The sequence below is a fragment of the Acinetobacter sp. XS-4 genome, assembly GCF_023920705.1.
In the GTDB taxonomy this organism is placed as follows: Bacteria; Pseudomonadota; Gammaproteobacteria; order Pseudomonadales; family Moraxellaceae; genus Acinetobacter.
This window is the reverse complement of record NZ_CP094657.1, coordinates 230686-287927: the sequence shown is the minus strand read 5'-3', so window position 1 is coordinate 287927 and position 57242 is coordinate 230686. Positions and strand designations below refer to the sequence as shown.

The following is a 57242-nucleotide window of genomic DNA, read 5'->3' as shown; positions in this document are numbered from 1 at the left end:
TATAATATCTCTACGTCCAAAATAGATGAAAAACAAAAAGAACTTTTAAAGAACTTAGGTTTTAAAAATCAATTCATGGCGATGGAAAATCAACAACAAGTTTTTTATCCTTTCACCATCATCCGCTTTAAAGGAAAGATTTACCAAAAAGCAGATAATCAAAAGATTCAACAACAACTCCCAAATCTCTACCCCATCGCCTTACAGCAAAAAGATGAAATAACCAAGAAACATCCGTTTAAACGTGTAACACGCATGGCCTTATATCCTTTAGCAATGACCTTTGACGTGATTACAGTAGCTCCATCATTAATTTGGTCAGATTTGCATGGTGACTTTAATAAATAAGATCTTTCGCTCTTAAAATAAAAAACCAGCCCTTAGGCTGGTTTTAAAAATTAACTGGCAATATGTCATACCCAAATAGCTTGTTTACTTAAACTAGATGTTTATTGCTGTTTTTGTAAGTCAGAAGAAAAACGAATCACAACATCATCAACAACTTTATTAAATGCTTCGTTGATCGACATTGGCTGCACATTTTCAATAGGCGCTTTTTTATTTCCAACAGTTGTTAAAATCATGTGTGGATAACGCTCAGATGTTTCTTTACCTTGAGTATCAACATAATTAAATTTAAACTCATATTTATCAGCAATTGCATTACCGACAGCACCAAAAGTCAAACCTGTTAAAACCCCTTTGCCCGCAGCCTCCCCTAAATCAGCCACATTATTCGCGGTTAAATGTAATTTTGCTTGCTTCTCGCCATTCGACTGGGCTGTTGGAGAAAATACGCCTGTTGCTCTTAGACTACGCTCAACTGCTGATTGCAGTTCTTTACCAGCTTTTGGAACAACCGCTCCATTTCGCTGAAATTCAGTAGTTAAAACTACTGGAATAGGTTGAGCCGGTTTTTTAATATCCGAATAGGAAAGAGACTTATAAGCAGGATCAACATAAGATTTTACTGAAAGACATCCCGTAAGTTGTGTAGCAACAGCTACCCCTAAAGCAATAGTATAAAGTTTAAATTTTTTCATGATTTTCCAGAAAGGTTTATTTACCTTTTAATAAATTAAGCCGTAATGTTAATCTTAATAAATCAAAAATATAAGTATGAATTCAATAACTTTAGGGAATTTTAATTTTTTATTTCTTAAAATTTTTGATAGAAAACAAAAAAACCAGCCCTTAGGCTGGTTTTTTAATTAGCAGAGATTAACCGCTAATTTTTTTGTATTTAGTACGTTTTTGAACAGCGTCATCACCTAAACGTGACTGACGATATGCTTCGTATTCTGCATAGTTACCTGCGTAGAATTCTGGCTGTTCATTTTCAAATGACAAGATGTGTGTCGCAATACGGTCAAGGAACCAACGGTCATGCGATACCACCATTACGGTACCTGGGAACACAAGAATTGCATCCTCAAGCGCACGTAAAGTTTCAATATCCAAGTCGTTTGATGGCTCATCCAGTAAGATTACGTTTGCGCCTAACTGTAAGATCTTCGCTAGTTGTAAACGGTTACGCTCACCACCAGACAATTCACCTACACGTTTTTGCTGATCTTGACCTTTAAAGTTAAAACGGCCGATATAAGCACGTGACGCGATTTCGTAATCACCGATTTTTAAGATATCTAAACCGCCAGAAACTTCTTCCCAAACAGTTTTATTATTATCTAGAGTGTCACGAATCTGACCAACATAAGCAACTTTAACTGACTCACCTAAGGTCACAGTACCTGTATCAGGTTGCTGTTCGCCGGTCATCATACGGAATAAAGTCGTTTTACCTGCGCCGTTTGGACCAACGATACCAACGATCGCTGTTGGCGGTACAGTAAAGCTTAAGTTTTGATACAGTACGCGACCGTCAAATGATTTACTGATGCCTTCCACTTCCACAACTTTATTACCCAAACGTGGGCCAGGTGGAATATAGATTTCAGATGTTTCATTACGTTGTTGGAATTCTTTAGAGTTAAGCTCTTCAAAACGTTCCATACGCGCTTTGTTTTTCTTTTGCTGACCTTTAGCATTTGAACGAACCCATTCAAGTTCTTTTTTCAATGCTTTAGCAAAAGATTCTTCTTGTTTATTTTCCTGCTCTAAACGCGCATTCTTTTGTTCTAACCAAGAAGAATAGTTTCCTTGATAAGGAATACCCATACCACGGTCAAGTTCAAGAATCCACTCAGCCACGTTATCCAAGAAATAACGGTCATGCGTAATCGCAACGATAGTGCCTGGGAAATCTTTCAAGAAGCGTTCTAACCAAGTTACAGATTCTGCATCCAAATGGTTCGTCGGTTCGTCCAGAAGTAACATATCTGGTTTCGAAAGCAATAAACGGCACAGTGCAACACGACGGCGTTCACCACCAGAAAGTAATGATACGTCTGCATCCCAAGCTGGAAGGTTCAAAGCATCCGCAGCAATTTCAAGCTGGTTGTTTAGGTTATGTGCATCCCAAGCATGGATAATTGATTCTAATTTTTCCTGCTCTTTTGCAAGTGCATCAAAATCTGCATCTGGGTCTGCATATTCTGCAAAAACCTGATCAAGACGCTCTAATGCATCTAAAGCTTCACGCACGCCATCTTCAACGTTACCACGAACGTCTTTAGTTGGATCAAGCGGTGGTTCTTGCTCTAAATAGCCGATTTTAATTCCAGGTTGTGCACGAGCCTCACCAGAGAAATCTTTATCTACGCCAGCCATAATACGAAGCAGGGTAGATTTACCTGCACCGTTCAAACCGAGCACACCAATTTTGGCACCCGGGAAAAATGATAAAGAGATGTCTTTTAAGATTTCGCGCTTTGGCGGAACCATTTTAGACACTCGGTTCATCGTATAAATATATTGGGCCACGCAGGACTCCTCAATTGAAAAACCAATACATCGCATAAGCGATAAATAATCGCGCGTATTATACGCTGAAAACCCCGATGACTTGAAGTTATGATTTCCATCGTACGGATTTATCAAACAATTTTCTTTTTCAATAAGTTGCAAAATGTTTATGTATAAGATTTATACAGTGTTTCAGCGTATATTTTTCTATCTTTATTCCTAAAATTGGAAAACAAACCAGAATTTCTGCAATTTTGTTTATTCATTTTAGGCTAGACTCGCTCAATATTTAACTCACGAAGATGAAGTAATCATGACTTATAAAGATGAAACTCTAGCAATACATGCTGGCTATTCACCAGAAGCAACCACAAAAGCTGTTGCAGTCCCTATTTATCAAACTACATCTTACGCATTTGATAACACACAACACGGTGCCGATCTTTTCGATTTAAAAGTTCAGGGTAATATTTATACCCGCATTATGAATCCGACCACGGCTGTGCTTGAGCAACGCCTTGCTGCACTCGAAGGCGGAATTGGCGCTTTAGCCTTGGCTTCTGGTATGGCAGCAATTACTTATGCCATTCAGACTATTACCGAAGCTGGAGACAATATTGCTTCTGTCTCAACTCTATATGGCGGAACGTATAATCTATTTGCTCACACATTGCCAAAACAAGGTATTGAAGTTCGCTTTTTTGATTACCAAAAGCCTGAGAGTTTGCGTGACTTAATTGATGATAAGACGAAATTGGTTTTTGTCGAGTCGATTGGCAACCCACTTGGAAATATCATCGATTTAGAAGCAATTGCAAAAATCGCACATGAATATGGAGTGCCTGTCGTTGTCGATAATACGGTTGCCACCCCTGCCTTATTAAAACCATTTGAATATGGTGCTGATATCGTTATTCATTCGCTTACCAAATATATCGGTGGACACGGCAATAGCATTGGTGGAGCGATTGTAGATAGCGGTAAATTCCCTTGGGGTAAATATCCAGAGCGCTTTAAAGTTTTGAACACGCCTGACCCAAGTTATCACGGGGTTAATTATGTTGAGGCATTAGGTGAAGCAGCCTATATTGCCCGCGCACGTGTAGTTCCATTACGTAATACAGGCGCGGCAATTAGCCCGCTGAGTGTTTTCTTGATTTTACAAGGTTTAGAAACTTTAAACCTCCGTATGGAACGCCATACTGAAAATGCGCAAAAAATTGCGGAATATTTACAGACTCATCCAAAAGTAAAATGGGTCAACTACGCAGGTTTAAAAGATCATCCACAGCATCAACTTGCTCAAAAATATGTAAAAGGTAAACCTTCTGCAATTTTATCTTTCGGTGTACAAGATGGTCTCGAAGGCGGTACTCGCTTCATCGATGCTCTTCAATTATTTACTCGTCTTGTAAATATTGGCGATGCAAAAAGTTTGGCATGTCACCCTGCAACCACGACTCATCGACAGCTCAATGAAGAAGAACTTAAAGCTGCGGGCGTGAGTAAAGATATGGTACGTCTTTCAATTGGGATTGAGCATATAGATGACTTAATCGCCGATTTAGACCAAGCACTTTCATCTGTATAAATTTTAAACTATTCGACAAGCCTCTGGAAATAGAGGCTTTTTTATTTTTTACATATTATACAGCTTAAAGCAATTAATGGATTAAGATAATATTTTAGAGTTTTTACTCTAAATAAATTGTTAAATTTCATATATTTACAGACTAGACAATTTTTAAACATCTATTAAGATAAGGACAATATTTATGAGTTCATCTGGATGAACCTACGGTTGTAAAAAATAAAAATTACATACCGGAATAAATAGTCCCTGCCCCTACTTAGGTAAAATGCTGTGAATAAAAAATTAGAAGCTCTGTTCCAGGAAAAGGTACAAGATAAAGTCATTTTAGTGACAGGCGCCTCAAGTGGAATCGGATTAACGATTTCAAACAAACTTGCTGATGCTGGTGCTCATGTTTTACTTGTTGCCCGTACTCAAGAAACTTTGGAAGAAGTGAAAGCAGATATTGAAAGTCGTGGCGGTAAGGCAACAATTTTCCCATGTGATCTCAATGATATGGACATGATTGATCAAGTGTCTAAAGAAATTTTAGCGACTGTTGATCACATTGATATTTTAATTAATAACGCAGGTCGCTCTATTCGCCGTGCCGTACATGAATCTTATGATCGTTTTCATGACTTTGAACGCACCATGCAATTAAATTATTTTGGCGCAGTACGTCTAGTTCTTAATATTTTGCCGCATATGATTCAGCGTAAAGACGGACAAATCATTAATATTAGCTCGATTGGTGTTTTAGCCAACGCAACTCGCTTCTCTGCCTATGTCGCGTCTAAAGCTGCGCTTGATGCATTTAGCCGCTGTCTATCAGCTGAAGTTCATGCACATAAAATCGCAATTACTTCTATCTATATGCCATTGGTTCGTACCCCAATGATTGCACCAACTAAAATTTATAAATATGTACCAACCCTTTCACCTGACCAAGCTGCTGACTTAATTGCTTATGCAATTGTGAAACGTCCGAAACGTATGGCAACTAACTTAGGCCGCTTAGCTTCAATGACATATTCGGTTGCACCAGGCATCAACAATATGTTTATGTCGATTGGTTTCCGTTTATTCCCAAGTTCAGATGCAGCAAAAGGTCAAGAAACCGAAAAATTAAACTGGGCACAAAAAGCATATGCACGAATTTTCCCAGGTGAACACTGGTAATTTTGAGTTGATGCCATAGTTAAAAAAGCGCCTTAAATAAGGCGCTTTTTTAACTCAAGAGCTGATCAATCAAGAAATTGAACGTGTCCTGTTTTTACATCGTAAATTGCACCCACAACTACAATCTCACCTCGCTCAACCATATCTTTGAGCACACTGCTGTTATTAATAATGTACTGGATGTTGTAATGAACATTCATTGCGGTCACTTGACTAATAAAAGCATTCCCTAATTCACGTGGCTGCATAATGTCATATACGCTATCAACCGAATGCATTAATGGTCCAAGTACATATTGAATGTGTGGCATTTCCTTCACATCGGACACTTGCTTTTGTTCTAGACGTAATTGGCATGCACTCGTTACCGCACCGCAATCGGTATGTCCCAAAACTACAATTACTTTAGAGCCTTTAGCCTGACAAGCAAACTCAAGTGAACCCAATACTTTTTGCCCAGCAATATTACCTGCAATTCGCAAGCTAAACAGATCACCAATACCCACATCAAAAATCATTTCGGTAGGTGCACGTGAATCCATACAACCAAGCACTGCTGCGATCGGATGCTGCCCTTCATCTGCAGTAACACGAATTTGTCGATAAATATCTCGTTGTAGACGTTCATTTTTTACAAAACGTTCGTTTCCTTCTTTAAGTAAGTTAACGACCTGTTGAGGACTCAGCTTTTGTTGCAAATCATGTGTACTAATATCAATATCAAGTACTGCATCATCAACGTCTTGATAGTGCTGCTTGAATCCGACCAGTTTAAGATTTACTTGGCGCTTAATGGCCGTTTCACTTTGATAATCTTGAATAACTTGATAGATATCAGGATCGATCGAATCACATTGAGTCGCATCAATAATGAGTTGCTGATGTTTATGCACATGTTCCAATGCCGAAATAAGCGCAGAACGATTAAGAAAAGTGACTTGTGATGGAAGTTCAATACGAGTCACTACGCCATGCAAGCGTTTCTCTCTATAAACACGTATACCTTTATTAAAATTACCATAGAGAATAAAAGCGCTACTGGTGAACAGACCAATTAAAATTCCCATTAAAAGATCGGTCAGCAAAATTGCAACTAAGGTAATAATAAAAGGTAAAAACTGTTTCCAGCCCTTTTGATAAAGCTGTTTAAATAGTTTTGGATGGGTAAGCTTAAAACCTGTCAAGATTAAGATCGCAGCCAATGCAGACAAAGGAATCATGTTCATTAATGGCACGAAGAACAAAACCGCTAACAGCAACAATACACCATGAATAATGGTAGAGCATTTGCTACGCGCACCTGCATTGGCATTCACCGAACTACGTACAATCACTGAGGTCACCGGCATTCCACCAATTAAACCAGAAATGATGTTACCTGTACCTTGTGCCCAGAGTTCCCGGTTAGGAGGAGAAGAGCGTTTTTGAGGATCGATTTTATCTGCCGCTTCCAGATTCAATAATGTTTCTAAAGATGCCACGACAGCCAGCGTAATTGCCCCTGTGTAAATCATAGGCTCAGCTAAATAGCTAAAATCAGGAAAAATTAATACTTTTTCGGGTGCTTGTAATATATTCGGTAGTTGAATGAGGTTATCAATTTGCACTGCCCATGCAGAGCCAATACTCACCAAAACAAAATTTAAACCCGCTGCTAAAACCACCGCGATCAGAGCCGAAGGTAAAGCCAGTTTTTTGAGTGGACTACTATCCCACGCTAAAATTAAAAATAAACTGAGCAAACCAATAAGTGCAGCTCCGCTATCGAAACGCTCAAAGAACGCATCAGGTGTTGAAGTCCAAACCTGTTCCCAGGAAAAATCAGAAAGCCCAAACAAATAAGGTAATTGGGTTGCAATCAGGATGACACCAATAGCGGCTAGTAATCCTAAAATGACATTATTTGGAATAAAGTTGGCAAAAAAACCTAACTTGAATAATCCAAAGAGAATTTGCAGGACACCGGCAAAAATAATACACAATAAAAAGGCGGCATAATTGCCGCCTAGTTGTTCTAACTGTACAAGAATGACGGCAGTTAGCCCTGCCGCTGGGCCAGCAACACTAATGTGAGAACCACTTAGTAAGCCTACGATAATGCCGCCTACAATACCTGCGATAATACCAGAGATGATGGGAGCACCTGAGGCTAAAGCGATACCCAAGCACAGCGGTAATGCCACAAGGAAGACGACAACTCCAGACAGGAGGTCTTTTAAATAAAATCTATTTTTCAGGTTTAAAACCGACATAAAACAACCATTTATAATAAAAAGAAATAAGCAAAGTTGTACTATTACAGCCTGAAAGTGAGTAAATGCTTCAAGGCTGGGTTGATGATGTCGGACAACTGAATATCATTAAAGTTTAGTTATGCTATAACGTTGTGTATTTAATTGTGTATTTAACAACGATTTGTTGATCTTAAGATTCACCTCATCTTTACGACCGTGTTTTTTTCTTAATCGCATCTTTAATGCCTATTAGAAATAATTCTTTGCCAATAAAAAAGCCTCCGATTGGAGGCCTTTTATGAATTAAAGACGCTTATTTAGAGCCTTTAATCCCAGCTTGTAGCAACAATGCACCTAAACCACCAATTTTTTGCTCTTGTGGTTTCTCTTGCTTAGTGCGCTGAGGACGTTCAGCTTGATCTTTACGTGGTTGAGGACGTTTACCTTGAGGTTTACGTTCAAAACGTTGTTCTGTATTTTGTTCACGGCGTGGTGGACGCTGAGCTTTTACAGGTGCAGAACCTTCAGCACGCATACTTAAGTTCACGCGGTTACGTTCAACATCAACCTGCATAACACGTACTTGCACAATCTGGCCCGGTTTTACAACTTTATGTGGATCAGATACAAACTCATTTGCAAGTTCAGAAATATGAACTAAGCCATCCTGATGCACACCAATATCAACAAAGGCACCAAAGTTTGTGACATTAGTGATCACACCTTCAAGTTGCATACCTTCCGTCAATTGACCAACTTCAGTAATATCTTCGCGGAATTTAGCAGTACGGAACTCTGGACGTGGGTCACGACCTGGTTTTTCAAGTTCAGCTAAAACGTCTTGAATTGTTGGTAAACCAATTTTGTCATCAACAAATTCATCAGCTTTTACTTGGCGAATGATTTCAGTATTACCGATGATATCTTTAACAGTTGTTGCTTTTGCTGCAACAATTTTCTCAACAAGACCATAACTTTCAGGGTGAACTGAAGAAGCATCTAAAGGTTCAGAACCATTTTGAATGCGTAAGAAACCAGCCGCCTGTTCAAAAGTACGATCACCTAAACGCGGTACGCTTTTCAACGATTGACGGTTGTCAAAACGACCATGCTCTTTGCGGTATTCAACAATCTGTTGAGCAATTGCTTTGTTTAAACCAGCAATATAAGCCAAGATTGCTGGTGAAGCGGTATTTACATCAACACCTACAGCATTCACACAGTCTTCTACCACTGCATCAAGGGTTTTTGCCAAACCAGTCTGGTTTACATCGTGTTGATATTGACCTACACCAATTGATTTCGGATCAATCTTCACAAGTTCAGCAAGTGGATCTTGTAAACGGCGAGCAATAGAAACTGCACCACGAATTGAAACGTCAAGCTCAGGAAGTTCTGCCGACGCAAGTTCACTTGCAGAGTAAACAGATGCACCCGCTTCACTTACAGTGATTCGTGTTAAATTCAGGTCAGTATTCGCAGCCATCATTTCAGCAACAACAGCTTCTGTTTCACGGCTAGCTGTACCATTACCAATTGCAATGAGCTCTACGTTATATTCACGGCATAGTCGTGCAAGTTCAGCAATTGAGCCTTCTTTATCATCTTTTGGAGCAAATGGATAAATCGTGCTGTGAGCAAGTACATCCCCTGCATCGCTGATCACTGCCAGTTTAACGCCAGTACGAATACCAGGGTCAACACCCAAAGTCGTACGGCTGCCTGCTGGCGCTGACAATAATAAATGACGAAGATTTTCAGCAAATACCTGCATTGCTTCTGCTTCAGCAGTAAGACGCTTTTCTGTTAACAATGAGTGTTCGATTTGAGGACGAATCTTGCCTAACCAGAATAATTTTGCAGTTTGCTTTAAGAAATCCTGACGTGCTTGAGGTTGAATTTGCTCAAGGTTGTATTCAGTTTCAATACGTGCCAATGGCGCATCATCTTCACCATCTACTTTCAAACCCAATACGTTTTCTTGACGACCACGTAACATCGCCAATAAACGATGAGAAGGTAATTTGTTTAGACCTTCAGAGAATTCAAAGTAATCACGGAACTTTTTACCAACTTCTTTCTTTTCTTCAGATGCAACCGCACTTTTTAAAACTGCAGTTTTTGCAAAAGTTGTTTTTAATTCTGTAGTAAGTGAAATATTTTGTGCCCAGTCATCAATCAGAATATGCTGAATCGCATCTAACTGACTTTCAACATCTGGATAATCGTCATGACTAAAAGCAGCCAATGCTTCTGTTGGGTCAACTTGTTCTGCAATAATTTTTTCAGCAATTGGTCCTAAACCTGCTTCTTTTGCTTTAAAAGATTTACTTGTACGCTTAGGGCGATACGGTGCATAAAGTTCTTCTAAAGCATTTTTTGTTTCGGCAGCATTTACTCGTGCCAACAAGTCATCACTCAATTTATTCTGTTCTTGCAATGACTGAATAACTTTTTCACGGCGCTCATATAAATCACGTAAATACGCTAAACGAGTATCTAATTGGCGTAACTGCGTATCATCTAAACCTTGTGTTACTTCTTTACGGTAACGGGCAATAAATGGAACACTGGCACCTTCATCAATTAAGCGGATGGCAGCTTCTACTTGGTTTGGACGTACGGCAAGCTCACTTGCCAACTGCTGAACTAAGTCAGTCATCGTGTTTGATCCCACAAGGATAAAGTTTAAAAGCACTGATTATAAAGACCAAGCCCATAAAATCCACACTTGTTTGCGTATTCAAAACGTTTTTTTGTATTGACTCTGAATATTTATGGTTTTTAAGACGACTAGAGCACATAAAAATAGGAGTTCAACTATGAAAAAGTTGAGGCTGAGCTCTGTCTTTTAATCTTTATAAAATATAAACGTAGGACTTATGTCATGAATGTGACCAAATTTTATTATAATTTATGAGAAAATGAACATATTGGTACACTCCTCTAAAGATAAAAATATAGAGATTCAACAAGCTTTTATTCGTCTAAATTTTTATCGAACCCAACTATCTGCTTATTTCAACAATTAAAAAAACAAAAGAAACAAGTGAGCTTGTCTAAAATAACTTATTTGAAACAATTAGTTATTAATATTTAATTATTAAAAAATTATCAAAGATTTAAGTATTTGTTTTTTTAGATCAGTCTTTGCTAAATTATGGGCTTAAGATGTTGTTTTTTGGTTTCAAACTACCTTGAAAATTGTAATTTTGAGCAAATTGATACATAGTCTTAACAAGAACATCAGCATTATACTGAGGGCTTGTTGGCAATAAGCCTCACCGACCCAATAATATATAAATTATGACTTTAAAAGGGAGTACATCATGAGTTTAGTTGTACCTGCTGAACATCCTGAAACCGTACACAACGAAACGGATCGTGTCGAACGTATTTTAGTGGTCGATGACGATGTGCGTTTACGTACCCTCTTGCAACGTTTTTTGGAAGATAAAGGCTTTGTTGTAAAAACTGCCCATGATGCTTCTCAAATGGACCGTCTATTACAACGTGAGTTATTTTCACTTATCGTACTCGACTTTATGTTGCCAGTTGAAGATGGTTTGAGTATTTGCCGTCGTTTACGCCAATCAAATATTGATACGCCAATCATCATGTTAACAGCACGCGGTAGCGATTCAGACCGTATTGCAGGTCTTGAAGCTGGTGCAGACGATTACTTGCCAAAGCCATTTAATCCAAATGAACTTTTAGCTCGTATCCGTGCTGTATTGCGTCGCCAAGTTCGTGAAGTTCCTGGTGCTCCGAGCCAACAAGTTGAAGTTGTGAGCTTTGGTCCATGGTCTTTAGACTTGTCTACTCGCACACTGACACGCGAAGGACAAATCGTTACCTTAACGACTGGCGAATTTGCAGTATTAAAAGCATTGGTACAGCACCCACGTGAACCATTAACTCGTGACAAACTCATGAATTTGGCTCGTGGTCGTGAGTGGGGTGCAATGGAACGTTCAATTGACGTTCAAGTCTCTCGCCTACGTCGTTTAATTGAAGATAATCCTGCACGTGCACGTTATATCCAAACGGTATGGGGCGTGGGTTATGTATTTGTTCCAGATGGTGCGGAATAAGCCTGAGATAAGATAGAGTGAGTTTAGATCCAATCGCGCCACAAAACTTTACTGATTACGCTACCTACTCAGAACGTAAACGAACTCGGTGGGAACGTTTTCTCGACAAAATTAAGCCACGCTCTGCTGCCATGCGTACCACCATTCTGGTACTGCTGGTGGTGTTTTTTAGCTTATTTATGTCGTTATGGTTCTTTTGGCGCACTCTTTACTTACCTGAAATTCAACAACACGCTCGTTATCTTGCAGTTGAACTTGAGCTCGTCAACAATCCAGATATACGGATTTTTCATCGCGAAAATGAAGTCGATGTTGATGAGTGGTTACGTAATCGTGTTGGAATTGAATACGTTACCAATCCCAAAGAATATCCAAGTGTCCGCGATAAAGTAATTGCTGAGTTTTTTACTAATCAGATCGAACAAAAACTGGCAAATGAGATTGGGGCTAAGGATGTTACGGTTTACTTCCAGTTTAAACCTAGCCCACGTATTTGGATTCAAACACCTGAAATGCACGGGAATTGGGTTCGCGAACCTTTAAAAACCTATGCAAACTATAGTCCTGAGCTATTAATTGGTTGGGTTGTTGGTGTTCCTCTACTGTCGGCGATCATTATTTTGATTTTGGTCAGACAAATGAACCGCCCTCTGCGTCGTTTGCAAAATGCTGCCAATGAATATAGTAAGTCTGGAACAGCACCTTACTTAGATACCAATCACGGCCCACTAGAAATTCGACAAGTAAACCAAGCCTTTAATCGCATGGTCTATACGCTTGATCAAACCGAGCGTGAAAGACGTATTATGTTGGCCGGTATTTCACATGATTTGCGAACTCCTTTAACACGCATTCGCTTAACAGCAGAAATGCTACCTGATGAGTTCTTACGTGAAGGTCTGGTCTATGACGTAGATGATATGGATGCAATTCTTAATCAGTTTATTTCGTATATGCGTGATGGCTCAGATGAAGAGTTGAAAGACACCAATATCAATATGCTTTTGCAAGAGCTTGTTGTCCAGTTCAAGCCACTTGATATTCAGTTCGAGATGCAGGATGTGCCCATTATTCCGGCACGTAGCCTTTCTTTAAAACGACTTATTGCGAACCTGATTAATAATGCAAAACGCTATGGTGCTGAACCTATAGATCTAAGTGCAAAAGTTGAAAATGAAAATATTTTAATTACTGTTGCCGATCATGGTGAAGGTATTCCGCCAGATCAAATTGAAGATTTAATGCAGCCTTTTGTGCGCGGAGACGCCGCAAGAACAATCCAAGGGAGTGGACTTGGATTGGCTATTGTCAAACGTATTGTCGATATTCACCATGGTGAAATTCAAATTCACAACCGTGAACAAGGCGGTTTAGAAGTTATTATTTCTTTACCGATCCCAAAACCAGTCCCAGAAGAAAATAGCTCGATCAATCCATTGGAAAAAATAAAACAAACTTTAAGTGAGCGCTTTTAATTTAACCAGTTAGTTATTAAAAGCCTCATTTTAAAGACAAATAAAAGCAATAAAAATCAATTAAATAAAAACCATAAATATAATTTATACCACCATTTATTTACAAAATTAGACCTTAGCCTAACACCTATGCACTTTTCAATTTTTCATAGCTAAAATCCCGTATGTTTTGACAATTCTGAGGATGTCCAATGTCTTTAAGTCGTATTCGCCTAGCTTCTCTTCATGACAAGGTCATCAGTGCTGAACAAGCTGCGCAATTCATCGAAGATGGAATGACCGTAGGTATGAGTGGTTTTACTCGTGCTGGTGAAGCTAAAGCTGTTCCACAAGCCCTTGTAGAACTTGCAAAGAAAAATCCGTTAAAAATCACGTTAATTACGGGTGCCAGCTTAGGTAACGACTTAGACAAACAACTCACGGAAGCAGGTGTTTTATCTCGTCGTATGCCATTCCAAGTGGACAACACTTTACGTCGTGCCATTAACAATGGCGAAGTTATGTTTATTGACCAACATTTATCTGAAACTGTTGAGCAAATGCGTAACCAACAGCTTAAACGTCCTGATGTTGCGGTAATTGAAGCAATTGCAATTACTGAAGATGGCGGAATTATTCCAACAACTTCTGTAGGTAACTCTGCAAGTTTTGCTATTTTTGCCGAGAAAGTTATTGTTGAAATCAACACATCTTTAAGCGAAAGCTTTGAAGGTTTGCACGATATCTACATCCCAACTTATCGTCCAACACGTACTCCAATTCCATTAACAAAAGTGGATGAGCGTATTGGTACATCAGCAATCCAAATCGATCCTGCAAAGATTGTCGGTATTGTATTTAACGACACTCATGACTCACCATCAACGGTAACTCCGCCAGATGATGAAACTCAAGGTATTGCGAACCACCTCATTGCTTTCTTTAATAAAGAAGTTGCTGAAGGCCGTTTACCAAAAAGCCTTGGCCCATTACAAGCAGGAATCGGTTCGATTGCAAATGCGGTATTAACAGGTTTAAAAGATTCTGACTTTGAAGACCTCATCATGTACTCAGAAGTATTACAAGACTGTACTTTTGAATTAATTGATGCAGGCAAAATGAAATTTGCTTCTGGTAGTTCAATTACGCTTTCTGCAAAATGTGGTGAAAAAGTTTTTGGTAATATCGAAGCTTACAAAGACAAATTAGTACTTCGTCCACAAGAAATTTCTAACCACCCTGAGCTTGTACGTCGTTTAGGTATTATCGGCATTAACACTGCGCTTGAATTTGATATTTACGGTAACGTGAACTCAACTCATGTATGCGGCACTAAAATGATGAACGGTATTGGCGGTTCAGGTGACTTCGCTCGTAACGCTCACTTGGCAATCTTTGTGACCAAGTCAATTGCTAAAGGCGGCGATATCTCTTCTATCGTGCCAATGGTGAGCCATGTTGACCACAGTGAACATGACGTTGATATTTTAGTGACAGAACAAGGTTTAGCAGACTTACGCGGTTTAGCGCCTCGTGAACGCGCTCGCGCTGTTATCGATAATTGTGTACACCCACTTTACCGTGATGCATTAAATGATTACTTTGATCGTGCATGTGCTAAAGGTGGACACACCCCTCATTTACTTCGTGAAGCACTGTCTTGGCATGCAAACTTCGAAGAAACAGGTCAAATGCTTCAAGCAGCACCAGTTGCGAAATCAGCTTAAATAACTGGTTTTAATTCAAGCACTCCTACGGGGGTGCTTTTTTATTTGTTTAAATTATTAATAAACACTGCTCAAGGCCGAATTTTTACTTTATCTTTTGAGCACATCAAAACAAAAAGTAGAAATCTATATGTTTATCATTCGTCAATTTACAAATGCGGATTTAGAAGATGTCGTCATTTTATGGGAAAGCTGCGGCCTGACTCGACCTTGGAATAATCCTGAAACCGATATTTTTAGAAAAATCTCACAACAAGATGATTTGTTTCTAGTTGCGATTAAAGATGAGCAACTCATTGGCACGCTTATGGGCGGCTATGACGGCCATAGAGGCTGGATTAACTATTTGGCTGTTCACCCCCACCAACAACGCTTAGGCATAGCTACAGCCCTTGTTCAGCAGCTTGAAAAGCGACTAATTGCTCGAGGCTGCCCAAAACTTCAATTATTGGTGCGCAAAGATAATCTGAATGTACTGAATTTTTATGAACAGCTCGGTTATGACGAAGTAGAAGCGGTATGTTTAGGGAAACGTCTAATTAACGACAGTCCACATGATTAAAGTCTTACTTATTATTATTTTAGCGCAACAAGAAAAGCAAACTGAGTTTGGGGATAAGTGAGTGGACTTGTGGATAAATCTCATTTTACCCACAACTAAACAAATAATGATTCAGATAAAATCACAAGCATGAAAAAAGCCTCATACATTATGTATGAGGCTTTTCCGAATATGGTGGCGAGACCCAGGATCGAACTGGGGACACACGGATTTTCAATCCGTTGCTCTACCTACTGAGCTATCACGCCGTTGGCCTGTATTAAGCCGTATCTCAGAACAATAGTCAACAATTATCCTGAGTTTTTGATTTAACTGAGTATTTTTTATACTTAAAAAAAATCCCTGATGGGATCAGGGATTGAAAACACAAATAATGGTGGCGAGACCCAGGATCGAACTGGGGACACACGGATTTTCAATCCGTTGCTCTACCTACTGAGCTATCACGCCGAAGTGGGCGTATTAAACAATGTTTATATGATCACGTCAAGCAACTTCCGTTTTTTTTGTAACAAGTGATTATTTTTAAATCACCATTACATACGGACTGGGCTGTTAATGATGCAATTTACCAATATGAGCCAAACAACGATGAATTGCGCCGCAGCCAGGCTCAAAAATTTTAACGCCTTTTGACTCTTCTATACGACAAGCTTCTTCAACTAAGCGCTCAGCTACCCCACGACCACGGTTAGCAGGGTGAACAACAATATATTCAAGCACCTTGCTTTCACCTTGTCCTGAAGACCAGATTGCACCTATAATTTTGGTGTTAAATTCAGCAGTGTATAGCGTGGTATACTGTTGTAAATCTTGTTCAAGTTGTTCAATCGCATCGTGCCCGTCACCAAACTCCGGACTTGTATCATACAAACGCTCAAGCTGATCGCGGATCTCTGAATTATCTAGAGAACTATAAGCATGTACGGTAATAGGCATTGATTAACCCTCCTGAGCAAACTATGATGCTGTCACGAATTCGTCACAGCGAAATTGTCGTTAACATCCAATCATTTTTGACGTTTTTTGAGGAACGTGTCCATGACGCAACGTATCAGTGAAGTGGTTAGAAATACCAATGAAACCAAAATTCGAGTTCGATTAAATCTCGACGGTACTGGTCAAGGCACACTAAACACTGGAGTTCCATTTTTAGACCATATGATTGATCAAATCAAGCGACATGGCTTATTTGATATCGATATTCATTGTGACGGAGACCTCGATATTGATGATCATCACACCGTAGAAGACTGTGGTATCACGCTTGGACAAGCTTTTGCACAAGCTTTGGGTGATAAAAAAGGTTTAAAACGCTATGGTCATTTTTATGCTCCATTAGACGAAGCTTTATCTCGCGTTGTTGTAGATTTATCTGGTCGTCCGGGCTTATTCATGGATATTCCATTTACCCGTGCACGCATCGGTACGTTTGATGTCGATTTATTTTCTGAGTTTTTCCAAGGTTTCGTAAACCATGCGCTTATGACCTTACACATCGATAATTTGAAAGGTAAAAATAGCCACCATCAAATTGAAAGTGTGTTCAAAGCGCTAGCTCGTGCTTTACGTATGGCATGTGAAGTTGATCCACGTGCAGAAAACACGATTGCATCGACAAAAGGTAGCCTCTAATGACACGTATCGCGTTACTTGATTATGGTATGGGCAATCTACACTCAGCAGCTAAAGCACTTGAGCATGTAGGCGCTACAGTCGATGTGACCAATGATCCAAAATTAATTGCGCAAGCCGACAAAATTGTTTTTCCGGGCGTTGGTGCAATGCGTGACTGTATGCAAGGCATGCGTGAAGCAGGTATTGATGAAGTCGTACGTAACGCTGCTTTTAATAAGCCAGTTCTTGCGATTTGTGTAGGCATGCAAGCATTACTACAAAGTTCTGAAGAAAATGGCGGTGTAGACGCACTCGGTATTTTTGACGGCGTAGTAAAACACTTCCCTCAAATGGAAGGTTTAAAAGTACCACACATGGGCTGGAACCAAGTTCACCAAATGGACCCAAGCCATCCAATGTGGAACAACATTGAGCAAGATGCTCGCTTCTACTTTGTACATAGCTACTATGTCGAACCAAAAGATGAAAGCTTAGTTGCTGCAACCTGTGACTATGGCGTGAACTTCTGCACAGCGATTCACAAAGATAACTTATTCGCGACTCAATTCCACCCAGAGAAAAGTCATACTGCTGGTTTGCAGTTGCTTAAAAACTTTGTGGAATGGAATATTTAATCTGATTTAAAACTGAAAAGATCAGGGCTAGATGGCCTGATCTTTTTTTTTATTTATAATAATAACTAATCATTTATAGAATGATGTTTTATTCAACAAAATATTGAATATTTATACTTTTAAATAAAACCAAATGATCAGGAAAACAAAATGAATTCACCTTTTGAAAATCAAATTAATTACACACATTCACCGCTTAAAGCGAATGGGCGACTTGGTCGTTTATCATATATTGCTTGGATGTTACTACTCTCAATTCTTGCAATGCTTCTCATCGCTCCAATCATACTGAGTGGATTAGATTCTCTAAATAATCCTACATCTATTGAGAGCTTTCCTTCATGGATGTTGATTAGTATTTTTATTGTTTATCTTATAGGTGCTTATTTTAATATAATCATTGTCATTCGTCGTTTACATGATCGTAATCATACAGGATGGCTAGCATTACTAATGCTTGTCCCCTTCGTAAACTTGTTTTTTATGATTTATCTCTTTGCGGCAAAAGGTACTGAAGGCAGTAATGATTACGGCCCACAGCGCCCGACTCTAGGCTGGGAACGTGTTTTAGGCTGGATTTATATTGTCATTATTCCACTTGTATTTATTTTTGCCATTATTACTGCAATTATGGCTCCTACCTATGAAGGCTATATTGAGAAAAGCGAAAGCATTGTCATTGGTACACCATCTCAGTCTCAATAATTTTTAAAGACAGTCATAAAGCCTAGTTCTCTAGGCTTTATTCATATATAAAGCTAATAGCTCACTTCTTTTGTATGCTGTTAAATATGTCCGAAGCCTCCCCCCTCCTTGATAAAGCATCTATTCAACAGCTCCCTCCTTTTGAAAATCTTAATCATCAAAATATTGTGGTCATTGAAAATATTGAGCAATGCAAAAGTATCGAAGAGGACTTAAAAGTCGTTAGTATTTTTGGCTTTGATTCTGAATCTAAACCGACTTTTCGGGTAGGTGAAGTCTCGACAGGTCCACATCTGATTCAGCTTGCCACAGCAGAAAAAGCCTATTTATTTCATGTCAATTCATCGACTTTAAAATTTTTACAGCCCATTTTGTCTAACACTCAGCAAATTAAAGTTGGCTTTGGCCTTAAAAATGATAAGCACATTTTTCATAAAAAAGGCATTGAGCTGGAAAGTTGTGTCGACCTAGCCAAAGGCTTTAGTCACTTTGGTTTTACCCAACAAATGGGAGTACAAAAAGCGATTGCACTGCTATTTGGGCAGTATCTTGCAAAGTCGAAAAAAGTTGGAACTTCAAATTGGTCACGAAAGCCACTTACATCACAACAAATAAGCTACGCCGCCGCCGATGCGTATGCTGCATTATTGGTATTTGAAGAGCTCAGAAAGCAAGAACTATTACCTGCTCACATTTCACAAACGATTCAAACCGCACTTCAAGCGTAAAGTTATAAAAGTCTTTTCTAAGACTTAGCGATTGATCAATACTTTGCTAAGATGTGCACAATTTCATAATCATGATGAAGCAAGGAGCGGAAGCATGCTAATCATTCCTGCAATTGACCTGAAAGATGGTAAATGTGTGCGTTTAAAACAAGGGCGTATGGAAGACGATACCGTTTTCTCTGATGATCCGGTTGCAACTGCCCAACATTGGGTAAATGAAGGCGCACGTCGTTTGCATTTGGTCGATTTGAATGGCGCTTTCGCAGGCACTCCAATTCATAAGCCTGTTGTTGAAGCAATTGCTAAAGCTCAGCCAGAATTACCAATTCAAATTGGTGGTGGTATTCGCTCATTAGAAACAATTGAACACTACTTAGAAGCTGGCGTGACTTTTGTCATTATTGGTACTAAAGCAGTTCAAGAGCCTGAATTTGTAGAAGAAGCGTGTAAACGCTTTGCTGGTCACATCATTGTTGGTATTGATGCCATGAATGGTATGGTTGCAACTGACGGCTGGGCAAACGTTACTGATGTGAAAGCAACAGATTTAGCAAAACGTTTTGCAGATGCAGGCGTGTCTAGCATTGTTTATACAGATATTGCACGTGATGGCATGATGCAAGGTGTAAACGTTGAGCAGACTGTAAACTTGGCTGAATACTCAGGCTTACCAGTGATTGCTTCAGGTGGCGTAACTAACCTTGATGACGTTCGTAACTTAAAAGGCAAACCAGGCATTTTAGGTGCAATCACAGGTCGTGCAATTTACGAAGGTACTTTAAACCTTCGTGAAGCTCAGCTTTTGTTAGATGAAAACCGTCTTTAATTTTTAAGATGTAAAAAAAGAGCCTGTTTAGGCTCTTTTTTATTGCTGATATGACAAATATATTGTTAATCAATACACCACATTTCGCATAAATTTAAGTACTTGGTTACCACTATTGATATAGGTATAAGTCACTGAACTAGCATATATAAATGAAGAACCAGCCACGATAGTTTTTAAACTATCTGCAAATTGTATGGTCAACTCACCTTCTAATACATAAATAAGTTCTTGCCATCCTTCTGGGTCTGCTTCAGCAACATAAGACTCCCCCACTGCTAACGACCATGTCCAAAGCTCAACCTGCGAACGAGACGGAACTGAAGCCAATAAGGTTGCTCTGCTTTCTTCTTTTTCACCTTGCCAAGCAAGTGCATTGACCAAAGCTTGTTCTTTATACTCAGGTGCACTCACAATCGTTCTAAAGTCTACGCCCAACACTGCTGCAATTGCATCAAGTTTAGCTAGGCTAATATTGACCTGCCCTGTTTCCAAAGCTGCGATTGTCCGTCTGCTGACCCCTGCCTGATCGGCCAAGTCCTGTTGGCTTAAATCTCGTTCATCTCTTAAGGAACGAATGTTTGTGCCGACATGCTGTAAAACGGTACTGGAGGACTGACTCATAAATTAACGCAGCAAATAAAATATGAGCAATATATTGCACAAAATAGAAGAATAGCGCAATATGTGCAGTATATTGCACAATTCTTTTTAATTTGAATATGTCACCAATTTCTTTGAGTTCAAGCAAAGCCCCACAGTTAGCACTCGTTTTGATTACGATCATTTGGGGTGGAACATTCCTTACTGTGCAATATGCACTGAATTTTTCATCACCTATGTTTTTTGTGGGCTGCCGCTTTGCTGTCGCGGCTCTTACCTTGCTACTTATTTCGTTCAAGAGTATGAAAGGTATTACTTTAAAAGATTTAGGTGCTGGCAGCGCGATTGGTCTTGTAATTGCGGCAGGTTATGGCACACAGACGATTGGTCTTCAAACAATTCCTAGCAGTGAGTCGGCTTTTTTAACAGCGCTTTATGTTCCGCTTGTACCTATTTTAATGTGGCTCATCTTTAGAAAAGTCCCACACATTATGACTTGGGTGGGAGCAGCCCTTGCTTTTACTGGCCTTATTTTATTGACAGGTAATGGTTTTGAAAAAATCTCTTTAAATTTTGGACAGCTTGTAACAGTACTCGGATCACTTGCGATTGCTTTAGAAATTATTTTTATTAGTTACTTTGCTGGAAAAGTAAATTTACGTCGCGTTACCGTCATTCAGCTCGGCGTAGCATCTCTGGTTTCTTTTGCCATTATGCCTGCGGTGGGTGAACATGCAATTCCTGCATTTTCATGGCCGCTTGTACTCCTTGCTGTTGCATTAGGTTTAGCCAGTGCGCTTATTCAATTTGTGATGAACTGGGCTCAACGTATGGTTGATCCTTCACGGGCTGCAATTATCTATGCAGGAGAACCTGTTTGGGCAGGAATTATTGGTCGAATTGCGGGTGAGCGTTTACCCGTTATTGCTCTTTTGGGTGGTGCTTTAGTGGTATTAGGTGTTTTAGTGAGTGAATTAAAACTTAAGTTGCCAAGCAAAAAAGTCAAAAGTATCCGAGAATAAAAAAGAGAGCTTAACGCTCTCTTTTTATCTATTATTTTTTCTTCAATAATATAGATGGCTGGTAGTACTCAACCGTTGGCATTGGATCATAAAATGGATGGAGTAATGCTTTCCATTCCTGATAAGCCCCAGACTTTCTAAACCCTTCTGTATGATTTTCAATCTCATCCCAAAAGATCATTAAAATATAATGATGTGGGTCAGTTGCATGTCTAATGAGTTGAACAGCATTGAAGCCCTCCATTGGATAAACAATATGTTTAGCTTGCTCGAAAGCTTCAAGAAATGCTTCACTTTGCCCAGACTTTATATTCAAATGTACATGTTCAATAATCATGATTTATTGATACATCGGACGGTTATCATTTAATGCAATCAATCCGCGAATTGCACGATATACAATCCAGATCCACGCAGCACCAATTACCCCCACACAGAATACGGTCGATGAGATTGCAACACCTGCAAATAGGTCAGTATTTTCACCTGTAAAGAACAAGAAAATAAATGGCAAAAAGGCAATAATATTCCAAGCGAGATACCACCAGAATGTTCTGATTTGCCATGTAAAGTGGCTCGCAAAAATTGAACCTTGCACATCGGAACGTTTTACGTAGTTAATAATTAAAGCAATAACCGCAAGTAAGCCGCCTGTAAAAATGGCAACAATATAAAGTACATATAAAATAAGTGTTAAAGTACGATTTGAATCTTGGTCGATAGAACTATTCATTTTTATACCTCTCAAGTTTAATAAAACGATTTACTTTTATGAGCCCCGCAACACATTTAAGGGAGAAATTAGCCACAAAATCAAAAGTAAATGAAGGAATATGGTACAAAAATAAATCTTACGGAATGGTTGTTTTTGTGTTTTATGTCTCAGTTTTTGTTGTGCCCACCATGCGGCAGGCCACCCCCCTAAAAAGCTGACAATGTGCAATGTTTGCTCAGGTACACGGCGATTACCCAATTGTGCGGCTTCTTTGTCTTGTGAATATAACCAGTAACTCAGCACATTCATCATTAAAATAAACAATAAGGTATAGGCTGGTAAAATATGAATAAAACTCATAATTCCCATTAAAACGAAATAAAACACGATCCCCATTTGCATTGCAGACCATGGACTGGCTTGAAAAGAAGATTGTGTTTTTGCTGGCTTTGACATTTTACGAGTTTGAGATGCTTTTAAATAAGTGACCTGCTGGGCACGAAAGCGACCTTGCTCATCGAGAATAATCAAATATTCCAAAGCACAACCAATAATTGGTCGAGGTCCGGGGCGTGCAAAATCTTTGATATGCAAAAAGACTCGCTCTTTTTCAGCATCATCTGGCTGAATAAAGCCATAACCTTTTTCGTCGAACCATTCGACTAATCGCCCCTGATCTCGCATCTTTATTCCTTTATCCTTTTACATGGCTCAAACGGTCTTGCATCATTGCTCGCATTTCTTTCGGATCTTTTTGCAAGATATCATCGCCGGTACGTCCTTCTTCTTTATTTTTTTGAGCAACTTGCAAGCGCATTGACCAAAAACGGCATGCTGCCATTGCCAAGAATACATCTAAACACTCAAGTTCATCTGAAGTAAGCACACGAACTTTTTGGTATGCCTCCAAGTAAGCCGCCACTTTGTCTGAGTTTAAATGTGCTGCTGGATATTCGGTACAAAAATCATTGATGGTAATCGCAATATCAAATAGCAACTCATCTTGATTTAATTCGTAAAAATCTAAAATACCTTGTAATTGCTCGCCTTCAAACAAAGTATTGTCACGGAACAAATCTGAATGAATAAAACCTGTTGGTCGGTTTGAATACTGCGCTGTTTTCGCATTAAAAGCTTGATAGACCTGCTCAAGTAATGTTTGGTCATCTTGAGTCATGCTTGGTTGAAGCTGCTGTGCAACACCTGTCCAGTATTGGTGATCACGTCGATATTCACGCTCAAGTGGAAAATCTTGTAAAGCCACATGTAGCTTCGCCTGTGCGTCAGCAATCGCTGCAACTTGCGCCACTGTCGTTTGCATGGGATGGTGACCCATTAAACGTGGTGCAATCTGTGCAGGCTTATCTGCAATCACATGAACCGCTTGTCCGCTATGTTTTAACGGCACAGCAACAGGTACATCATGAGTTCCCAATTGTTCAAGAACAGGAATGAGTTCGCCTGCTCCTTGTGCATCTAACTCTTCAAACACTGTGAGTACATATTGTTTGCGGCTTACATCAACCAGAAAATAATTGGTGTTTTGAATACCTCCCTGAATTGGGTTCAGCTCCAACACCTCTAATCCATAAGGTGCAGCAAAGGTGCGAACTTCATCTAAACTCAACGGGGTATAAACCGACATGGAAAACCTGCAAAAAACATCTGTGAAGTTTGATAGAATACCTCTTCCCTCCATGAAGGTGTAGCGCCTGTGTAGGAACTTTCACCAACGGCGATTATTTTTGGAAAAAGCTATGCTTGCTAAACGTATTATTCCTTGCCTAGACGTTGATAACGGACGCGTAGTTAAAGGCGTTCAATTCCTCGATATTCGTGATGCTGGCGACCCTGTAGAAGTGGCGCGTCGCTATAACGAACAAGGTGCAGATGAAATTACTTTCTTAGACATTACCGCTACACATCATGGACGCGATACCACTTACCGTACTGTTGAACGTATGGCCGAGACTGTATTTGTGCCATTAACTGTCGGTGGTGGTGTACGTAAAGTTGAAGATATTCGTGCGTTATTAAATGCAGGTGCGGACAAAGTAAGTATTAACTCAGCTGCCGTATTTAACCCAGAATTTGTTCAAGAAGCTTCACAGCACTTTGGCGCGCAATGTATTGTGGTTGCGATTGATGCCAAAAAAACTGGCGATAACAAATGGGAAATCTTTACTCACGGTGGCCGTAAACCAACGGGCATTGATGCGATTGAGTGGGCTGTACAAATGGCTGACTACGGTGCGGGTGAGTTACTGATTACCAGTATGGATGCCGATGGTACGAAAGCAGGTTACGACATTGCTTTAATGCGTGCTATTAATGACCGCGTTACCATTCCAACCATTGCTTCAGGCGGTGTAGGTAACTTACAACACCTTGCAGATGGAATTTTACAAGGTGGTGCCGATGCAGTATTGGCAGCAAGTATTTTCCACTTTGGTCAATATACGATTCCAGAAGCTAAACAATATTTAGCTGAACAAGGCATCGAAATGCGCTTGTAAGCTTATTGATATTTAAAGGGGCGATATGCCCCTTTTTTATGCAGCACCATCGACCGAATTTAAGTCGCTAACCAGTTGAGGTTTTTCTTTTTTCTCGACCCATTTTGCAGGAAAGATTTTCTCTACTGCTTGAGACAGCGGTCTAGCAAGCGTAGTAGGTAACCGTATACCCAAAGGATTTTGTTCTTTTAAATCTGCCGAAGACACCACCCGTGTTCCCATCACATAGTCAAACCAAGGTTTAGTCACACACCAATTGGCGTCTTGATTAGAGTTCATGTGGTGATCGTAATGCCACGGAATTTTACGCTTTGCCCAGTCGGGCTCTAAATGCGCACGGCGATGAATATAATAATAATTTCCTGCACTGTACCAAGCTGCGAGAGCCATACCTTTTGAAAATGGGTAAAAAATTGCGCTTGAAACGGTTGCCACCACAGCAAGCGAAATTAGCTCATTTTTAGTTCGCCAGTTGCCAATGCCTTCCACATAGCAATCATCATGAAATTGCTGTTTACGGACTTCACGATGGTGTGCCCAATGAGACTCCATGCTTTTTGGCACGGGGCTATAGCGCGGTTTTCCAGCACGGTGTACACCATGCAAAATATATTTGTGTGCTACCCATTCAAATGCATTCGCAACCGCAATTCCTGCAATAAACCCTTTTAACATCGCCTAACTCCTTTTTCTTTTATTCAGAATATAAAATTCGCTATGCTAGGTATTGACCAGAATTTATGGTTTCATTGACAAATCACGACAAGAAAGAGGTGGTTAGGGATGCCACAACTAAAGAATTATACAGGCTCAGTATATGGAGGGCTCGGACACCTATTAAAAGCCTACTGTGAAGCCAATCAATTAGCGATTCCAAAACAATTAGAGCAAATTCAAAATCTGGAACGCTTTGACTACGTCGTTTGGCGGGACCTATTAGAAGCGATTTATAAACTAGACCCGAAGCCGGGATTAGGTCTAGAAATTGCCAAATACGTGCAACCCAAACACTTAGGAATTATTGCCTATCTCGCACTCTCTTGCGATAACTTAGGTGAAGCCTTAATTCGCTATCATGATTTTCACCGTCTGATTTATGATGGAAGCCCTCTAGTTGTTGAGCTACAAGGAAGATATGGCTCTATTCTTTGGGAAGCTACAGAACTCCACCCAACTCAACTTACCGATGAAATCGCGATTGCGCTGGTCATTCAATTTTTACGTCTTTTTATGTCTCATGAAGACGTGCATTTACATGAAGTACATTTCTTAAATGCTGCCCCTAAAAATATCAGGGTTTATGAACAATACTTTCAATGTCCCGTTCGTTTTAGCCAGCCGCGTACAGAGTTACTCATTCCAATTACGGAAATTCATAAGCCGCTTAGCAGCGCCGACCACACCCTACAGCAGTTATTGGTTCAGCAAGCACAAGCGCTATTAGAGCAATTACCAAATTCGACCCAACTTGATCAGCGCTTACAACATTCAATTTTGACTGGACTGCAAAAGAATCAATATCAAATTGAATATATTGCTGCTCAATTAGGCCTGTCCGTGCGGCAACTCCAAAGACATTTACAACAACAAAACACCACCTTTCAGGAACGTGTTCAGCAAGTACGATTTATGCTCGCGACTGAGTATCTAAAAGACCCACATTTAAGTTTACAAGAGATTGCTCTTCTGCTTTGTTACTCGGAACAAAGTGCTTTCCAAAGAGCTTTTAAGCATTGGACCAATCAAACACCACAGCAATGGAGAGAGCATTTTTTAGACAAAGAATAACCAACCAAAACTTACAAATCTTTTCTTGATTAAAACAACACTGAAAACAAAAATTTCATATAGTCACATGCTTCAAATTTATGTGACGCAATTCACATTAATTAAAATAGATTAAATAAATGAGTAATCAGAATGAATAAATATTTTGCTGAATTTCTAGGTACGTTTTGGCTAGTCTTTGGTGGTTGTGGTAGCGCAGTATTAGCCGCAGCTTTCCCTGAACTTGGTATTGGCTTTGCAGGTGTAGCCCTTGCCTTTGGTTTAACCGTACTGACAGGCGCCTATGCTCTAGGGCATATCTCAGGTGGACATTTTAATCCCGCGGTAAGTGTTGGCCTTTGGGTCGGCGGCCGCTTCGATGTTAAAGATTTAATTCCCTATATTGTTGCTCAAGTGGTCGGTGCGACTGCTGCTGCATTTGTTCTCTACATTATTGCTCAAGGCCAAGCGGGCTTTAGCGGTGTTGGTGGTTTTGCTTCAAATGGTTTCGGTGATTTATCACCAAACAAGTTTGGCTTAGGTTCTGCTTTCTTAATTGAAGTTGTACTTACTGCTTTCTTCTTAATCATTATTTTAGGTGCAACTGACCGTCGAGCGCCTGCTGGCTTCGCTCCTATTGCGATTGGTTTAGGCTTAACGCTTATTCACTTAATCAGTATTCCAGTGACAAACACTTCGGTGAACCCTGCACGTAGTACAGGCGTTGCATTCTTTGCTGAAACTGCTGCTTTAAGTCAGTTGTGGTTGTTCTGGGTGGCTCCGATTTTAGGGGCTGTGATTGGGGCGATTATTTATAAGGTAGTTGCTGGGGAGAAGGATTAACTGCACGACCACAAATACCATGTTCACTCAAGTCGTAGTTGTGAGGTAATGCCTCACTTTTGAGTGAGCAAAAGTGACAAAACTCATTCGTTTCACTGACGTTACTTCCATGTAACGCAGTGAAACAGGCGGCATCCGTGCCGCCGTCTCGATAGCAAATTGAGTAAAATAATATTTATTACAAAAACGGATTATTAACTTCTTGTTCAGCTGGACGTTCGATTTTTTCAGGCAATTCTTCTTTTTCCAAAGCTGCAACCACTTCGTTTAAAAAGCTCTGCAAGGCCTTCGCTTGTTCTAATCCGATTTTGTCTTTGGTGATTTGCAAGTTGCCATAAATGCTGACGCAATCGACATCATTTTCTAATGTTAAATCTTCAATTGAAGAAGACTCTGTACCCTTTTCAAATGGCTTAAACATAGGTCTTGTCTCGTTGTTATATCTTCACAGTGTAATACGACCAATTTAAAAAAAATCGATCAAAATTAAAAGAGCCGATAAAATTAAGAATGCTCCCATAAGGATATTAAAATATTTCAAACGGTTGCCCTGATTCAATACCACTGAAAATTTATCACCACAGAACCCCCAAAAGAATAAACACACATAGCAAGTGAAGAAATAAATAACGATAAAGATCGGCAACGACTGTGGGTTTTCAATGCTTGTAAACATGGTAATACCCGACACACAAGCTAACCATGCTTTCGGATTGAGCCACTGTAACAAGAAACCATCTTTAAAATTAGGAATAATCATCTGTTCTACAGGAGCACTTGAAATGGAAATATTGGCGGCAGAAAGAATAATTTTTATACCGATATAACAAACAAATAGCGTTCCACAAATCGCAAGAATCTTTAATACAACAGGAAACTGAGTTAATAAACTCTGAAGACCAAATGCCATAAAAATTAAAAGTAAGGTAAAACCAATCGTGGCGCCTGAAATGTAAGGAAGTGACCGTTTTAAACCATGATTTAAACTGGTCGATAAAATGACGGTATTTACTGGCCCGGGGGTAATAGACATTGCAAATGAAAAAAGAAACATCGAGGCAAACATTGTTATTGTCCTTATTAAAATAGAATCCATAGACAGATCTGTCTATGGATTCTATTTTAAACATTTACGGTGTTGCAATAACAATCAAAAAAACTGTTTATTTCATTATTTGCAAGAAATAGTTTACCAACGCTTCAACCAGTTGCTTCACAATCGCTTGACGTGTTTCTTCATCAATCGTTGGAACTTTTGCTTCCATCGCTTCTGATGAGCCACTTTTTTGCTTTTTAAACTGGTCTTGTAACGCTTTAATTTGATCGGCGTTTAAGTCCTGCTCACACTGGCTCTCACCATCCCAATGTAAATAGTCTAACTTCTGATTTGGCTTAACTGACGTTGCCGTTAAAGGTAGACGATAAACATTACGCTTTTGTTGCTCAGTTAACTGCGGGAACAGGTTAACGCCTAAACGTTCTTCAAGGTAACAAACACTCACCACTTTCACTTGTAGAGAGTTGTTGTTGGGTGCGTAGTAAGCCCCAATAGCGCCAGTTTTAGGTATATATACTGCTTTATAAACGGCTGTTGGAACAATGACCCCCTTCCCAATCGTTTTAAGGCGTTTACCCTCAAAAACAGGGCCTGTAACCACATAAACATCTTGTTTTTGCTTAGTCGCAAGGGCACGCGTAGCTTCTTCAAGTTTACGCCAAACTTCCTGATTATTTTTAGGTGCTTGCGGCACCATATTACTTAACGAAAAGCTATCGGACTGTGAGCTTTTATTTGGCATATCGCCATTCGGTGCCATATGACCACGGTCATAACCTGAACCACGATAATCACTTAAAAGTGAGCGATGCTTTTGATCAATACGGGTTTCTTCATGGAAGTTATCTTCACGCTTAATTTTGACACTCAAACGCTCCGCATTTAAATGCTCAGCCGACCATAACGGTGTTTTAGAGATGCCTGAATACAAGACATTAAAGCCATTAAAACAAAGCGGATAACTGTCTTTTTTTAAGCTATCTTTATTTAAAGCAGGGGGAACTTCACGATAGAACTGATTAAGACAAGTCGAGTTAGTGCTTAAAGGTGAAAACCACTGCGAAATCTTTTCACTACCAAATGCAATCGCAAAACTTCCAGCCGCAATACAAGCAAGAATAATCTTGCCAAAGTGCTCACTTAGAGAGAATGAGTTTGTACCTTTACTACGTTTTTTACTTGCCATGTTTCTATCAATACCACTGTCCACATGCAGCTTAACAATCCTGCTTTTTTAAGTATATCTCTTATCTTTCAAATGGTTAAAACATGGTCATCTTTTTTGTAACTCCATTTCCCCTTACGTAACAATCTGTTGGAATTATGAGAGGCTTTGGCTATTGAATTACGCCAATTGCGTATCTTTCGTTGAAAAACACTGATTGCTTATGACATGGTTAGCTCCACAAATTTGGATAAAAATATAATCGGAGTCCACTTAATGATCCATTCAAAGATTATTGGTATTGGCGTAATCACGGGATTATGTAGTATGGCCGCTTTGGCTGAGCCAGCAGTCCAGCCAGGAGATACTTTAGAAAGTTTGTCTAAAGTGAAAGTTACGACAACGGTAAATGGCCAACCTGGTTCTATTAGCGATTTAGTCAATAGCGGACAAGTACAGCAAGTTTCTGCTGCACCGACAAATGCAGCGCCTACAGGTGCTCCTATTCCAGCAGACGTTCCACCAGCGCCTCCAGCAGGCGGTGAAATGGCACCTCCAGCTGCACCAATGGATGCTGTACCACCTGCACAAGATCAGGCGTCTCCAGCACCACAAGATCCTAATGCTCCACCGCCTCCAGCAGATCCAACTCAGTCGGCAGACCCGATGGCAAAAGATGGTGGTTTGCCAGCAGATGCACCTATGCAAGCTCAATAATCCGAGCCATAAAAAAACCAAGACATCTGTCTTGGTTTTTTTATTACATCAAATTTTTAGATTTCGATTTGGCTACCTAACTCAACTACACGGTTGGTTGGAATTTGGTAGAAGTCACTCACTGGACTGGTGTTACGCTGCATAGAGATAAATAGTTTTTCTCTCCATGGAGACATACCGTCGCCCACCGAATGAACAATACGGTCGCGCGAAATAAAGAAGCTGATGTGCATCAAGTCATATTCAAGACCTAACTGCTCATAAGCTTGCATAAGTGCTTTTGGTACATTCATTTCATCTTTAAAGCCGTAGAAGATTTTAATACGGAAGAAATGCTCAGCTAGAGTTTCTGTTGAAATACGCTCTTCTGGTGCAACAAATGGTACGTCTTCAATGACTACTGTTACCAAGATATTACGCTGATGCAGCACTTTATTGTGCTTGATGTTATGCAGCATGGCATGCGGCACAACGTTTGGCGTACCCGTCATAAAGACAGCATCACCCGGCACCCAGTGCACACTATTACCAATACTTTTCACAAACAAATCTAGCGATAAAGTATCGTGTTCGAGCTTGGCAAAAGTAAGCTCACGACCACGTTTCCATGTCATTAAGATGGTCACAGCAATCGCACCAATTAATAATGGTACCCAACCGCCCGACAAGATTTTAAGTGAAGTTGCTGCGACTAAAACTGACTCTAAAATAAAGAACGGAATAATCAGGAGTAGCACTTTTGGCATGCTCCACTTCCAAGCCGAATAGATGAATACAGCAACCAAAATCGTGTCACACAGCATGGTTAAAGTGACAGCTAGACCATATGCACTTGCCAAGTTTGAGCTGGTTTTGAAAATCAAAATTAAGATAATAATTGCGATTAAAAGTAACCAGTTTAAGAAAGGAACATAGATCTGACCTTCTTCAGACTCAGAGGTATGTTTAATACTTAAACGTGGTAAATAACCCAATTGAATCGCTTGGCGAGCAAGTGAAAACACCCCAGAAATTACGGCTTGAGAAGCAATCACGGTTGCCATGGTCGCCATAATAATCATTGGGTAAAGTGCCCACTGCGGCACCAATAAATAGAATGGGTTTTGAATCGCCGCTGGGTCTCTTAATAGTAAGGCACCCTGACCTGCGTAGTTTAAAACCAAGCACGGTAACACCACAAAGAACCATGCGAGGCGAATTGGAACTGGTCCAAAATGTCCCATATCGGCATACAGTGCTTCACCACCAGTGACTGTTAAAACGACAGCACCCATAACAAAAAAGGTCATTACGGGGTGGTGATAAATAAACTGAATCGCCCAATGCGGACTAAACATGCCTAACACCACAGGAGTCTGAATGACGCTGTGAAGGCCTAATAATCCTAACGATAAGAACCACACCATCGTGATCGGGCCAAAAAACTTGCCGACAAAGGCCGTACCGTGTTTTTGTACCAAAAATAACGCGATGATAATGGTGATCGCAATTGGCATGATGAACGGGTCAAACACATTGGTTGCAATAGACAAGCCTTCGACTGCCGACAGTACTGAAATCGCTGGGGTAATAATACCATCACCAAAAAATAGTGATGCGCCAATAAAGCCAATCGCAATCATGTAGATTTTTTTGTTGTCGGCAATTTTGGCTTTACGCAGGTTCAATGCGAGTAAGGCCATGATTCCGCCTTCGCCATTGTTATCTGCACGCATGACAATAGCGACATACTTGATGCTGATGATCAGCATTAAGCACCAAAAAATAATGGATAAAATTCCTAATACGTTTTCAGGCTGAATTCCCAACCCATGCGCTGCATGGAAGGACTCTTTTAAGGCGTAGAGTGGACTTGTTCCAATATCTCCAAAGACCACCCCAAGAGCTGCCAAAGCCGTGGCAGGCAAGGTTGCTTTTTTGGCCGTATTTTGCATTGTGTAATTAAACCAATATGATTTTTATCGCAATCTTATCACCTCTATTATTTTTTTTCTGTAATGCTCATCTTAAATCTTGGCAGAACTCGTTTTTTTAGTTACTATCGCACGCCTTGGTGAGGTGTCCGAGTGGCTTAAGGAGCACGCCTGGAAAGTGTGTATACGTTTGCGCGTATCGAGGGTTCGAATCCCTCTCTCACCGCCAGATTTGTTATATACGGTATTATGCCGTAGTGTTAAATTATTAATTTAAAACAAGATTTACATCTTTCACGCTACAGTACACTACAGGGTTCTACGGTAGCATACTGATATCTTTGTCGGTACAATTGTCGGTATATTCATTATTTTTCTCCAATCCGCATGTATCTATGTGGATTATTAAAATTTGTACCGACAGATATGGCAAAACAATCAAATAAGTTAACAGCTAAAACCGTTAAAAATCTAAAATATGACTCTAATCCACAAGGTAAAAATAAACATTCTGATGGTGGAGGTTTATATTTATTAACGCACAAGAATGGTTCAAAATATTGGCGTCTAGACTATCGTCGTCCTATTAGTAGGAAACCAAATACTTTTGCAATTGGGGTATACCCAGAAATTTCACTTGAGCAAGCAAGACTTAAACGAGATGAAATTAAAAAACTTCTTTCGAATGGAGTTGATCCTGCTCAAGAAAGAAATAATCAACGTAACGAACTAAAAGCCAATTTAGAAAATACATTTAAAAAATATTCAGAAGAATGGCTGAAGATCAGAGAACTAGAGGGTAAAGTCGATAGTGAAACTATTCGAAAATTAAACAAAGATATATTGCCCTTTATTGGTGATATGCCTGTTACCAGTTTTACAGTAGAACAGTTAGAAAAAGATGTAACAGAACAAATTGTCAAACGGGGTGCTCTTGAGTCAGCAAGAAGAGTTAAATCAATCATAGGAATGATTCTAAAACTTGCACTCAAGAAGCGTATAATTTCTTATAACCCTGCGTATGATATTACCCTCCCGAAGCCTATTAGAGGCAATCACAATGCTATTGTTAGTGAAAGGGAGCTAAAAGAATTACTTATCAAAATCTGGCAATATAGAGCTGAAAATCCTCGAGCACGAAAAAGGACTGAGCTTGCGCTCAAACTATCAGCTTACATTTATCAGCGGCCAAATGAAGTACGAGGTTTATTGTGGAAATCAGTAGATTTTGAAAATCATTGTTTGAGTTTTAAGGCTAGTAAAACATATCAAGATCATATTGTTCCCCTATCACGTCAATCATTTGACATTCTAAAAGAACTAGAACAATTAAAAACAACTTCCAAATTTGTTTTCCCTAGTACGAAAACAAATTTGGAATGCATGAGTGAAGATACCATTCGCCAAGCCTTAATTCGTTTAGGATATAAAGGAAAACACACAGCTCATGGCTTTCGTGCTACTGCAAGAACCTTATTGGGTGAAGAAATAGAATATCGAATAGATATTATTGAACATCAACTCGCCCATACCGTAAAAGATCCAAATGGTACGGCTTATAACCGTACTAAATTTTTAAAGCGCAGAAGGCAACTTATGCAATTATGGTCTGACTATCTAGATACCTTACGACAAGGGGGAGATGTTTCAGTTTTTAAACCTCAAGATAATGATAATTCTTTTATTTAATATGAAATTGAACTGTGGCAGTTCTACCTAACTTTTTTTTTAATTTAATCAAAACTACTCAAGGTGATAAATTGGAATCTGCTAAAAATATACTCGAAAAAAATGATAATTTTTTATCAGTTGGAAAAGCTTTAGAACTCATCAAAGCCAAAACCGATCTCGCTGATGACTCAGAAGTTGCAGAGTTATTAATAAAAATTGATATTAATGAAGATTGTACAGGTTACAATCAGTTCCAAAAATTTGATAATAAGCCTTTAGAGCTATATCGAGATAATTACAGCTCTTCTCTTTTAGATAAGTTACTTTTAGAAATCGCAGCTAATAAAATCAATAGTAACAGTGATATTCCTGAGCTAAAAAATTATGCATGGATAAAGAAGAGTTTTTTTATTGAATTTGAATATAAAACTGGTATAGATCTTCAAAGTATGGAAATAGAATTTACGCAAGAAAAGTCTGCTGAAAATATAAGACTAACTAATGAAAATAATAAATTAAAAGAAGAAATTAAAAAATTAGAAACATTAATAGAAGAAATGCAGCTTACCTATCAATCTTCTAAAGATCTTGTCAATAATATCTTTAATGAAGAAAATCCGTATTATGCACCAGATTTAGTTTCTTCAATTAAGTTATGGGAGTATTTATATTTAGAAGAAAAGACTGAAAAAACACATTCAAATCAAGCAAATAAGTGGGTAGAAAACCATACTGGTTATAATGGCTCACAAATTGGAGGAGACTCTTCAATAAATCGAATAAGAGAAATCGCTACACCTTTTTTAAAATGGGGCTCCACGAGAAATAGAAATTATAAAAAAAAATCTAAATAGTTAATTTTTAATAACAAAAAAAATAGGTGGGGTATTATTTTATTTTACCCCTCTTACCTGACCTTACTAAAAATTTGCTTCACTACGAACATCTACAGTGAACAACAGGTTAGTCTAATATCATATGCCAAAGCAAAATATAACTTTTAATCTCTCTGGTTATGCTCGCATGGCTGAAATAGCAACTACAGCAGAGCGAAAAGCTAGAACATATGTAAACAAACATGGTAAAACCATAAAAATAAAAGGGAAACCAGCTAAAAAAGGCATTCTTCCTTTAGGAGAATCAACTATTTGGGATAAAGTACGCTCAGGTGATTTTCCACAACCTATTCGTTTATCCACAAGACTGACGGTATGGCGAATAGAAGACATTGAAGAATGGATTAAATCAAAAGAAGTTGAGGTTTAATCATCATGAAAGATTTTTCTTTACAACAAAACTATCAAAACGTCATAAATTCAATTAACTGGAAAGCACCACAATATTTCGGTACTGAGCTTTTACCTGTAAAAAAATTAGAACGGGAAATGCTTCCTCGAGAATTGGCAGATTATGTATTTGGTGAAGCAAGAAGAGCGGACAATATGTCCCCTGATTTGATAGCCATCTGTTTAATTACAGCCTTAGGTTCGTTGCTAGGTTCTCGAGTTGGTATTAAACCTAAAAAATTAGATGACTGGAATGTTGTACCGAACCTCTGGGGGGCAATTGTAGCTCCACCAAGTAGTAAAAAATCTCCAGCAATGAATATTGGCACCCGCCCTTTAGATATTTTAATTGATAAAGCAAAAGCTCTTTATACAAAGAAGTGTAAAGATTTTGAGGTGACTAATTTAGTGTATCAAGCTCAAGAAAAAAAATTGAAGGAAATGTTAAGAAAGGCTGAGACTGCTGAGGAACAGGAAAAAATTGTATGCAATTTAATGGAGTTACAAAATAAAAGTTTAGTATCGCCAACTTTGAAAAGATATATGACTAACGATTCTACCCCAGAGGCATTAGCTGAAATCCAAAAAGACAATCCTGCTGGTATTTTAAGCAAACGGGACGAATTAATAGGTTTACTTTCATCACTTGATCAAAATGATACTGATACAGGTCGATCGTATTATCTAGAAGGGTGGAATGGGACAGGCTCATATACTTTTGACAGAGTTATGCGGGGAAATGGACATATAAAAAACCATTGTTTATCCGTTCTGGGTGGTATCCAACCAGATAAATTGATCACTTACTTAGAAAAGTCAATCAACGGACTTGGCAATGACGGGCTTTTACAAAGATTTCAATTATTAGCTTATCCTGATGTTGATGATTGGAAATATGTAGATGAAAAGCCAAATAAAGAAATTCGCCAAAATATTTATAATCTTTTTGAGAAAATAGATGCACTAGAATTTCAAGATTTTATTGAAATTGGAGCACACTCTACAGATAAAAATGAATTCAGGCCGTACTTTAACTTTTGTGAGGATGCCCAAGAACTTTTTATCGAATGGACAACCAACTTACATACTAAAAAAATTCCTTCAGAGGAATATCCAATTATTCAAGAGCATCTATCAAAATATGGTAAGTTGATGCCAAGTTTAGCTCTTATTTTCCATATCATTGAATGTATTCAACACAATTACAATGGAGAAGTTAGCAAAACGGCAACGGAGCTGGCAATCCATTGGTGTAATTATCTTGAAACACATGCAAAACGAGTCTATGGTTTAGTTACTCACTCATCAACACTACGAGCAAATATACTTCTACAGAAAATTCAAAAAATTCCATCGAATCATAGTTGGTATTCTGAAGGATTTACTGCAAGATTAATTGCACAAAAAAAGTGGAAGAATTTAACAACAGTTGAATTTGTAAATGATGCTCTTGAAGTTTTAGTAGAAAATCATTGTGTAGAATTTATGGAATCTGAACTATCGGATAAAGGTGGGCGTCCTTCAAAACGTTTTTTTATAAATCCCCAAATTCGTAAATAGTGCAAAAAGGTTACCTACAAAACCTACGAAACTAGGTTTCGTAGGTTTTGTAGGTGCGGTTTAGACTATAAAACGTTATTTAAAACCCGCCTTCTTAAACATCTTTTGTAAATCTTTTTCAAACTGCTTTTTTACTTTCATTACAGCGTCCTTTTGAATCTTCCCGAATCTTTGTTGCTTACCACATTTTGCACATGTAATAAGATCTGAAGCTCTAAGCTTAGCTGGTGCATTGAACTTATCGCTTCCGCATGAACAAATCATATTAACTTCTTGTGACGACATAAAAGTAATCTCCAAATTATTCTTTTCACCTTTACCTTATATTTTTTCCACAGAAATAAAATATATAAAAATCATTAGAGCGACATCTCATGTCGTTCATTTATTGCTCAGATCAAGTTTTAATATATGATGAAAAAACAATCTATATTGGAGATCTAATATGTCAAAAAACTCTAAGCAAACTTCGAAATCTGTTGGATCCTTAGCCTCTAAAGTTCTAAAAGATTCATCATCTTCTTCAATTCAAAAAGAACTTGCAGGCTCTGCTCTATCTCAATCTCATTCATCAAAACAAACTAGCAGTGAGATGGAGACAAAAGCCTCACAAGTATTGCAAAGTAATAAATATAATGACACCACTAAAACATTAGCAGCATCTGTGCTCTCTCAATCAAATAAGGAGAGATAATTCAAACTTCGGTTACAACTTTATAAGGAAATTTTTTTAGAGAATGGACTCTCTTAAGTGGCACTTCCTAATAATGAAATTTAATAAGTAATCTAAGCTTTTAAACAAACTGATTTAAAAACAATTTCACTGAATGACTCTGGAACAATATCTTCAAACTTCAATTTTTCATGGGTAAAATTATACTTAAGGGTTCTATTCGCATTATAAATATAGAGTTTTTTTAATGCCCTTTTTCCATCCTCACAATTAAAGTATTCTAAAGAAAGCATATAGTCATTTTTACGCGTATTTTCAGTATCTATGCGAAAGATTACTTTTTGCCATACTTGCTTTAAATTTGTATCACCATTAACAATTTTGATTGATTCTTCATCATAATAAAGTGAATGATCATCTTTAATAGAAATAGCTGTCCAGTTTGCTCCATGTGAAAGCGATACCGATAGAGCGAATAAGATACTACAGTGAAATAAAAACTTATTATTCATATAGATTCTCATTTCTTACATACAGCTTCATAGACGCTATAGATTGTTGAACCTTTCGATGCTTCCGAAATATGTTTTTTACCCCATTCATTTTCAACTCTCGCCAATTGATCATTTTTATAGGCTCTTATTGACTTGAATTGATATTCATTAGAATTACAGTAAATATATAGCTTAGCTTTCATATACAGGTTGTCCCCAACTGACGTATGAATTGTAAGTGCAAAACTATTTGTCGCTTTTAAATGCTCTAATGTATCAACATCAACTTTAGAATTATCACTACCTAACCAATTCTCAGCAAAAATTGAAGTACTTGCACAACATATCAATATAGACATTATTTTTCTTAACATTAGCTATCCTCATTTTAATTAAATGAGGATTATAGTCCGTGGACTCTTAATCCGCAAACTTTAATAGTTCTATTCTTTTAGGATATGAACTATGAATGATTTACCTAGTCGAATTGGACTTTTAATTAGGAAATCTAGAGTAGAAAAGAAGATTACACAGGAGAAATTAGCTTTACTTTGTAATATTGACAGAAGCTACTTAGGTCGTATAGAGCGTGGGGAAGTTAACATAACAGTGGTAAAATTGTATGAAATTGCTGCTGTATTGAAGGTTCAACCAAGAGAACTTTTACCAGATATATGATGACCAGTTTCCATCTAGTCGTCATATTTTTTAAGAAATTTCATCAACATTGATCTCATTGTTATATATAAATTTTTCGATAAAGCTTCCTGCTTCCTCTTCATCAAGTGTTTTTGAAATTTCACGTGGTAACTCCTCTCCACACATCGAATAAACATAGCGCCTTAAATCATACTCTTCAAAGCTTTCTGCATAGGTCTGGTATCTCAGAATAATTTTAAGATCGAGTTTCGGTAGTTGAGCATTATCCCAAGTTTTCTTTGCCCGACTAAAATAAAACTTCTTTCCGAAAGTATATAAACGTCCAGCTTGTTGGCGTGTACCGCGAAACACTGCATAGACATTCATATAATGCTGCCATAGCTTTAAATCATGTGGAGCACTGCTATTCGGCTGCGAAATCATACGACTGATAATCTGGGTTAATTCCTTGCGTTTCTGTTCAATACATACCTGTGTGAACCGCCAAGTCCAAGAAAAGCTTTTAGTCGGTTGGCGATAAAATTTACCTTGTTGAGACCCATACTTTTTATGGGTTAAACGAACTAGTTCCACCTGACCTTTGCCAAAAGATAAATCCAGATATGGCTTATTCAGTACACACTGGAAATTCTCTGCATCATCAAAGTACTTTTTGAGAAAAAATAAATCTTGATGTTCTTGGTCTTTGTTCCATGTGGTATTTTCTAGCTCATTAATTTTGTCCTTCACGAGCTGTTGCCTATTCATTTCCTTAACTCGATCATGGGCATTTTTTGCATGATCGTGACTATATGGAGTTGTTATCAATAGAACAAATAGCCAATTATCCAGATTTAAACTTTTTTGAATAATGAGATCGGCGATCGGAGTACTTTGACTCATGCGATAGCTACGTTGTCGGCTTGTTAATTTAAGCTCATAACGTTGATGTAGTTTTTTGATCAATCGAGGAATGTGATTAGAGTCTTTCGCTTCAATAGTAAACATTGAATAGTAATATGCTCCACGAGCGACTTTATCCTGAATTTTTTGAGCGGTATATTTAGTATGTGGGGAATAATCAATCATTTTTTATCACTCAACTATACAGTTTATATGTCAATCAACAATGCACTTTTCTTCATTGTTCTCATCAGTAATTCAATGTGTAAATCAACTAAAGTAACAGTGCTTTTTGGCTCTTTTTTAGGTTTGAGCGATGCTCAAACACAAAGATGGTGTAGTCATTACTAAGATCAATTCACCCTATTTTGTAAGGCGACAATAAAGTAGTTCCTAATACGACCAGCCACTTAATCAGTTCATCTTATATATTTTTATTTAATATATCAATATTATTGATATATTAAATAATCTTTGCTAATATGAATACATATCAATCGTATTGTGGATTGACCATCCATCCTGACTTTTCTTTTTAAAAGTTGTTTTGGGTGGCTGACCCTCATTCAAAAACTTTGATGCATATTGCCCTGAATATTTAGACTAACCATCTCTATATTCGCTGATGTAGCGGACTGCTGGAGAAATCTCGCTCGGTACGCTGCAACGGGGGCTAGAGGAGTGCAATATCCTCTTTCTATCCGATCACTTCTAAAAGTTCCGAAGACTCCGAAGTGGTTGGGCGACAAGGACACGGGAGCTTATAAGCGATTTTTATCGTGAAATGGTCATTTGGTGAGGAATTGCCAAATTAGATTAATAAAGTGATTTGTTGATTGAAACCCTGTTCAAGATGAGACAGTCAGGAGCAGTACAGGATGTACGATAATCTCCGTTAATAGCTGAGTGTGTATGCTTGATCGAACAAGTCTTTAGGCTTGGAAAAGTGTGCTCATTTCCAATCACGATGGCTGCTGAGAGTACCGTGAGGTACTAGGACTTTGAGGCTAACGCTGGATAAGTCGGCACCATTTAGCTCAAGCTAAATGGGTCGCTGGATAGCTTAAACGTGTAACGGCATTAATCGATAGATGCTGATTGGAGTGTAAGAGTTTTACCCTTGTGGAAGTTATATATACATCATATCCCGATATTTTTAAGGAACTACGGTCGGGGGAAACTGGAAGTATGTATGTAAGCGAGAGGATAAACGATCTGCACGATAAGACATTTTGGACTAACTTGGGAAGCACTGTTTTCAAGACTTAAATTGGTTAAAAGTCAGTGGTATGAATACAGTGTGAGAGCGATGGTGAGTAGCGCATATAACATAAGCTTACTTCTCTGGAATTGAAGTGAAGTGAGAATGTGGAAAATGTAACTCCCGACTAAAATATCTATGTTATGTAATAATCCTCTGAATTATTTAATCTCTTAAAAGATCAGTAATACTTAAAGATTTTACTTAAATGATGATTTTAACTAATCATTGTTTTTTAGTCGGTGGGGTGAAGTGAGAGAGCTAACTTAAAGTGAATCCTCAAACAGCCTGATTTAAGTTGGGTTAAACATTGCGAAAGCTGGAGTCGGCACATACGGAAGTATGTTCGGCAATATGTAAAGAGAAAGGTTAATGGAATACTGGACGTATTTCTGTGTCGGGAATTGGTCTTCCCGACTAAACCAAGATTGGTACAGTATAAGTATTCTGAAGTTTGGTCACTGATGAAGTTTTTACTTATATGAGTTTGCAAAGTACTTAACTTGAGCTAATGCTACACCAGCATGAAAAATTAGGTGGCTTGTTATTCCTATTAGACAAGTATAAAACTGCTATCCGATGGCAGAAATATGAAATGGAATATGGCTTGAGTCAGCATGAATAAAATTGAATAGCCAAATAAGGCGTAAAAATTTACTCAACAAAGAGTATAAAAAATGAAATAGGCTCAATTCTTCAAGAATGAGCCTTAACCAATTAGTTGGTTACAAATTTAAGAGTAAAAAATGCCTCTCTAATGAGACCTTATGTTCAATAGCTTTCTCACATATAATAGCTCGCAGAATTCTATCAGACTGAAACATGGAACATATTGACCTAAATCAAGATCAATTCTTACAACAAAGATCGCACATAGAGCGAAAAAAGCTTGGACAATATTTTACTGGATTACAAATAGCCAAATTTATGGCGAGATTATCCCGCATAAAGCTATCTACAAAAAATATTGTAATTTTAGATGCGGGTGCAGGTGCAGGTATTTTGGGTATTTGTGCCGCCTATCATGCTGTTAAAATGGGCCATAATAAAATTTCTCTTATATGCTATGAAATAGACTCAGCAATTCTTCCTCTACTTAAGCAGCACTTGGAAGAGACAAAAGAAAGTTTAGAAGCTATTGATATAAAATTTGATTATGAAATAAGAGTATCAGATTTTGTACTTTCGCCTCCTACTGAATTTTTTGATCTTTGTTGTATAAATCCCCCTTATTTTAAATATTCTTCAATTTCACCTTACGCGAAATCAGCCAAGGATTTATTCAAGGGTGATCCTAATATCTATGCTCTATTTGTGGCAAGAGCATTAGATAGATTAAAACCTGAAGGAGAAATTATTTTTATTACTCCTAGAAGTTTCACTAATGGTTTATATTTCAAAAACTTCAGAAAATATCTCATCCAAAATAGCTCAATAGATAATATACATATTTTTAAATCAAGAAGAGATGCCTTTAAGAATACTGAAGCACTACAAGAAAATGTCATTCTAAAGTTAACAAAATCAGGGACTCAAAAAAATATTACTGTTACAAGCTCGTATGGTGTCGATGACCTTGAACTACCTGAGATAAATATATATCCATCTAAATTAATAATAGATAAAAACACATCAGAATTATTTATTAGAATTCCTGAAAATAAAAAAGATGCAGATATTTTAGAGTTGGTAGAAAGATGGCCTAATACATTCAAAGATTTAGATTACTTTATTTCAACAGGGCCAGTAGTTGAATATAGAGCAGGAGATTTCACCAAAGATTTAGAGAATATTGAGTCTATTCCCCTAATTAATGCACATCATATAAGCAATCTAGAAGTAAAATGGACTGGAGCACATCCTAAAGATCGTAATTTTAATTTAATTAATGGTTTTTCTAAATGGGTAGTGGATAATAACTATTACGTTGTTATTCGCAGAATAAGTTCAAAAGATCAAAAAAAACGTTTAACTACAGCAGTCTATATCCCATCCAACAGCAAACAGAAATATGTTGCTTTTGAAAATCACATTAATTTTATTGGTTCTAAATCTAGAAAAATGTCCAAAGAAGAAGCCTATGGCTTAGTATTAATATTAAGATCAGATATGTATGATACTTATTTTAGAAACATTTCAGGTAATACTCAAGTCAATGCTACTGAGATTAAAACATTAAAATTACCTTCATTAGACCTTATAAAAAAAATTGGAAAATGCTGGATAGATAATAAAATTAAAGAAAAAAACATTGATGAAATTTTAAAAGACACTCTTAGAAAATAACTACTTAAAATCAATTCAAATATACTTAACTATCAAAAAGAGATAATTAAGTATATAATTAAACTCCTATGCATTCCCCTCAATTATATCTATATCTTCCAACCTTGAATGATATTCAACTAAAATATCTTGAATAGTTTGTTTCAATGTTTGATTAGCACTTTCATGATAGGTTTCTTTACTTTCTTTATTTATTTCAAGATAATATTTCTCAGTAGAATATTCCAAAATATCATCGCTAAATTGTTGCATCATTACCAATATTATCTGCTTAAGATACTTTAAAGTTTCAAAGCTCAAAACAGCATGTTCACTATTCTCTCTGCCATGTGCATTATGATTACGGCATTTTAATAGCGTTTGATCAATTACCTGAGCTATTAGTGACTTATCCTCTTCACTAACTAAACAGTTCCTAAATGGAGGGATTAAATCTTCTAAATAGTAATCATGTATTTTCATACCTAAATTTTCAAGAATACTCGAAAAAACATTTTTATTAAGATTACTTTCCGTATTAATTAAGCTGTTATTTTTATATTTATCAGCATCATCATAATAAGTTTTTATAAAATATCTTCCAGTTACCACCTCATCATATTCAGAAAAATAGCCCAATACTGAAGATAATTTAACTGTTCTTCCTCCATCTTTAGGGTGTGCATTTGCCAGTTTTTTCATACTTTTTCTTAAAGCTAAAATCTTAAAATTAATACTTAAATCAGCCATATTACATTGTTGATCTGAAATATATTGCAAATATATTAAAGAACTTTTCTTAATAAAACCTTCCCAATGACTGTAGAGAAGCAGTGTTAAGGACTTATTTAAAGCCGTATGGATTCTACTTTCACCATCTGTCAGAGAGCTTTCTGCTGTAATATGCAGTCTATTGATTTCGCTTCTTCTCCAGCTTAACTCTTCTGACAAAAGTGTTTCTAGTCTTGCTAAATCAATCATTTAAATATTCTTCTAGAAATTTCTGTTAAGTTAACAAAGCGGTCAAGTGCCTTTTTTCCATGTTTAGTATGCAGAATAAATTCTTCATTAGCATACACTTCTGTAATTTTATCCTTAATATTGGTAGAACTATATTTATCAATATTCTCAACTAAACCGACTAAAATTACTTCAAAAGCACTGTTACTGAAAGAACCTCTAAAGTTTTTCTTAAAAGATAAACCCTTCAATGAAGTATCAAGTAGATCAACTGCTCGGCTAAGTTCACTTATTTCTTGATCAACATCAAAACTATCATCTCCTATCAACCTAATTATTTCTTCATCAAAGAAATCTCTAATTTCTGTATAAGATAATGAATAATCTTCTATTTTAAACTTATTTCTTTTAGCCACTAAATAACGGACTAATAGTTCCATTGGATAGTCTTCTTTTATTTTATTTGAAGAAATTCCTAAAATCCTTGTAAATTCTTTACTCACAGCAAAAGCTGCTAATTTCTTATAAACACCTTCATCTCTCATAATAATTAGACAATTTCTAATTTCTTGTGGTGAAAGATGAGTTCCCCCTGTATTTAATCTCTGGAAAAGTTCAAATTTAGTATGCTCATTTTTTACTGCTGAGATTGAAATAACAGAGATATATGTTTTATTAATAAGTCTCTGAACTACTACACCCAAATCATCCCAATTCTTACCATTGAGCTCAGTAATCTTTTTTAAATTCTGCAGATTAAAACTTTTATATGTATCAGAAGATGTTTCTTCTATTTTATTAATTTCCTCTTGTTGCTCTACTTCAACTTGTTCTTCTTCAGATTGCTCCTCTTCAGATTGCTCTTCTTCGTCCTCCTCCTCTAAAGCCTTTTTATTAATTGAAAATGGCAAATTTTTCGCAAACTCCAAAATGGTGGATAATCTTTGTACACCATCTATAACTATTTCACATCCATTTTTATCAATCGCTACAAAAACTGGAGGTAAAGGAATTCCTAATAGAATCGACTCTATCAGACGAGACTTCTGCCCTATTGACCATCTAAACATCCGTTGAAAATTTGGATCTAAAATTAGCTCCTTTTCTTTATATCTTGTAATAATCTCTGAAACGCTTAAACGTCCATTATCTGTTTTAATCTCATCTCTCGAATCATGAATAGCTTTAAGTAAAGCTTCTTGATCTGAAGTTTGCATGTTGTATATCCCAGTTTAGAGTAAACTACTCTTTGAATTTATGTAATTTATTATCTTATATTAAGTATAAGAAGTTAACTCAAATTCACTTACTTAAGTTTTTTTGTATCAAAATATATGTCGGTATAAATGTCGGTATAAAAAAATATAAATAAAATAATATTATTTAAAATCAAATATATAATAACAAAATATGATAACCTCTCTCACCGCCAGAATTGAAAAAAGACCTAGATCATTTTGATTTAGGTCTTTTTTATTACACCTAGACTCATTTTAATAAAATTAAATAATATCAATTATTTATATTAAAAACATACTGAATACAATCCCTTGGGTGATCATCAAGTAAAGGAAATTTTGCCCAATCTTTTAGAATTTTACTCTTTATAAACCCACACTTAATAAGTACATTTTGAGCTCTAACATTTTCTACGTCGCAAAAAGTCTCCAGCATATTTAAAGTACTATTTTCCTTCAAATAGCCGATTAAAGAGTTTAATGCTTCTAGCATCAGCCCTTGTTTTTGAAATTTTCTCCCGATGCCAAAATGTACTTCTCCACGATGTTCATTAAAGCTAAATATGATTAAACCGATCGCCAAATTTTCTTGGCGTTCGCTAATGATCCAAGCAAAATTATGATCTTGATTGTGCCATTTCTCTCCACCCCATACTTCTAGCATTTTTCTAGTTTGATCGATATCACTATGTGCTTTTCTCTGGAGATATTTTGCTGACTCTACATCGCCGCAATATTCATAAAATAGAGAAATCTCATCGCCCTTAATAAATTTGCGTAAATACAAACGACTCGTTTCGATGAGAGATGGAGATACTTTGGATAGGCTCATATTTATTCGCTTAGAAATATTCTATTAATTAGAATTCGATTGGAGAACTTTGTGGGCAAAGCTCACAATTAGAGTCAACAGAACGAATAAATATTCGGCTGAGGTCGATATCCGAAATAGGATCTGCAAAAATATCACGTGCATGAAAGCCTGCTGTATTATTAAGAAATATGGCTCGTCTTTCTTGTTGAGCAATACTTATACATTCAGGACTATTATTTATAGACTCTCTCAATGATGAAAATAGCTCAACAAGCTGCCTCTCATTATTTTCATCAGATACATCACCATTTAAAAAGAAGCGATTTTCCTGAGTTTCACTCTCCCAAACTAATGGCGCCCTAACATGAGATGGCCCTTCTTTTTTATATCCCCCATTAGAGTCTTCATATACTGTCGGTGTTAGTTTCACAACAGCTAGATTACTTTTTAAGTAATTTAAATCTTTATCATTTAATTGATTTTCCCATAGTCTAGATGGAACCCAATGAAAATAACCGGCATCTTTATAACCAATAAAAGAATTAAACAATGCAATATGTTTAGGTATTTCAACTTTGTCAGGTTGAACTACACCATCATTATGAAAGCCTAATTTATCTTCTAAATTTAATAATTTAATACCCATGGCATCCATATCTTTCACATTACTGTGAGTAGCTTTATGAACCCTGAAAGGCATATTTTTTTCATAACAAATAGGATTTGTTATATTGCTAAAAATTGCCACGAAAGTAGCAATTCCAAAAACAAAATTTTCATTTACCGAAAAGTTTGGATCCGTTGGTATATCAATTGCTGAAATTGCTTTTTTAGTATCTTGTAGATCTTGTTTTGCCAAATTAATATTTTCATGAAATATATGCGCCCCTATTTCTTTGATTTCATTTAAATATTCACCAATTAAGTTAAGGTCAAGATTTTTTTCAATAAGTGAAATTAGAGAAAATGAAAATTGTCTATATAAAGTTAAATCTATTTTTTGTATTTGTATCATTTATATATTCCTCAATGTTTCTGCTTAAACAATAAATGTTTAGGCAGAAACAATTACTTAAAAGTCAGGTTATGCTTTGTCCATTTTGATGATATTGCACTCTGGTCTAGAAGCTAGAATAGGTATTCCCGATTCACTCATTGACTCGATTAATGTGGATGCTTCACTTTTTTTATTGCTAACATCTGCGTTAGTTACATTTACAGATGTCGCAGCATTTGCACCTTGAGCTGATGCAGCCATAGCAGCACCTAAAGCAATCGCTTTTAAAATATCTTTTTTTTGCATTAGTATTTTCCTTTAGTTATCGCTTATTTATTAAGCAAAAACTAAATAGCAATAAATATACCAATTAGTAAATTTTATATTTAAACCGGATTAAATCTTTTATAAAAAAATTAAAATCAAATATTTACAACTCAAACAAAAAAATTATTTTTATTCCTATTTATAAAATATAAATGGTGCATTCGCTCTAACATGATGCATTTAAAATTCTATTTATCTTACTCATGATACAAACTGTGCTAATAAAAAGACCCGAATCGATTTGATTCAGGTCTTTATTAATAGTATTTATTAAAAATCTGATAGCCAACCTAATCAACTATAAGTAACTTTGCACCATTCAGGCTAAAAGACTGATGTGGCTCTGAATTATCTCCAACTTGATAACTCATGCCTGAAGTTAAAGTGAATGTTCTTCCGTCTTTCAATCTACTTTCTAGCTCGCCTTCTAGGCAAAATAATATGTGCCCTTTTTCACACCAATGGTCTGCCAAGTAGTTTGCTGAATACTCCACAAGCCTTACTCTTATTTTATTTGTTTCTTCACCAAAAAATTGAGTTTTCCAATAAGCTTTTCCAGTTTCACCGCTATATTCAGTGACTTCAATTTCTTCCCAGTTTGTAATTTGAAATGGAAAAGGCGCGATATTCATAATTTTTCCAAAGACGTATTATTGTATTTTCAACTTATAGATAAATTTTATTTTTGCAAACGATTTAAAGCATTTACTATTAAGGTCCACTGCCTAACTCAGTAACGAGCCAATAAGATTTTGGATCTTTTTGTACAACAGTTACAAACACAATATAGGTTCCCGCAGGGTTACCAGCAAGATCCGCATGCACTGTTTTTAGCTTTATGGCGAGTGAAATCATTTTATAAAATTGTTGATAGTAATCAGGTCTATTTTTTGCTGAGTCGTGATGAACTTTTAGCACTTCTAGAACTTTTGAGTCTTTATAGACCTGAGCTATTTCATCACTTCGAATGTTTGATTTCTCGCCTGACCAAACATATTTATATGCTGTAGCTGAGTCTCCATTAGAAAGTGAATTAAAAAAGGAAATAGCAACTCGACTCGCTTGTTCTTTTTCAAAGTTAGCCTTTTTCTCGTATGATTTAAAGGCTGCCAATACACATAATCCTGCAAGAAGTAGTCCGATAGTTATAAAGATTCTAGACTTTAGCATTTGGCTTCCTTTCTAATTTTTAAAATGCCGTGTTAAGAAATAGTCTGATCAAAATTAATTTACAGAAAGGCCTAAATCATTTTTGATTTAGGCCTTTTTATTTTAAATAAAAATTAAAACGTTAGTTATTACCTAGATGCTTTGAAACATCCTTAGCAACTTGTATAGCAATATCATCCCATGCTTTATCTAACAAACCTGTTTGAGATGAACCACCAATTTTTGGATCGTTTAACTTAGAGTTAAATGTATTCGTCCATTTTTGGCCTTTATATTCAAATGTAGCGACTAAGGTTACATTTGCTACATCAATTGCTGGGGTAATATTGAACATACCAGCTGAGTATTCAAAGCCAGATCTAGCTTTTTCAACAGTAATCGTTAATGGACTTCCATTTGGTGATAATTTTGCTATCTGAGCGATCGCTTCCTCAATACGACTTGATAGAGCTACTCCTGTAGGAATACGTGTTCTAGACCCTCCTCCTACAAAACCATCTGAACCTTGAATATCAATACGTTGAGGAAAGGTATCTGGATTCCATTTGATATATACAGTATCTTGCATCTTTGGAAGAGCTGATAATTCTGAAACAGACGTATAATTTAGACGGTTGTTAAAAGGTAAATTAACTGCACAACCTGTTAATGTAGTTACTAATATTAATGCACTTAAACTGAGTAGTTTTTTCATACTTTGAATCTCATGTAGTTTTAAAAATAAAATTTAGACTTCCCTAATCAGCCTTAATCCCAAACGAATACTTCTAATGACTCTACATAAGGCAAAATAAGATATTCATGATTAGATAAATGCTGTTCTAGCTGGTTATGCGTTGTTTGATTGAATTGATAAAAGTTGCTCAACTCATTAATCAATTGAGTTGTTTTATTTGCATCAAATTCTGGTATTTTAATGAAGAATAATAAGCTTGCGCCTAAGCCAACATACTCTAAACCATAGTTCTGATCTAAATGCTGAATTAAGCTAAAAGATTCAAAAGGATTCAAATCACAAGTAAAGTATCCATTGAGGCAGGCTGCAAATTTTTGAGTTTCAGTTTTACTGTTTATTAACTTTACTTGAATAACGGCATCTAAAATTTTTTCGGGTTCAGCATTGATCTGTAACAGAGTCGACTGATCTTCATCACAATAATTAAGTTTTTTAGGCAAGTTATTAAAGTCTATATAATTTTCTGGCTTTAATAATTGTTCAATGTGGTATTGAAGTTCTAAGGGTCGAGTATTATCCCAACTTGCTTCACTGTCATCTTCAGTATCAAAATAAAGCCCATCTCCCATTGAAGCATGCATAGACGTGTATTCGCACTGTCCTATATCTTCTAAAAGTAATAATACTTTTTTTGGAGAGTTGTTCTGCTTAATTTCTGAATATAAGTTAACAACATCCTTCCATAAGTTTATTTCACTGATTGTTGCGTAGCATATTAATTCATGAGCATCATCAGTTATAAGTGAATTTTCTTTTTCTTTAATATCAAGAATAGTCATAAATTTTTAAAATTAATCTATATTTAGCGGATATTTATATCATAAATAAATTGTATATTTAACTTAAAACCTTAATGTAATTTTTAAAAAATCTTCTATATAAGAAGCCCAAACTCACTCGCTTAGGCCTCCCCCTTTTTAAACTTACTCAGACAACGCTAATAACTTCTGAACATACTCAATCGCATTATTTTCGATGTCTTGGTGAGTCGGAACATCGTCATCTTCAGAAGGGTTTGTATCTAAACCATAAAATGCATGAAGTGGTTGATAGTCAGCCCCAACATATAAAGCAGTAAGTTCAAATGGAGTAAAAATCTGCTCTAAAGAAAGCTTGTATTCACCATACTTTGAGTAAACTTTTTCTTTCACACCAGCAGACAAAGCCAGCATAAACTTTTTATTTTTAAGCTTGTCACCTGTTGAGCCATACGCCCAACCATAAGTCACAACTTCATCAATCCATTGTTTCAAAAGCGGTGGACAGTTAAACCAATACACTGGAAATTGAAATACTAAATTTTCGTGTTCTTCTACAAGTGCTTGCTCTTTGGCAACATCAATCCCCCCGTCTGGGTAGGCCTGATAAATTTGGTGAACTGTAAATTGGTCTGGGTGTTTTTCTAGTTCCTCTACCCATCTTTTATTTACAACAGACTGGTCTATGTGAGGATGCGTAACGATGACTAATGTCTTTTTCATTATGGAAACACTCTTATCGAAAAGTTGATAAATCGATTATAGAAGTGTGCTTTCCTAAATATAAGTACGGTAATTTATGTTATATACTATACCAAAAGATAGTATAGATTTTAAAAATGACTGAATGCGTTCCATCACATACGCCATTAGAAGAAACGGGATTTGGCTACACTCTTTCTTTAATTAATGGCAAATATAAAATGATTATTATGTATTGGCTGTATGAAAAAAATGTCATGCGTTTTAATGAGATGCAACGCTGCATTGGCAATATTTCGTTTAGAACACTCAGCAATACACTTAAAGAGTTAGAAAGAGACCAGCTTATTATTCGCAAGGAATATCCTCAAATTCCACCAAAGGTTGAGTATCGCCTTTCTGAAAGAGGACAGTCTTTAATTCCCTTGTTAGATATGATGTGCGAATGGGGCGAGCAGAATAAGCCATCTTAGTTTTATAGACTTGAAGTGATACTAAATATGAGAAATGAATTAAGAGAAATTTTTATTAAGGGATGCGACGATAAAATTGAAAAAAAAGGAGACAATGTCGGTCTGTCTTTTTATGCTTTTTTTAAAAATAAGAATGATAACCCTGAGTTACTGATGGAAGCAGCACATTGGTGGATTATGTTGCATAAGCTAGATCACTTTGAGAAAGCTGTGAAGATTAAACAATTGGTTTTGAGTGAAAGTTAAAAATTAGAGCTAGTTGAAAAGGCTTAAATTTAAATAACTTAAGCCTTTTCATTATTTTAAACATATTTACTTAACATATGGCCAAACATCAGGATCTGTATATTCTTCATCGATATGATAACCCTCAGCCTTAGCTTTTCTCTCTTCCTTTTCCCGATATTTCTTATTTTCAATTAATCTCTTTTTAAACGCTTGCTCGAATTCACTAGGCGTCATTTTATCAGAATCAGGAATTGAGTCTCTTTCATTGTAACGAACACTCTGAAAGCTAAATCTAAGCATATATTGCTCTTCATTACGCTCATTCTTAGCTGTTCTTTTTAAACTGATATCTAACATAACTCCATTAGCATACAACCTATAACCCAATGATTTTGTAGGAATATTATTTATTATATTTTTCCACTCTTCAAAAGTAAAAATATAGCTTGGATCAATGACATCGCGACTTTTCGATAGATGTTTAATATTATCCTCTTTAGCGATACGAGGAGCATCTGTAAAGAAATAGTTTTTCCAGCCAGCCTGATTAATACGTTTCATTAAGGCTACATAGCTTTGATAAGCTTGCCCTGGAGTAGCGAATTCTTCTTTTGTGAGACCCGCATCGATATCTAAAACTTGAATCCCTTCATTTTTGTCATATTGAGTACCTAAAACAGAAAAAACATGTTCAATTAACAAACTGTTAGGGCCATTCTCTATGGTTAATTTTCCTAAGTTAGGAGGAGAAAATTGAAGTTCTCTAAAGCTAACACCAGCTGGGTGATTATCGACATTCCCATCACTATGCTTTGAAAAATCTTGAATACCTTGTTCACCCATATGCAAAGTGTAGGTCTGCTGATGAGAATCTAAACTTTCATTATGTTTTGCGGCTGGCTGACAAGCGGAAAGTAATAATCCGAAAATAAAGATTAGGAAATATTGTCTAAATTTTGCCGTCATTACTATCTTCACTACTTTGCTCTTTCTCAACTCTGTGATAATTTTTTAATTCTTTTTCTAAGGTTTTTGATATGAAATTAAAAGAGTTTAACTACTTTAGCTAAACCATAGATTAATTTTAATCTTGGACGATAAAGTTATATGTCTTGTCAATTTCAGCACCACCACCTGCATAGAAATCAGCTCTTATGTGAATGATATATTTTCCTTTGTACTTTGGAGTGCCTTTGATTTGTATGACATTATAGCCATCTAAATCATCAATAGGTTTAACGGTTACCCCTAAATCCTCTGGAATGTTTGTTTCTAATTCAGCATATTTATCAATAACTTTTCCACCAGAAATCTTAATAATTTGTTGGTATTCTTGATTAATATGAGCAGCAGGCAAATCCTCGGGAGTAATCGTATATTTTTTTCCACAACCTGTAAGTATAAAAATAATGGAGAAAATAAATATTAATTTATGCTTCATTAGAAACTTGCCTTTTTAAAGACCTAAAACTAGAAATTTAGGTCTTTCCTTTCTCAAGGAAAATAGAACTCGATATAAAATATAAATCTATTAAATCTTTCCTTTCTCACTCCAAAATTTTGCAATCTCTAAATTTTTCTCTACACCCAATCCATATTCATACATAAAGGCAATATCTCTCATAGCTTCTTTACTACCTAGAGCAGCAGCCTTTTTACGTAACTCTAATGCTTTTTGAGAGTCCTTTTCAACACCATCACCACTACTATATAAGCTAGCTAATCCCGCTATACAATCTGCATCATTTAGTTGAGTTCCTTTAGAAAACCACTTAAAAGCTTTTTTGTAGTGTTCATCTGCATCAGCTGGATCCATATCTCCAACAAGTCCAGCATACGTAGCATAACCCTCACCGAGCCAATACATTGCTTTTACATTACCGCTTTCAGCTGATTTAGTTGCCCAAAATTCCGCTTGAGTTTCATTCTCCTCGACACCCCACCCATGTACATAAACATCGGCTAATTCTAGTTGGGCTGATGTATCACCACTTGTAGCTCTTTTTAATAGATCATCTGAGAACGTTGGATTAGCAAATAAATTCATTGAAAATGTTAATCCTAAAATAATGAAAATAATTTTGAAGTTATTCATGCTTAACCTTAAATAGTTTTTTCTAACCTTTATAATTGATCAATAATACATTAGGGCTATTTAAACTTAATGAATTAAATAAAATTTACTAGTATGACTAAAAATATTTATCTTTAATCTATTCCCTATTCAAAACTTAAAAAGATTACTTTTAGTACTAAAAAAGCCCAACTCCCGTCGGGCCTTCCCCCATCAAACCCGACTTAAAAAGTACTCCAGTAATGCATCCCTTTCATCGGTGTTATTGGTCTCTAAAAGCTGAACCATGGCTCCATCAATCACAAATAAAAACATGTGCGCGTCTTCAACTATAGCAGTCGCTTTTACAGTTAAAAGGAATTTATGAATTTCATTAATGAACCAGTTTCGATAGTCAATCACGAGTTTATAAGCTGCTGGATAGATCTTTTCAATTTCAAAAATGGCTTTAAATGGCAACCGATAAAAGCCTTCTAAGTTCGCATGTAAGAGGTAAATTTTCTTGAGTTTATCGAATGCCATGAGTTCACAGTACGAATGAATAATTGAAAATACCTCATGTTTTAAGGCATCTATTTGAAAAGTTAAGCTCATCTGAATGAGCCTTTCTTTGGAATGAAAATAGTTATAAAAAGTGGCTTTGGGGATTTTGGCTTCCTCAATAATTCGATCTATCCCGATGTAAAACCCATTTTGATTAAATAAATCTTTTGCTGCGTGGAGCACGCGTAATGCTCTAAATGAAGCTTCTAAATTTGGCATTTTTATACCGTTTAAAATAATTTTTTGTTGTATGTAAAAGAGATAGAAATGCCGTCACTCTTAAATTGAGCGCTAAAAACAGGCATGCAAAAGCCGCACAAAAATGGTGTGCTCGCCTATCTCAGGTTTTATTGTTGCTATGATTTTTTAGTCGTAATGACCTATGGCTTAAAACCTAGAGTCGGTTAAACCGTTTTAAAGACCAGTTGGGTATCGAGTCAAAGATTTTGGCAAAGGTTGCCAATGAGAGAGATGAAATAGTACGCATAGTGGCGGACTCCTTTTGATTTAGAAGAGTCTTACCAATTACTGTCAAATAATGGTGGCAAGACTAGAAGGGTTGACAGACTGGTACAAAAGGAAACCAGCGCACGCAAGCGTGCCCCTCCTAGCCTCACCATAAAGGCGTGACTTAAGAGAACGCACAAAACGAGATACGTTGTTGTGCGCCTTTTGTTCCAGCTCTGTCAAAAGCTAACTGGCAATGTAGGCCAGCAGGCAAAGGATAATCCGCACGTTTTTGAGTGTCAATGTAAGGTTGAATAGAAATTAGTTAAATAATTATTGTTGTTTATTCAATTAGATATTTAAGCTAAAAAGACCTTCAACTTAAATTTAACGATATCATAATAATACTAAATAATGGTGGCAGAACGAAAAGAGGTTAGCAGACTGGACACACAGAACCAGCACACCCGAAGGTGTCCTCTTATCGCTCTGCCATAGAATGGTGGCAAAACGAAAAGGGATTAGCAGACTGGTACAAAAGCAACCAGCACACCTGAAGGTGTTCCCTTATCGTTCTACCGTAGAATGGTGATAGATCGATAAGGGGTTAGCAGACTGGGAACTGTACCAGCACACCCGAAAGTGTCCCCTTATCGCTCTACCCTAAAGTAGTTTGCAGGCAAAGAATAATTCTCAAGATTTTAAGTGTCAATGTTCATATATTATTAATTTATAAAAATTTTTATTCCTATTGACTCATTTTCCCATTATTAATTTATCATTCATTTTCAAAACTGTTTAAATGACCCGATTGATCGCGCTATAAATAAAAGCTACAGTAAATAAAGTTTGAATTTTATAACTTTAAATAATTAATAAGGCATGCAGGCAAAGACATGGAAACGATACATGATTTTTATCGCCGCTTTTCTTTAACCAGAGATAGCGATTACTCGGTTCCATCGACTTCGTTTGGACATTTCAACGTGTTCCAACGCGATGCCTGCTCGTTTCTGACACCTTATAGCCGCCGCGATTATTATAAAATTTCACTGGTTTTAGGCACAGGTGAACTTCACTACGCCAACCGCTGGATTCAAGTAGACCGCCCTGCTTTATTGTTTTCAAACCCGATGGTTCCCTACGCTTGGGAAATTAATTCGCCTGAACAGGCAGGCTGGTTTTGTCTATTTACCGAAGAGTTTGTAAACCAAGAATCTAGACAAAGTTTTTTAAAAGACTCACCACTATTTAAAGTCGACGGCGACCCGCTATATTTTTTAAATGACCAACAAGTTGAAGAAATTTCATTTATTTTCAAAAAGATGATGAATGATATAAATTCAGACTATATTCATAAATACAACGTTTTAAGAAACTATTTGCACCTACTTGTGCATGAAGCCATGAAAATGCAACCGACCCAACAGTTTGAAAAACATAGTAATGCTGCGGTTCGGATTTGCCATTTGTTCTTTGAATTATTAGAACGCCAGTTTCCCATCGACTCGCCCCATTTTCAGCTTAAACTCAAAACTGCACATGACTATGCCTATGGTCTGTCGGTGCATGTGAACCATTTAAACCGAGCTGTAAAAGAAGCCACAGGTAAAACGACGTCTGAGCATATTAGCTCGCGCATTACGCAAGAAGCCAAAGCTCTGCTACAACACACCAGTTGGAATATTTCCGAAATTGCCTATAGCTTAGGCTTTGAATATTCAGCGTATTTCACTAACTTTTTCAAGAAAAATACGGGTTTTTCACCTAAAAAGTTCCGAGAAGACTGTGTGGCCTAAAAACAGATTGTTTGAATTTTATAATTATTGGTTTGAATGTTATACGTCAGTTTGAGCCAAAGCATTTTATAGTTTTTCTACTCAAGTGATTTTGCAAAAAGAGTGTGAAAAATGAAATATAGAACTTTAGGACAAACAGGCGAAAAAGTATCAGCACTTGGTTTAGGTTGTATGGGAATGAGCTTTGCCTATGGTGCCTCAGACGACACACAAAGCATTGCCACTCTAGAAAAGGCATTAGACCTCGGCATTAACTTTTGGGACACCGCCGACATGTACGGCAACGGCGCAAATGAAGTTTTGCTCTCAAAAGTTTTAGAAAAACATCGCGACAAAGTGTTCTTGGCGACCAAATTTGGCTTTCGCTATAAAGAAGACAACCTTAACCCACAAAACTCTTTAGAGTCTTATATCGACGGCTCTCCAGAGTGGATTAAAGTTGCGGTCGAAAACAGTTTAAAACGCCTAAATACAGACGTGATTGATTTGTATTATGCGCACCGCATAGATCCAAACATTCCAGTTGAAGACACCATTGGCGCAATGGCTGACTTGGTGCAACAAGGTAAAGTTCGTTACCTAGGACTCAGTGAAGCATCGGCTGAAACCATTCGTAAAGCGCATGCGATTCACCCAATTGCAGCAGTTCAACATGAATATTCATTGCTTACCCGTGAGCTGGAAGATACACACTTTCAAACCGT

The 57242-nt window shown here is 37.1% G+C and carries 62 protein-coding genes and 3 tRNA genes (2 of these 65 only partly in view); 30 read left to right on the top strand and 35 right to left on the bottom strand.

All coding sequences use genetic code 11. The features are described 5' to 3' along the window. On the top strand, window positions 1-348 hold the 3' portion of the coding sequence (locus MMY79_RS01375; protein WP_252611460.1) for a hypothetical protein. It extends 345 nt beyond the left edge of the window; the window shows 348 of its 693 coding nt (coding positions 346-693); its start codon lies beyond the left edge, outside the window; it ends in the stop codon at window positions 346-348. Window positions 349-449: 101 nt separating this feature from the next. Here the strand turns inward: MMY79_RS01375 and MMY79_RS01370 are convergent, their stop codons facing one another. Together MMY79_RS01370 and ettA are read right to left on the bottom strand one after the other, a co-directional pair. Then, window positions 450-1043, bottom strand: coding sequence for a hypothetical protein (locus tag MMY79_RS01370; RefSeq protein ID WP_252611458.1), 594 nt, complete (start codon window positions 1041-1043; stop codon window positions 450-452). Window positions 1044-1221: 178 nt separating this feature from the next. Further along, on the bottom strand, window positions 1222-2883 hold the full coding sequence (gene ettA / locus MMY79_RS01365; protein ID WP_252611455.1) for an energy-dependent translational throttle protein EttA: 1662 nt from the start codon (window positions 2881-2883) through the stop codon (window positions 1222-1224). 295 nt (window positions 2884-3178) lie between these two features. On the opposite strand from ettA, the gene MMY79_RS01360 reads away from it, so the two are divergent. Continuing rightward, entirely contained in the window at window positions 3179-4456 is a 1278-nt protein-coding gene (locus MMY79_RS01360; RefSeq protein ID WP_252611453.1) for an aminotransferase class V-fold PLP-dependent enzyme, read from the top strand. A 273-nt stretch (window positions 4457-4729) separates the two neighbouring features. Further along, on the top strand, window positions 4730-5620 hold the full coding sequence (locus MMY79_RS01355; RefSeq protein WP_252611451.1) for an SDR family NAD(P)-dependent oxidoreductase: 891 nt from the start codon (window positions 4730-4732) through the stop codon (window positions 5618-5620). Window positions 5621-5685: 65 nt separating this feature from the next. Here MMY79_RS01355 and MMY79_RS01350 read toward each other — a convergent pair whose 3' ends face one another. Together MMY79_RS01350 and MMY79_RS01345 are read right to left on the bottom strand one after the other, a co-directional pair. Beyond that, window positions 5686-7872: a SulP family inorganic anion transporter gene (locus MMY79_RS01350; RefSeq protein ID WP_252611449.1), complete on the bottom strand. Its 2187-nt coding sequence runs from the start codon at window positions 7870-7872 to the stop codon at window positions 5686-5688. A gap of 295 nt (window positions 7873-8167) precedes the next feature. Further along, window positions 8168-10516 carry a Tex family protein gene (locus MMY79_RS01345; protein WP_252611447.1) on the bottom strand — a complete coding sequence of 783 codons (2349 nt, stop codon included), beginning with the start codon at window positions 10514-10516 and terminating at the stop codon, window positions 8168-8170. Between the two features lie 667 nt (window positions 10517-11183). Between MMY79_RS01345 and ompR the strand changes: the two genes are divergently transcribed. The 5 genes from ompR to MMY79_RS01320 all read left to right on the top strand — a co-directional run bounded on the left by ompR (window position 11184) and on the right by MMY79_RS01320 (window position 15691). Next, window positions 11184-11948 carry a two-component system response regulator OmpR gene (gene ompR, locus MMY79_RS01340; RefSeq protein ID WP_000060753.1) on the top strand — a complete coding sequence of 255 codons (765 nt, stop codon included), beginning with the start codon at window positions 11184-11186 and terminating at the stop codon, window positions 11946-11948. A 17-nt stretch (window positions 11949-11965) separates the two neighbouring features. Continuing rightward, complete coding sequence (locus MMY79_RS01335; RefSeq protein WP_252611445.1) at window positions 11966-13423, top strand: ATP-binding protein; 1458 nt, start codon at window positions 11966-11968, stop codon at window positions 13421-13423. Window positions 13424-13450: 27 nt separating this feature from the next. Next, complete coding sequence (locus MMY79_RS01330; protein ID WP_081399465.1) at window positions 13451-13579, top strand: hypothetical protein; 129 nt, start codon at window positions 13451-13453, stop codon at window positions 13577-13579. Window positions 13580-13614: 35 nt separating this feature from the next. Beyond that, entirely contained in the window at window positions 13615-15129 is a 1515-nt protein-coding gene (locus MMY79_RS01325) for an acetyl-CoA hydrolase/transferase family protein (RefSeq protein ID WP_005044101.1), read from the top strand. Between the two features lie 130 nt (window positions 15130-15259). Beyond that, complete coding sequence (locus tag MMY79_RS01320) at window positions 15260-15691, top strand: GNAT family acetyltransferase (protein WP_252611443.1); 432 nt, start codon at window positions 15260-15262, stop codon at window positions 15689-15691. Window positions 15692-15863: 172 nt separating this feature from the next. Here MMY79_RS01320 and MMY79_RS01315 read toward each other — a convergent pair. The 3 genes from MMY79_RS01315 to MMY79_RS01305 form a co-directional block, all read right to left on the bottom strand. After that, window positions 15864-15939, bottom strand: a tRNA-Phe gene (locus tag MMY79_RS01315). A gap of 126 nt (window positions 15940-16065) precedes the next feature. Beyond that, window positions 16066-16141, bottom strand: a tRNA-Phe gene (locus MMY79_RS01310). A gap of 105 nt (window positions 16142-16246) precedes the next feature. Next, on the bottom strand, window positions 16247-16630 hold the full coding sequence (locus MMY79_RS01305) for a GNAT family N-acetyltransferase (protein ID WP_004789887.1): 384 nt from the start codon (window positions 16628-16630) through the stop codon (window positions 16247-16249). A gap of 102 nt (window positions 16631-16732) precedes the next feature. On the opposite strand from MMY79_RS01305, the gene hisB reads away from it, so the two are divergent. The 5 genes from hisB to hisA all read left to right on the top strand — a co-directional run bounded on the left by hisB (window position 16733) and on the right by hisA (window position 20202). Continuing rightward, the gene (gene hisB, locus MMY79_RS01300; RefSeq protein ID WP_004639787.1) at window positions 16733-17326 is read left to right on the top strand and encodes an imidazoleglycerol-phosphate dehydratase HisB; all 594 of its coding nucleotides are present in this window, start codon (window positions 16733-16735) and stop codon (window positions 17324-17326) included. Next, window positions 17326-17943, top strand: coding sequence for an imidazole glycerol phosphate synthase subunit HisH (gene hisH / locus MMY79_RS01295; protein ID WP_252611441.1), 618 nt, complete (start codon window positions 17326-17328; stop codon window positions 17941-17943). Before hisB ends, hisH begins: the two co-directional genes overlap by 1 nt. A 150-nt stretch (window positions 17944-18093) precedes the next feature. Continuing rightward, entirely contained in the window at window positions 18094-18648 is a 555-nt protein-coding gene (locus MMY79_RS01290) for a DUF805 domain-containing protein (protein WP_252611439.1), read from the top strand. Between the two features lie 86 nt (window positions 18649-18734). Further along, window positions 18735-19376, top strand: a complete 642-nt coding sequence (locus tag MMY79_RS01285; protein ID WP_252611437.1) for a 3'-5' exonuclease — start codon at window positions 18735-18737, stop codon at window positions 19374-19376. Between the two features lie 94 nt (window positions 19377-19470). Further along, on the top strand, window positions 19471-20202 hold the full coding sequence (gene hisA, locus MMY79_RS01280; RefSeq protein ID WP_032049901.1) for a 1-(5-phosphoribosyl)-5-[(5-phosphoribosylamino)methylideneamino]imidazole-4-carboxamide isomerase: 732 nt from the start codon (window positions 19471-19473) through the stop codon (window positions 20200-20202). A 69-nt stretch (window positions 20203-20271) separates the two neighbouring features. Here hisA and MMY79_RS01275 read toward each other — a convergent pair whose 3' ends face one another. Continuing rightward, window positions 20272-20826: an XRE family transcriptional regulator gene (locus MMY79_RS01275; protein ID WP_252611435.1), complete on the bottom strand. Its 555-nt coding sequence runs from the start codon at window positions 20824-20826 to the stop codon at window positions 20272-20274. Window positions 20827-20924: 98 nt separating this feature from the next. On the opposite strand from MMY79_RS01275, the gene MMY79_RS01270 reads away from it, so the two are divergent. Beyond that, window positions 20925-21827, top strand: coding sequence for a DMT family transporter (locus MMY79_RS01270; protein ID WP_252611433.1), 903 nt, complete (start codon window positions 20925-20927; stop codon window positions 21825-21827). Window positions 21828-21858: 31 nt separating this feature from the next. Here MMY79_RS01270 and MMY79_RS01265 read toward each other — a convergent pair whose 3' ends face one another. The 4 genes from MMY79_RS01265 to MMY79_RS01250 are packed head-to-tail and all read right to left on the bottom strand — an operon-like array spanning window position 21859 to window position 24187. Continuing rightward, complete coding sequence (locus MMY79_RS01265; RefSeq protein ID WP_252611430.1) at window positions 21859-22164, bottom strand: antibiotic biosynthesis monooxygenase; 306 nt, start codon at window positions 22162-22164, stop codon at window positions 21859-21861. Between the two features lie 3 nt (window positions 22165-22167). Further along, window positions 22168-22560, bottom strand: a complete 393-nt coding sequence (locus MMY79_RS01260; protein ID WP_016139947.1) for a hypothetical protein — start codon at window positions 22558-22560, stop codon at window positions 22168-22170. A 36-nt stretch (window positions 22561-22596) separates the two neighbouring features. Continuing rightward, window positions 22597-23226: a DUF1294 domain-containing protein gene (locus MMY79_RS01255; protein WP_252611428.1), complete on the bottom strand. Its 630-nt coding sequence runs from the start codon at window positions 23224-23226 to the stop codon at window positions 22597-22599. A gap of 10 nt (window positions 23227-23236) precedes the next feature. Continuing rightward, on the bottom strand, window positions 23237-24187 hold the full coding sequence (locus MMY79_RS01250) for a homoserine kinase (protein WP_252611426.1): 951 nt from the start codon (window positions 24185-24187) through the stop codon (window positions 23237-23239). A 112-nt stretch (window positions 24188-24299) separates the two neighbouring features. Here MMY79_RS01250 and hisF point away from each other — a divergent pair, with 112 nt between their 5' ends. After that, window positions 24300-25058: an imidazole glycerol phosphate synthase subunit HisF gene (gene hisF, locus MMY79_RS01245; RefSeq protein ID WP_004789907.1), complete on the top strand. Its 759-nt coding sequence runs from the start codon at window positions 24300-24302 to the stop codon at window positions 25056-25058. A gap of 36 nt (window positions 25059-25094) precedes the next feature. On the opposite strand, the gene MMY79_RS01240 is transcribed toward hisF, so the two are convergent. Then, window positions 25095-25733 (bottom strand): hypothetical protein, encoded by a 639-nt coding sequence (locus tag MMY79_RS01240; protein WP_252611424.1) that lies wholly within the window; start codon window positions 25731-25733, stop codon window positions 25095-25097. A 108-nt stretch (window positions 25734-25841) separates the two neighbouring features. Between MMY79_RS01240 and MMY79_RS01235 the strand changes: the two genes are divergently transcribed. Continuing rightward, a complete protein-coding gene (locus MMY79_RS01235) occupies window positions 25842-26846 on the top strand; it encodes an AraC family transcriptional regulator (protein WP_252611422.1) in 1005 nt (334 codons plus the stop codon). Between the two features lie 132 nt (window positions 26847-26978). Next, a complete protein-coding gene (aqpZ, locus tag MMY79_RS01230; protein WP_252611420.1) occupies window positions 26979-27668 on the top strand; it encodes an aquaporin Z in 690 nt (229 codons plus the stop codon). Window positions 27669-27846: 178 nt separating this feature from the next. On the opposite strand, the gene MMY79_RS01225 is transcribed toward aqpZ, so the two are convergent. From MMY79_RS01225 to MMY79_RS01215, 3 genes are all read right to left on the bottom strand, one after another. Further along, on the bottom strand, window positions 27847-28089 hold the full coding sequence (locus MMY79_RS01225; protein ID WP_252611417.1) for a hypothetical protein: 243 nt from the start codon (window positions 28087-28089) through the stop codon (window positions 27847-27849). Between the two features lie 45 nt (window positions 28090-28134). Further along, on the bottom strand, window positions 28135-28734 hold the full coding sequence (locus MMY79_RS01220; protein ID WP_252611415.1) for a LysE family translocator: 600 nt from the start codon (window positions 28732-28734) through the stop codon (window positions 28135-28137). 97 nt (window positions 28735-28831) lie between these two features. Continuing rightward, a complete protein-coding gene (locus MMY79_RS01215; protein WP_252611413.1) occupies window positions 28832-29911 on the bottom strand; it encodes a DNA/RNA non-specific endonuclease in 1080 nt (359 codons plus the stop codon). 255 nt (window positions 29912-30166) lie between these two features. On the opposite strand from MMY79_RS01215, the gene MMY79_RS01210 reads away from it, so the two are divergent. After that, window positions 30167-30607 carry a hypothetical protein gene (locus MMY79_RS01210; RefSeq protein ID WP_252611410.1) on the top strand — a complete coding sequence of 147 codons (441 nt, stop codon included), beginning with the start codon at window positions 30167-30169 and terminating at the stop codon, window positions 30605-30607. A 56-nt stretch (window positions 30608-30663) separates the two neighbouring features. Here MMY79_RS01210 and MMY79_RS01205 read toward each other — a convergent pair whose 3' ends face one another. After that, entirely contained in the window at window positions 30664-32541 is a 1878-nt protein-coding gene (locus MMY79_RS01205) for a potassium transporter Kup (protein ID WP_151766969.1), read from the bottom strand. A 118-nt stretch (window positions 32542-32659) separates the two neighbouring features. Here MMY79_RS01205 and MMY79_RS01200 point away from each other — a divergent pair. The 5 genes from MMY79_RS01200 to MMY79_RS01180 all read left to right on the top strand — a co-directional run bounded on the left by MMY79_RS01200 (window position 32660) and on the right by MMY79_RS01180 (window position 37037). Then, window positions 32660-32749 (top strand) — tRNA-Ser (locus MMY79_RS01200). Between the two features lie 197 nt (window positions 32750-32946). Then, a complete protein-coding gene (locus tag MMY79_RS01195) occupies window positions 32947-34209 on the top strand; it encodes an integrase arm-type DNA-binding domain-containing protein (RefSeq protein WP_252611409.1) in 1263 nt (420 codons plus the stop codon). 14 nt (window positions 34210-34223) lie between these two features. Then, window positions 34224-35045, top strand: coding sequence for a hypothetical protein (locus MMY79_RS01190; RefSeq protein ID WP_252611408.1), 822 nt, complete (start codon window positions 34224-34226; stop codon window positions 35043-35045). 124 nt (window positions 35046-35169) lie between these two features. Further along, window positions 35170-35457: an AlpA family phage regulatory protein gene (locus MMY79_RS01185; protein ID WP_252611407.1), complete on the top strand. Its 288-nt coding sequence runs from the start codon at window positions 35170-35172 to the stop codon at window positions 35455-35457. 5 nt (window positions 35458-35462) lie between these two features. After that, entirely contained in the window at window positions 35463-37037 is a 1575-nt protein-coding gene (locus MMY79_RS01180; RefSeq protein WP_252611406.1) for a YfjI family protein, read from the top strand. Window positions 37038-37112: 75 nt separating this feature from the next. On the opposite strand, the gene MMY79_RS01175 is transcribed toward MMY79_RS01180, so the two are convergent. Next, window positions 37113-37322 carry a hypothetical protein gene (locus MMY79_RS01175; protein ID WP_252611405.1) on the bottom strand — a complete coding sequence of 70 codons (210 nt, stop codon included), beginning with the start codon at window positions 37320-37322 and terminating at the stop codon, window positions 37113-37115. A gap of 160 nt (window positions 37323-37482) precedes the next feature. Between MMY79_RS01175 and MMY79_RS01170 the strand changes: the two genes are divergently transcribed. Further along, window positions 37483-37731 (top strand): hypothetical protein, encoded by a 249-nt coding sequence (locus tag MMY79_RS01170; RefSeq protein ID WP_017403282.1) that lies wholly within the window; start codon window positions 37483-37485, stop codon window positions 37729-37731. A 92-nt stretch (window positions 37732-37823) separates the two neighbouring features. On the opposite strand, the gene MMY79_RS01165 is transcribed toward MMY79_RS01170, so the two are convergent. Beyond that, the gene (locus MMY79_RS01165) at window positions 37824-38222 is read right to left on the bottom strand and encodes a surface-adhesin E family protein (RefSeq protein WP_252611404.1); all 399 of its coding nucleotides are present in this window, start codon (window positions 38220-38222) and stop codon (window positions 37824-37826) included. 8 nt (window positions 38223-38230) lie between these two features. Then, window positions 38231-38578 (bottom strand): hypothetical protein, encoded by a 348-nt coding sequence (locus MMY79_RS01160; RefSeq protein ID WP_252611402.1) that lies wholly within the window; start codon window positions 38576-38578, stop codon window positions 38231-38233. Window positions 38579-38669: 91 nt separating this feature from the next. On the opposite strand from MMY79_RS01160, the gene MMY79_RS01155 reads away from it, so the two are divergent. Beyond that, the gene (locus tag MMY79_RS01155) at window positions 38670-38882 is read left to right on the top strand and encodes a helix-turn-helix transcriptional regulator (protein WP_252611399.1); all 213 of its coding nucleotides are present in this window, start codon (window positions 38670-38672) and stop codon (window positions 38880-38882) included. A 30-nt stretch (window positions 38883-38912) separates the two neighbouring features. Here the strand turns inward: MMY79_RS01155 and MMY79_RS01150 are convergent, their stop codons facing one another. Next, the gene (locus tag MMY79_RS01150; protein ID WP_252611397.1) at window positions 38913-39932 is read right to left on the bottom strand and encodes a hypothetical protein; all 1020 of its coding nucleotides are present in this window, start codon (window positions 39930-39932) and stop codon (window positions 38913-38915) included. 1897 nt (window positions 39933-41829) lie between these two features. Between MMY79_RS01150 and MMY79_RS01145 the strand changes: the two genes are divergently transcribed. Next, on the top strand, window positions 41830-43293 hold the full coding sequence (locus MMY79_RS01145; RefSeq protein ID WP_252611395.1) for an Eco57I restriction-modification methylase domain-containing protein: 1464 nt from the start codon (window positions 41830-41832) through the stop codon (window positions 43291-43293). A 66-nt stretch (window positions 43294-43359) separates the two neighbouring features. Here the strand turns inward: MMY79_RS01145 and MMY79_RS01140 are convergent, their stop codons facing one another. The 10 genes from MMY79_RS01140 to MMY79_RS01095 all read right to left on the bottom strand — a co-directional run bounded on the left by MMY79_RS01140 (window position 43360) and on the right by MMY79_RS01095 (window position 50995). Next, entirely contained in the window at window positions 43360-44253 is an 894-nt protein-coding gene (locus MMY79_RS01140; RefSeq protein WP_252611394.1) for an MAE_28990/MAE_18760 family HEPN-like nuclease, read from the bottom strand. Continuing rightward, the gene (locus MMY79_RS01135; protein ID WP_252611392.1) at window positions 44250-45449 is read right to left on the bottom strand and encodes a DUF262 domain-containing protein; all 1200 of its coding nucleotides are present in this window, start codon (window positions 45447-45449) and stop codon (window positions 44250-44252) included. The genes MMY79_RS01140 and MMY79_RS01135 overlap by 4 nt, the downstream gene beginning before the upstream one ends. Window positions 45450-45744: 295 nt before the next feature. Next, window positions 45745-46302, bottom strand: coding sequence for a GNAT family N-acetyltransferase (locus MMY79_RS01130; protein WP_252611390.1), 558 nt, complete (start codon window positions 46300-46302; stop codon window positions 45745-45747). Between the two features lie 28 nt (window positions 46303-46330). Further along, window positions 46331-47299: a hypothetical protein gene (locus tag MMY79_RS01125; protein ID WP_252611388.1), complete on the bottom strand. Its 969-nt coding sequence runs from the start codon at window positions 47297-47299 to the stop codon at window positions 46331-46333. Window positions 47300-47368: 69 nt separating this feature from the next. Beyond that, entirely contained in the window at window positions 47369-47587 is a 219-nt protein-coding gene (locus MMY79_RS01120) for a hypothetical protein (RefSeq protein ID WP_252611386.1), read from the bottom strand. Window positions 47588-47898: 311 nt separating this feature from the next. Then, window positions 47899-48240, bottom strand: coding sequence for a DHCW motif cupin fold protein (locus tag MMY79_RS01115; protein WP_001017481.1), 342 nt, complete (start codon window positions 48238-48240; stop codon window positions 47899-47901). Window positions 48241-48319: 79 nt separating this feature from the next. Next, window positions 48320-48778 (bottom strand): hypothetical protein, encoded by a 459-nt coding sequence (locus MMY79_RS01110; RefSeq protein ID WP_252611384.1) that lies wholly within the window; start codon window positions 48776-48778, stop codon window positions 48320-48322. Window positions 48779-48899: 121 nt separating this feature from the next. Then, the gene (locus tag MMY79_RS01105; RefSeq protein ID WP_107880521.1) at window positions 48900-49472 is read right to left on the bottom strand and encodes a hypothetical protein; all 573 of its coding nucleotides are present in this window, start codon (window positions 49470-49472) and stop codon (window positions 48900-48902) included. A 53-nt stretch (window positions 49473-49525) separates the two neighbouring features. Beyond that, the gene (locus tag MMY79_RS01100; RefSeq protein WP_252611382.1) at window positions 49526-50293 is read right to left on the bottom strand and encodes a hypothetical protein; all 768 of its coding nucleotides are present in this window, start codon (window positions 50291-50293) and stop codon (window positions 49526-49528) included. Between the two features lie 144 nt (window positions 50294-50437). Further along, complete coding sequence (locus MMY79_RS01095) at window positions 50438-50995, bottom strand: NAD(P)H-dependent oxidoreductase (RefSeq protein WP_252611380.1); 558 nt, start codon at window positions 50993-50995, stop codon at window positions 50438-50440. 116 nt (window positions 50996-51111) lie between these two features. Between MMY79_RS01095 and MMY79_RS01090 the strand changes: the two genes are divergently transcribed. Next, entirely contained in the window at window positions 51112-51447 is a 336-nt protein-coding gene (locus tag MMY79_RS01090) for a helix-turn-helix domain-containing protein (RefSeq protein WP_252611378.1), read from the top strand. A 27-nt stretch (window positions 51448-51474) separates the two neighbouring features. After that, window positions 51475-51693, top strand: a complete 219-nt coding sequence (locus MMY79_RS01085; RefSeq protein WP_198496613.1) for a DUF6500 family protein — start codon at window positions 51475-51477, stop codon at window positions 51691-51693. 66 nt (window positions 51694-51759) lie between these two features. On the opposite strand, the gene MMY79_RS01080 is transcribed toward MMY79_RS01085, so the two are convergent. The 4 genes from MMY79_RS01080 to MMY79_RS01065 form a co-directional block, all read right to left on the bottom strand. Then, entirely contained in the window at window positions 51760-52641 is an 882-nt protein-coding gene (locus tag MMY79_RS01080; RefSeq protein ID WP_252611376.1) for a hypothetical protein, read from the bottom strand. Between the two features lie 118 nt (window positions 52642-52759). After that, window positions 52760-53116: a hypothetical protein gene (locus MMY79_RS01075; RefSeq protein ID WP_252611374.1), complete on the bottom strand. Its 357-nt coding sequence runs from the start codon at window positions 53114-53116 to the stop codon at window positions 52760-52762. A 90-nt stretch (window positions 53117-53206) separates the two neighbouring features. Beyond that, on the bottom strand, window positions 53207-53770 hold the full coding sequence (locus MMY79_RS01070) for a tetratricopeptide repeat protein (protein WP_252611372.1): 564 nt from the start codon (window positions 53768-53770) through the stop codon (window positions 53207-53209). Between the two features lie 192 nt (window positions 53771-53962). Further along, window positions 53963-54511, bottom strand: a complete 549-nt coding sequence (locus MMY79_RS01065) for a TetR/AcrR family transcriptional regulator (RefSeq protein WP_252611370.1) — start codon at window positions 54509-54511, stop codon at window positions 53963-53965. A gap of 1124 nt (window positions 54512-55635) precedes the next feature. Here MMY79_RS01065 and MMY79_RS01060 point away from each other — a divergent pair. Together MMY79_RS01060 and MMY79_RS01055 are read left to right on the top strand one after the other, a co-directional pair. After that, entirely contained in the window at window positions 55636-56538 is a 903-nt protein-coding gene (locus MMY79_RS01060) for a response regulator transcription factor (protein WP_252611368.1), read from the top strand. Between the two features lie 111 nt (window positions 56539-56649). After that, a protein-coding gene (locus tag MMY79_RS01055) for an aldo/keto reductase (protein WP_252611366.1) crosses the window boundary here: on the top strand, window positions 56650-57242 show its 5' portion. It continues 409 nt past the right edge of the window; 593 of the gene's 1002 nt are visible here — the first part of the coding sequence; its start codon is at window positions 56650-56652; its stop codon lies beyond the right edge, outside the window.

Coding starts and splice junctions, on each gene's coding strand:
- hisA (WP_032049901.1), top strand. CDS start 19,471: ATGCTAATCATTCCTGCAATTGACCTGAAAGATGGTAAATGTGTGCGT.
- MMY79_RS01090 (WP_252611378.1), top strand. CDS start 51,112: ATGACTGAATGCGTTCCATCACATACGCCATTAGAAGAAACGGGATTT.
- MMY79_RS01095 (WP_252611380.1), bottom strand. CDS start 50,995: ATGAAAAAGACATTAGTCATCGTTACGCATCCTCACATAGACCAGTCT.
- MMY79_RS01345 (WP_252611447.1), bottom strand. CDS start 10,516: ATGACTGACTTAGTTCAGCAGTTGGCAAGTGAGCTTGCCGTACGTCCA.
- MMY79_RS01240 (WP_252611424.1), bottom strand. CDS start 25,733: ATGTTAAAAGGGTTTATTGCAGGAATTGCGGTTGCGAATGCATTTGAA.
- ompR (WP_000060753.1), top strand. CDS start 11,184: ATGAGTTTAGTTGTACCTGCTGAACATCCTGAAACCGTACACAACGAA.
- hisF (WP_004789907.1), top strand. CDS start 24,300: ATGCTTGCTAAACGTATTATTCCTTGCCTAGACGTTGATAACGGACGC.
- MMY79_RS01250 (WP_252611426.1), bottom strand. CDS start 24,187: ATGTCGGTTTATACCCCGTTGAGTTTAGATGAAGTTCGCACCTTTGCT.
- MMY79_RS01225 (WP_252611417.1), bottom strand. CDS start 28,089: ATGTTTAAGCCATTTGAAAAGGGTACAGAGTCTTCTTCAATTGAAGAT.
- MMY79_RS01260 (WP_016139947.1), bottom strand. CDS start 22,560: ATGAATAGTTCTATCGACCAAGATTCAAATCGTACTTTAACACTTATT.
- MMY79_RS01360 (WP_252611453.1), top strand. CDS start 3,179: ATGACTTATAAAGATGAAACTCTAGCAATACATGCTGGCTATTCACCA.
- hisB (WP_004639787.1), top strand. CDS start 16,733: ATGACGCAACGTATCAGTGAAGTGGTTAGAAATACCAATGAAACCAAA.
- MMY79_RS01220 (WP_252611415.1), bottom strand. CDS start 28,734: ATGTTTGCCTCGATGTTTCTTTTTTCATTTGCAATGTCTATTACCCCC.
- MMY79_RS01175 (WP_252611405.1), bottom strand. CDS start 37,322: ATGTCGTCACAAGAAGTTAATATGATTTGTTCATGCGGAAGCGATAAG.
- MMY79_RS01320 (WP_252611443.1), top strand. CDS start 15,260: ATGTTTATCATTCGTCAATTTACAAATGCGGATTTAGAAGATGTCGTC.
- MMY79_RS01235 (WP_252611422.1), top strand. CDS start 25,842: ATGCCACAACTAAAGAATTATACAGGCTCAGTATATGGAGGGCTCGGA.
- MMY79_RS01080 (WP_252611376.1), bottom strand. CDS start 52,641: ATGACGGCAAAATTTAGACAATATTTCCTAATCTTTATTTTCGGATTA.
- MMY79_RS01270 (WP_252611433.1), top strand. CDS start 20,925: ATGTCACCAATTTCTTTGAGTTCAAGCAAAGCCCCACAGTTAGCACTC.
- MMY79_RS01275 (WP_252611435.1), bottom strand. CDS start 20,826: ATGAGTCAGTCCTCCAGTACCGTTTTACAGCATGTCGGCACAAACATT.
- MMY79_RS01110 (WP_252611384.1), bottom strand. CDS start 48,778: ATGCTAAAGTCTAGAATCTTTATAACTATCGGACTACTTCTTGCAGGA.
- MMY79_RS01180 (WP_252611406.1), top strand. CDS start 35,463: ATGAAAGATTTTTCTTTACAACAAAACTATCAAAACGTCATAAATTCA.
- MMY79_RS01265 (WP_252611430.1), bottom strand. CDS start 22,164: ATGATTATTGAACATGTACATTTGAATATAAAGTCTGGGCAAAGTGAA.
- MMY79_RS01205 (WP_151766969.1), bottom strand. CDS start 32,541: ATGCAAAATACGGCCAAAAAAGCAACCTTGCCTGCCACGGCTTTGGCA.
- MMY79_RS01115 (WP_001017481.1), bottom strand. CDS start 48,240: ATGAATATCGCGCCTTTTCCATTTCAAATTACAAACTGGGAAGAAATT.
- MMY79_RS01100 (WP_252611382.1), bottom strand. CDS start 50,293: ATGACTATTCTTGATATTAAAGAAAAAGAAAATTCACTTATAACTGAT.
- MMY79_RS01170 (WP_017403282.1), top strand. CDS start 37,483: ATGTCAAAAAACTCTAAGCAAACTTCGAAATCTGTTGGATCCTTAGCC.
- hisH (WP_252611441.1), top strand. CDS start 17,326: ATGACACGTATCGCGTTACTTGATTATGGTATGGGCAATCTACACTCA.
- MMY79_RS01305 (WP_004789887.1), bottom strand. CDS start 16,630: ATGCCTATTACCGTACATGCTTATAGTTCTCTAGATAATTCAGAGATC.
- MMY79_RS01350 (WP_252611449.1), bottom strand. CDS start 7,872: ATGTCGGTTTTAAACCTGAAAAATAGATTTTATTTAAAAGACCTCCTG.
- aqpZ (WP_252611420.1), top strand. CDS start 26,979: ATGAATAAATATTTTGCTGAATTTCTAGGTACGTTTTGGCTAGTCTTT.
- MMY79_RS01290 (WP_252611439.1), top strand. CDS start 18,094: ATGAATTCACCTTTTGAAAATCAAATTAATTACACACATTCACCGCTT.
- MMY79_RS01070 (WP_252611372.1), bottom strand. CDS start 53,770: ATGAATAACTTCAAAATTATTTTCATTATTTTAGGATTAACATTTTCA.
- MMY79_RS01215 (WP_252611413.1), bottom strand. CDS start 29,911: ATGGCAAGTAAAAAACGTAGTAAAGGTACAAACTCATTCTCTCTAAGT.
- MMY79_RS01155 (WP_252611399.1), top strand. CDS start 38,670: ATGAATGATTTACCTAGTCGAATTGGACTTTTAATTAGGAAATCTAGA.
- MMY79_RS01065 (WP_252611370.1), bottom strand. CDS start 54,511: ATGCCAAATTTAGAAGCTTCATTTAGAGCATTACGCGTGCTCCACGCA.
- MMY79_RS01185 (WP_252611407.1), top strand. CDS start 35,170: ATGCCAAAGCAAAATATAACTTTTAATCTCTCTGGTTATGCTCGCATG.
- MMY79_RS01255 (WP_252611428.1), bottom strand. CDS start 23,226: ATGCGAGATCAGGGGCGATTAGTCGAATGGTTCGACGAAAAAGGTTAT.
- MMY79_RS01085 (WP_198496613.1), top strand. CDS start 51,475: ATGAGAAATGAATTAAGAGAAATTTTTATTAAGGGATGCGACGATAAA.
- MMY79_RS01140 (WP_252611394.1), bottom strand. CDS start 44,253: ATGATTGATTTAGCAAGACTAGAAACACTTTTGTCAGAAGAGTTAAGC.
- MMY79_RS01135 (WP_252611392.1), bottom strand. CDS start 45,449: ATGCAAACTTCAGATCAAGAAGCTTTACTTAAAGCTATTCATGATTCG.
- MMY79_RS01125 (WP_252611388.1), bottom strand. CDS start 47,299: ATGATACAAATACAAAAAATAGATTTAACTTTATATAGACAATTTTCA.
- MMY79_RS01195 (WP_252611409.1), top strand. CDS start 32,947: ATGGCAAAACAATCAAATAAGTTAACAGCTAAAACCGTTAAAAATCTA.
- MMY79_RS01165 (WP_252611404.1), bottom strand. CDS start 38,222: ATGAATAATAAGTTTTTATTTCACTGTAGTATCTTATTCGCTCTATCG.
- MMY79_RS01325 (WP_005044101.1), top strand. CDS start 13,615: ATGTCTTTAAGTCGTATTCGCCTAGCTTCTCTTCATGACAAGGTCATC.
- MMY79_RS01120 (WP_252611386.1), bottom strand. CDS start 47,587: ATGCAAAAAAAAGATATTTTAAAAGCGATTGCTTTAGGTGCTGCTATG.
- MMY79_RS01150 (WP_252611397.1), bottom strand. CDS start 39,932: ATGATTGATTATTCCCCACATACTAAATATACCGCTCAAAAAATTCAG.
- MMY79_RS01285 (WP_252611437.1), top strand. CDS start 18,735: ATGTCCGAAGCCTCCCCCCTCCTTGATAAAGCATCTATTCAACAGCTC.
- MMY79_RS01130 (WP_252611390.1), bottom strand. CDS start 46,302: ATGAGCCTATCCAAAGTATCTCCATCTCTCATCGAAACGAGTCGTTTG.
- MMY79_RS01145 (WP_252611395.1), top strand. CDS start 41,830: ATGGAACATATTGACCTAAATCAAGATCAATTCTTACAACAAAGATCG.
- MMY79_RS01160 (WP_252611402.1), bottom strand. CDS start 38,578: ATGTTAAGAAAAATAATGTCTATATTGATATGTTGTGCAAGTACTTCA.
- MMY79_RS01060 (WP_252611368.1), top strand. CDS start 55,636: ATGGAAACGATACATGATTTTTATCGCCGCTTTTCTTTAACCAGAGAT.
- MMY79_RS01370 (WP_252611458.1), bottom strand. CDS start 1,043: ATGAAAAAATTTAAACTTTATACTATTGCTTTAGGGGTAGCTGTTGCT.
- MMY79_RS01105 (WP_107880521.1), bottom strand. CDS start 49,472: ATGAAAAAACTACTCAGTTTAAGTGCATTAATATTAGTAACTACATTA.
- MMY79_RS01210 (WP_252611410.1), top strand. CDS start 30,167: ATGATCCATTCAAAGATTATTGGTATTGGCGTAATCACGGGATTATGT.
- MMY79_RS01075 (WP_252611374.1), bottom strand. CDS start 53,116: ATGAAGCATAAATTAATATTTATTTTCTCCATTATTTTTATACTTACA.